Below are 57,348 nucleotides of genomic sequence, written 5' to 3' on the forward strand. Positions count from 1 at the left end.
AAAACTCCTTAAGAAATTAAGGATTTTTTTTTTTGACTTTCCTGAATGTAATGAATCATCATTTACGCTCAGTTTCGGGGAGATACTCAAGCGGCCAACGAGGGCAGACTGTAAATCTGCTGTGTGAACTTCGCAGGTTCGAATCCTGCTCTCCCCACAAAAAAAGAACAGAAAGCCTGTAAATTAAAAGATTTACAGGCTTTTTTTCTTTTATAAAATAATTTAATTACACTTTTAGTTAAAACCATTATAGGTTCCAAAGCGCAAATCTCATTTTAAATAGATTATAATTTTAACGCACTGTTTTATTTTCATGTAACAAATTAAGTAAAATGATACATATACTAAATTAATTACTGATTTAAATTTAAAAACAATTAAATAATAAAACGTTAGAAAGCATGAATGTATCACAATGGCTCATCTTAATTTTAATTTTGCAAATTATCCATGGATTATCAACTTGGAAACTTTATACAAAAGCAGGCAGAAAACCATTAGAGTCATTTGTGCCATTTTACAATTTAGTAGTATTGATGAGAATCATAAAACGTCCTCGCTGGTGGGTTTTTCTTGTTTTTATTCCTATTATCAATCTCTTGATGATTCCTGTGATCTGGATAGAGATTATTAGAAGCTTTGGTAAAAACTCCACAAAAGATACTGTAATTGTTTTGCTAACATTCGGTTTCTATATTGCTTTTTTAAATTATAGCTCAAAACTTACCTATATTGAGAATAGAGATTTGCAACCTAAATCTAAAACAGAAGATACGATTGGCTCTCTCGTGTTTGCTATTATTGTCGCTACTTTAGTACATACTTATATTATTCAGCCATTTACAATTCCATCCTCTTCATTAGAAAAGACTTTGTACACAGGAGATTTTTTGTTTGTAAGCAAGATAAATTATGGGGCAAGAGTGCCAATAACTTCGGTTGCATTGCCTATGGTACATGATTCAATTCCTTTTTTAGGCTTAAAATCGTATCTGTTTAATGATGATTTTACAAAAAAGGAAACATCATTATTAAATAAATTTCAATTACCCTATTTCCGACTTCCAGCAATAGAAAAAATTAAACGCAATGAAATTGTTGTTTTTAATCAGCCAGCAGACACTTTACGAAATATGGATGATTTCAATCCGGATCGAAATTATTACAAACCTATTGATAAAAAAACAAACTTAGTTAAGAGATGTGTTGGAATAGCTGGAGACTCTCTAGAAATTCGCGATGGAAATATTTACATTAATGGTAAAATATCGGTACTGCCAAAAAGTGCAAAAGCTCAATACAACTTTCTGATTGACACTAAAGGGCAGGCTATAAGTCAGTATGAGCTTAAGTCTTATGGGGCAAGAGAAGGTTTGAGATACGATAATGGTTATTTTGCATTAACCAATACAGGAGAATATTTTTTGACATTAACAGATGAGGAGGCCAAATTATTAGCCAGCAATCCTGTTGTAAAAAGCGTTAAAAAACAACTGACACCAAAAGGCGAAGATGGAAATGTATTTCCCCACATTGCATCTTTAGGCTGGAATATGGATAACTTTGGACCTATCTACATTCCTAAAAAGGGGGCAACCATTAAACTAGATCTGAAATCCCTTCCTTTTTATAAACGAATCATCGAAGAATACGAGCATAATAATTTGAAAATTATCGACAATAATATTCTAATTAATGGCAAAATAAGTAATACTTATACTTTTAAGCAAGATTATTATTGGATGATGGGAGACAACCGTCATAATTCGTTAGATGCAAGATTTTGGGGATATGTTCCTTTTGATCATGTAATTGGCAAGCCCGTTTTTATATGGTTGAGCTTGGAGAAGGATGGTAAAGGTATTAACAAAGTAAGGTGGAATCGAGTTTTTTCTTTTGTAAATGGCAGTGATAAACCTAAGTCTTATTTACTACATTTCTTGATATTAGTTACTATTTGTGCAGTGATAAACAAAATTGTAAAAAACAGAAAAAAAGCATAGGCCTTCAAAAGCTAAAGATATTCTTCAGGTCTTAAAAAAAAATAAGCATAAAACAAGCTGTATAAACCAGTCATTACTACACTCCTTAACTTTTTAGGGAGTGTAGTTTATACTTCCATACCAAATTTCTTTGTCTCTTATTTTGGAAAAAAGATTCTGCTCCTTTAAACTATGTTCTGTTTTCTAAAAAAAAACATTACGTATTAAAACTTCATTTTGCCAGAACTGTCGCAACACCACTTTCCAGCCACAAAAACTTATCCTTTACCTTAGACTTTTCAATTTCGTTTTTTAATGATTTTGCAGATTGTTTAAAGTGCCACCAACCTTCATAATGTATTGGAATTACGACGTTAGGTTTTAAAAGTTGAGTTGTTGCAATTGCTTCTGTGCCATTCATTGTCACTCGTAAATTTCTTTTTAAATATGGAAATGCACCAGCTCCTAAATGCAAAATGGCTATATCTACTTTTTTCTTTTGCTCCAGTTCGTGTAATCCTTCAAAAAGCACAGTATCTCCTGAGATATATAAACAGCCGTTTTGTTGGCCTTCCCATTCTAAAGTAAAACCAATAACCTTACCCATAACTCTGTTTAATCTTTTAATATTAGTATGCTGAGCCGGTATTGCTGTAATTTTTAGATTTTTTACTTTTTCAGTTTCAACATTATATTCCTGCCAGTTGTCAAGTCCTATTGTATTGGTGTTTTTTAAACGTTTTACAGCGTCTTTTGTAGAGAGAACAGTTGGAACTGTTTGAATAAAAATACGCCCCTTTTTATCTAAATTATCGCTATGATGATCATGGCTTAATAAAACTAAATCTATTTTTCCAATTTCTTCAACGGATAGAGAAGGACTGCAATACTTTTTTGAAAATGCCATGGGACTGCTGACATATTGAGGAAAAAATCCGTCTTTTTTGTCTAAAGTAGGATCTGTCAAAATTTTAAATCCATTTATGTTTATCAACACGCAAGCGGTGTCGATATGTGTAATTGTAACTTTCATTTGTACTTGATTTTAAATTGTTAAAATGTTCATACAAATCTGAGTTTAATAAATGGTCTTCAAATTGACTTTGGTCAAGAAATGCGTTTTCTTATTCGGCTTAAGGTTTCTGGTACGACTCCAATATAAGAAGCAAGATATTTTAGCGGAATCTGCTGAATGTATTTGGGCTGTTCAAACAATAACCTTTCATATCTTTCTTGCGGCGTTTTGGTCAGGAGATCCAATTCTCTTTTTACTTTTTTATCCAAAAGATATTCTGTTGCGATTCGGCCAAGTTTTTTAGCAGTTTCGCATTTTTGATAAAGGCGCTGTAAATTTTCGTATGATATAGAGTATAATTGGCAATCTGTTAACGCCTGGATATACACATTGGTTGCCGTTCTGTTGTAGAAAGAATCGTATGCACAATAAAAGGAATTTTTGAAAGCAAAATCAAAAGTAATTTCTTTATCGTTTGCAACAACATAATATCTGACAACTCCTGTATCTATAAAAGACAAATAATTTTCTGATTGCCCCTGAACAAGAATCAGCTCATTTGCTGAGAATTGTCTTGTTTTTATACAGCTTAAAAATTCAGCTAAAGTATGTTCTGGAAAGCCTAGTTTTTCAAAATATCCTATTAATGATGTCATTTCAAATGATTCAGTATTTATTTTAGGCTAATATACAATCATTCTAACAATTGAAAAATACTGAACTAGCTGCAGAATTGTTGCAAATATTTAGAAAAAGTTCTAAATTACATTCAATCCAATAAAATCAAAATAAGAGATGCAACATCAAAAAGACTGGTCAATAGACGAAATACAAAATATTTGGCAATTGGTTTCAAAACTTCATGACGGACAAAAATATGGTGGGAGTGATGAAGGCGAAAGAGTAGAATACATCAATCATATCGGGAGTGTCGTTTTTGAAGTTTTAAACGCCGTGCGATTAACAGAAAATATGAATGCTGATTTGGCAGTAAAATGCGCTATGCTTCATGATACTATTGAAGATACAGCATTTACTTATGAAAAAGTTATCGATTTGTTTGGGCCTCAAGTTGCATCTGGAGTTTTGGCGTTAACGAAAAATGAAGAAATTGAGGATTCATTTGAAAAAATGCGCGATAGTTTAAACAGAATTAAAAAACAGCCAATAGAAGTCTGGGCTGTGAAAATGGCCGACAGAATATGCAATTTATACGAACCTCCATATTATTGGAACGACGAGAAAAAGTTAAAATATATCGAAGAAGCCGAAATTATACATAATGAACTTAAAGATGGAAATGTCTATTTAGCAGAAAGGTTAAAGAATAAAATTCGAGAATATAATCGTTTTCTTAGTACTGCTAACCAATTGTAATTACCAAATTCCTTAAGAAATTGAGGAGTTTGGTAATTACTATAACGCTTTTGCGTCGTAATTATATGCAAACGATTTAAGCATTAAAAAAAAACTTATTTTAATGTTTTAAAGTCTTCTAAAGACAAAAGGACATTCAAGCCAACACTATTTTTGCATCGTAAAAATTAAAAGTTTGATGCTATGATTGATTTGAATATTCCTGACTCCTTACTAATAAAGAAATATCAAGAAGGCAATGAAGAGGCTCTCTCTACATTAATCAAAAGACATGAGTCCAGAATATATAGTTTTATATACTCAAAGGTTAAAGATAAAGATATCTCTAATGATATTTTTCAAGACACTTTTATTAAAATAATTAAAACTTTTAAAGGTAACTCATATAAAGAAGAAGAAAAATTTCTTTCTTGGGTATTAAGGATATCTCACAATTTGGTCATAGATCATTTTCGAAAAGTTAATCGCATGCCAATGCAAAGGGAAACTGAAGATTTTTCTATTTTTTCTATTATGCAGAGTGATTCTCAGAATATTGAAGATCAGACAATCACAAGTCAAATTCAAACTGATATCAAGAAGCTTATAGAAGAGCTCGCCGATGATCAAAAAGAAATAGTGATAATGAGAATTTATCAGAACATGAGTTTTAAGGAAATATCTGAAGAGAAAGAAATTAGCATAAACACAGCATTAGGAAGAATGCGTTATGCTATGAATAATTTGAGGAAAATAATAGAAAAAAATAAAATGATTTTAGATTATTAATTTTCTTTCGTCAATCTATCCAGTTCTTTCAACAACGTTGGCATTCTAAATTCGCCATGCATGCTTTCTACTTTTCTGAAAGCTTCATCCAAATCGATTCCGATAGAAGTAATATACAGCGGTTTCTTGCTGTCGCCTCTAAAAAGTGCTTTTTTGTTCTTTTCTATAGAGGCAAAATTTGTTTTGGCAACACCAATAATCGGGATTTTTTTATTCAGCTTTTCATACAGATAACCTCCCAAACCATATTTCTGTTCGTCATTTAAATATACAAAGCCATCAACAATTATTGCTTTAACCTTAGACAAATCAACTTGATTTAATAAGCTCAAAATGCATGGTAATTCTCTTTTGTAAAACTCTCCAGGAATATATTCTGCTACATTGTCTATTATTTCAGAATAAATTTTAAAGTTTTTATCTTCATTCCATTCTGTAATTTCTAGACAGATTGTTTTTGCTTTTTGGTCAAAGTAATAAGTATCAAAAGCTAAGATCATATGTTATTTTCTAAAGTGTAAATAAGAGTTTAAAATTAGAAAAATCATTTAGAAACATCTCTTTATTGGAGATAATTAGTTTAAAAGTTTTCTTTAGCTCCAATTCGCCATCAATCAAAAATCCCAAAACTTTACAATTCAAGTTTTTGAAAAACTCATAAATAAATGTAGTTTAGCTAAAACTTTAAAAAAAAAATCCCTTCTCAATTACATTTGAATATGAAATGGATCACTAGAGAAAGACCCAAAATAGATCGAATCGCCTGTCCGTGGCTGATTCGAAAGTTTGTTGATCCTGAATCTGAATTTATTTATGCCCCTTTTGATAATGTTATAGCAAAAGCAAAAGAACTTGATGCTATTCCGTTTGATGTTCCAAATGTTGAATTTACGCACTATAATGAAGAATGCACTTTTGATTATATCGTAAAGAAATATGATATAAAAGATCCAGCGGTTAAAATTATTGCCGGAATTGTACGCGGAGCAGATACCGACCGACATGAAATTGCAAAAGAATCAGCTGGGCTTTGGGCTATTTCTGCTGGACTAGCTTATAATATTACCGATGATTATGAATTGTTAGAAAAAGGAATGCTTCTATATGACGCCTTATACAGCTGGGCTACGCACTTATATCAGCAAAATCATCTGCAAAATAGTCCGTTTGAGAAACTGCTTCATGAAGTCTATAACAAATTTCTAAAAGACAAAAAAGCATCAGGAAAAACACCTTCATGGGTAAAAGATTTAAAAAACTTAATTCAAGATCAGGTTGATGCTCAGTTTGCTTTTGATTTAAAGAAAATTTCGAGCGAATTAGATTTAAATCCGTCCTATTTATCCCGAGAATTTTCTAAGCATTTTGAAGATTTAAATTTTGGCGAATATGTTAGAAAACTTCGTATTGAAAAAGCAATCAATCTTATCGAAAATTCCACTCATAATTTAACTGAAATAGCTTATATGACTGGCTTTTCAGACCAAAGCCATTTTACCAGAATTTTTAAGCTCCATACAGGTAAAAATCCTTCTGCTTATAGGAAAAAGTCAAAAAAGTAAACCAGATACAAAAGGTAAATTGGGTTCTATTTTTTGACTGCAGATGCTTCTAGCTTTGTTTATATAACCAAAAATTTTAAACAATGTCTTTCAAGCACACTTTCTTTATTGCTTTATTATCTACAGGTTTTACGGCTTTCTCACAAACTACCTACCCAAAAATAACGGGATATTTTGGCATTATGCATCCCATTGTTACCATAAATGAAGACGAAACTACTGTAAATTTTAGAGATTATTACGCTGTTGGTTTCCCTACAGGCATTAATATCTGGAAAAATGAAAAAATTGGATTTTCTTTTGAAATGGTTCCAAACATAAAAGATGATCAGGGGACAAGTAAAGTGACCAATCTACTTTTTCATCCAGGAGTTTTGGTCGCTTTAGGAAAAGGGTACACATTTGCTGGAAGAGCTGCTTTTGAAACTAGCGGACGATATGGATTTACTCCCGTTTTTAATAAAACGATTATAAAGAATAGCAGTTGCAGTTATTATGTTGCTGTGCCTTTACCTGTTCGTTTTGGTAATGATCATCCAGCTAGTTTTACGATTGGTTTTCAATTTGGAATTGCTTTTTAATTATTTTTAAACCGAAAACTTTCTATAAATTTACTTGATTATCATTAACTTAGTATTAATCAATTAAAACTAAAGTTTATGAAAACTAAAATGATATGGGCCAACTTGGTTTCAAGCGATATACCTAAAACAATTCAATTTTACACTGCTCTTGGTTTTAAACAAAACGGACAAGAAACAAAGGAGCTGGTAAGTTTCATTTTTGGAGAGAATGATTTTGTGATTAATTTTTTTGCGCCAAAAAGATTGGAAGATGCTATAAGAGGAAAACTGTCCAATACGGCTATAGATAACGAAATTGTGTTTTCTTTGTCTGCGAGTAGTGTAGAGGAGGTTGATCTTTGGTACAATAAAATAAAAGAAATCAACGGAACTATTTTCTCTGAACCTGAGAATTTTGAAATTGGTTATACCTTTGGTTTTTCAGATCCAGACGGTCATAAATTCAATTTTTTATATTGGCCGGGAATGTGATTAATTCCGTTGATTAAAATCAGCTACTAATTTTTTATTTGCATGTATTATTTTCTGAGGATTAATCATGTTCGGACTAAATATCAAATCATAGTTTTTGTCCTTTGGCTTAAATTGATTCACGCCATAAGCCACACTATTTGCAGGTATGCTTTTGGTTATTATAGCTCCCGCGCCAATAACCGAATTTTCGCCAATAACTATTGGACCTAAAATTTTGGCGCCATCAGCAATAATGACATTTTTAGCAATGATAGGGTTTCCAACGTTTTCCCATTCGTCATTAACTTTATTGTATTTCAAATTAGCTCCAATTGATACGTTTTGAAAAATAACCACATTCGCACAGATTTTAGATGCTACAATGGTGCATCCGCGTGCATGATGCGCAAACAAAACAGATTTATCCATTTCTGCACAGTTTATTTCGCAACAATATAATTTCTCTAATAAATTGCTGGCAATAAATTTTAAAAACTTATTTTCTGAGTGACAATTGATTTTAACTAGTGTATTAAACATATTGTTTTTAAACGTTTAGCAATAACTCATAATTCATAACTTAAAACTCAATTTAAGGTTCCCAAAGTTCAATTTTATTGCCTTCAGTATCCATAATATGTACAAACTTGCCATATTCGTAGGTTTCGATATCATCAAGAACTGTAACTCCGTTTGCTTTTAGTTTTTCTACAAGACCCTCAATATTCTGAACACGATAGTTTACCATAAATTCTTTTTTAGACGGAGAAAAATATTCGTCTCCTTTTTTGAAGGGACACCATTGCGTAGATTCTATCTCTTCAGGTTTTTCTAGATTTCTAGACTCAAAACTTGCAGAACCCCATTCATTGATTTCTAGCCCTAAATTTTTAGCATACCATTCTTTGGTTTCTTTCGGATTATCCATAAAAAAGAAAATACCGCCAAGTCCAGTCACTTTTGGTGTTGTATCGTTTGAATTGTTTTCCATAGGTTAGTTTTTAAGGTTATTTTCGAGAATCTAAGATATTAAATATTGCTTGTATTTTTATTCTATTTGCTTTTGAATTACATTTACATAAACGTATTTCAATCTAAATTAAAGCAAAATGAAAACGGAAAGAATCTACAAAATACTATTTTCTAGCGTATATCCTTTATACATTCAAAAAGTGGAAAAAAAGGGAAGAACAAAAGAAGAATTAGATGTTGTAATCAAATGGCTTACAGGATATAGTGATGATCAAATTAAAGAACAAATTGAAAAGAAAGTAGATTTTCAAACATTCTTTGCTGAAGCTCCAGAACTCAATCCGAATGCTTCTAAAATTACGGGAGTAATCTGCGGCTATCGTGTAGAAGAGATTGAAGATCCTTTAGTTCAAAAAATGCGATATCTAGACAAATTAATTGATGAAATCGCCAAAGGAAGAAAAATGGAAAAGATTTTAAGAGAATAAAAAAGCTGATTAAAATATAACTATAAAAAAAATATTCCGTAGGAATATCTCATCGGTAGAAAAAGAAAATTACGTCTATATTGTGTCCTGTAGGGACACCTGATTTTAATAAAATAAAATTTCAAAAAAATCAAACGTTCCTACGGAACGTAAACTTTTCTAATTCAATCTAGTTCTACCAATGAGACATTCCTACGGAATGAATTCTTTTAAACTCTCAGCAAACCGCGAAAGCCTCTCGCAGCATAATAAGATTCTGCGCCATTATGGTAAACAAAAACCGTATTATATCTAAAATCTGAGAAAATTGCACCGCCTAATTTTCTTATTTCTGGCGGAGTCAAAATCCAGCTTGAAGTTTTGGCATCAAACTTTCCTAATTTTTGCAGTTCTTTATATTGCGCTTCGTTTAAGATTTCAATTCCCATTTCTTCTGCCATATTTATAGCACTGTCCGCAGGTTTATGTTCTTTTCTTTTTTCTAGCGCTTCATGATCGTAACAAACGCTTCTGCGCCCTTTCGGACTTTCAGCAGAACAATCTACAAAAAGATATTCGTCAGTTTTTGAATCGTATCCAATTACATCTGGTTCGCCTTCAGTTCTCTCCATTTCGTCAAGAGACCAAAGTTTTGATGGATTAGCTTTCAGTTTGGCTTCAATTTTTGCCCAATCTAATTTTTCATGTCGCGTTTTATTCTTTTCAAAACGTTTTTCGAGTATGCTTAATAATTCTTCTTGCTCGTTTATGGTAAGTTGCTTTTTCATCTTTTTACGTTTTTAATTAGAACTACATCTTCTAGTTTCAGGTCTGAAATACCAAGAAACTACAATTAAAACAATCAATAATGTTGGTCCAAAAAGCGCTGATGCTTCATCTTTAATAGCTAAATGGGAAACCACAGCTCCAGACATAGCAAAAAAGAAACCTGCATAAGCCCATTCTTTCAGTAAACCAAATTTTGGAATTAAAATTGCAATTACTCCTAAAAGTTTCCAAACACCTAAAAGCGTTAAAAAATAAAGCGGATAGCCTAACTTCTGTATCATTTCTGCTTCTTCTTTTACAGGTATCAGTTGTACAATTCCAGTTGCTGTCATTCCCAAAGCCAACCATAAAGTGGCAATCCAGTAGATAATTTTATTTCTTTTGCTCATGATTTTTATTTTAGTTTAGTTACAATTTCTTCCAATCGGTTATGTGCCATATTTAACCCTTGTGCGAATGGCAGTTTTAACTGTGTCATTCTATGCTCAATAGATTTATAAATGATCTGCATGGTCAATTTGCTAGTGTCATCTGTTAGTTTTTCAAACTGCAAAAATTCTAATTGAGGCGCAAAATTGACGTTATCCATTTCAAAAGTGCGCACTATTTTTTCATTCGGAACAAAATCATGAAAAACACCGTTTGCTTTAAAAACTACATTTCCATTAGGATCGCTAGTTTCATACTCCCATCCACCATATTTTTTGCTTTCCAGCTTCAATACTTTTGTACCCATCCATTGTGCCACGATTTCAGATTCGGTGTGAGCTTTAAATAATAATTCAACTGGCAGATCAAATTCTCTCGTAATCACAAGATCTAGTCTGTCATCTTCGGCATGAATTTTTGTTTTCTTTTCCATGGTTTATTTTTTATAGTTTTTCATAATTGATTCTAACTTATTAAAACGATCGTCCCACATTTTTCTAAATGGCTCGATGAACTTGTCAATTTCTTTCATTTTTTCTGGGTTTAAATGATAATAAATTTCTCTTCCGTTTTGAATTTGGTGTAATAGTTCACATTCGTTCAAAATCTGAATATGTTTTGAAATAGTCTGTCTTGACGAATTAAAATTCTCGGCAATTGCCCCAGGCGTCATAGCCTGAATAGCAACTAAACTTAAAATAGCTCTTCGAGTAGGATCGGCTATTGCTTGAAAAACATCTCTTCTAATTTCCATTGTGCAGTTATTTGACTGCAAATATAATGAAGTCATTTGACTGCACAATATTTTTTTTGATTTTTTTTCAAAAATAAAACCTTCAAACTTTTCAATTTGAAGGTTTTATAGTGTTTGATTAATCTAGAAAAGATATTCTTAATCAAGTCCAGCGAACTGAAAAGGCTTTGTTTCCTTGAAATTAATCAAAGATTCACCAGAATAATTCTCATTATTTGCTAAACTCAATTTTTTGATTTTTCCTTTTTCGCTAAAATCAATTTTACTGAATTCAACCCAAATCACATTCGGATTCAAAACATTATCAAAATAATAAACTAGATTTTTTTGATCGGCAACTGTTCTCCAACGGGTAGAGGAGATGTTAGGTTCAGTTTCTGATGAAATTCCTAGCGGAACAGAACAATTTCTAATTACACCAAAAACACTAGATAAAGCTGTCCTGATATTATCTGTCTTCGGAATTGCATCAATATAATAAGAAGCTCTTACAAAACGATCTGCGGCACGATTCGTCCCCGGAAGCATAATAGTACCCGGAATACCTTTCCAATACGCATTAATGGCTAATTGCTGGTCAAAAATAGGTGAATTGGTCATGGCGACATACTTTCTATCATGATGAATGACCAATTTTCCGTTTATATATTCGAAAATTGCGTTATCGCCACTTGAGTCAGAAATAGATAAATGCACCGTCGCGAAAATATTCGTTCCCGGAATATGTGAAGAAGTAATGACAAATTCGTTTTTTTCTAATGCAGAAACGGTTTCTGCAACGGTCGAAAAATTATCCAAAACATACTGAAGCCATAAAGAAACTGCTAAACCTTTTACTTTCCCATTTTTTTCAAATGCAGGATATTGTGATTCTACAAGCCATAAAAGGTTGCCTACAAGGCCTTTTTCGTTCATACCATCAGAAGAAGCAATGTCCCAAGAACTCGTAATAACGCTTCCATATTTTGATTTCCATTTTATTGAACTTGTACCAACTTCTCCAGATCGTTCAATTCCACGAGGAAAAATCCATAAATTGGCAGGAATCTCTCCGCGCCAATCCATCGAACGGGCAGTAATAATTGTTCCGTTTAGACCTTCATAAACGACTCTTGTACAAGGTAAAACAGTTTCGGTTATCAATAATGTAAAAGCAAGAAGAGCGGGAAAAATTCTGTTTTTTGGTTTCATAAAATTTTAGATTTTAATTAAACGTGCAACTTGAATTTATCAGTTTTTACTGCAATTTAAGGAATTTTTATTTTAATTATTTGAAAATGAAATTAATGCTAAAAGAAAAGCGCCAAGATAATTCTCAGCGCTAATGGTTTTTATTTTAAAGCAAAATACTTTTTTCAATATCGATTTGCTCCAAAAATGATTGATCGTGCGAAATCACAATTAAAGTTCCCTGATATTCATTGATTGCAGTGGTTAATATTTCAATATTTTGAATATCCAAATTATTGGTTGGCTCATCCAGAATGATAATTTCAGGAGATTCGTTGCTAATGGTTAGACAGCAAAGCATCAAGCGCATTCTTTCGCCTCCGCTTAATGCATTGCAAGGTTTGTCCCAATCATTTCTAGAAAACAAAAAGCGATTCAATCTCATCTTTATTTCGTGCTCTTCTAAACCGCAATCATTAAAAGTCTGAGCTTGTTCGTAAATTTTAAGATTCTGATTCAATAATGAATAATCCTGATCGATATAAATTGCTTTTTTTGCCAATGAAGTGGTTTGTCCTTGCGTTGGAATCAATTCTCCAAGAATAATTCTGATTAAAGTTGTTTTTCCAGATCCGTTTAGTCCTTTTATGGCAAGACGTTCTCCAGAAAGAATTTCAAAATTGAGATTTTCATTCCAAAGAATTTTATCTTCATAAGCATAATTAATATCTGAAGCTTTAAAAAGTGTTTTTCCTTTGAGAAAAGAAGTAGTATCAAACCCGAATTTCATTTGATCTATTGCAGGAAGTGATGAACGCAACTGTCTCAAATCCTCTGAAATTCCGCTGATTTTTTCGGCATGAACGTCTTTGAGTTTAGAACTGCTGTTTTCCGCTTTATTTCGAAGCGTATTCATCATAATTCTAGCAACACCCGATTTTTCCTGTTTCTTTTTTCCTCTAGAATCCAGTTTGTTTTGGCGTTCAGCACTTTCTCTTTCTTTTTCTTTGGCTTTTTTCAATGCCTTTTCTTTGCTCTGAACATCTTGTTCTAAAGCATTGTTTTCTATTTTCTTTTGTTCACTATAAAAATCATAATTACCACCATAGACCGAAATTTCATTTTTTGTCATTTCTAAAGTCTTATTCAAAAGATTAAGCAATGTTCTGTCGTGACTAACCACTAAAAGTGTACTAGAAGTAGATTTTATAAAATCATACAATAACGTTCTGCCCGCAAAATCTAAATGGTTACTTGGTTCGTCCAATAAAACTAAATCGGGTTCATGAATCATAATTCCGGCCAAAAAAACTTTTGTTTTCTGTCCTCCGCTTAAAGTTTCCATTTTTTGGTTCAGATCCAAATCATGGAGTTGCCAATACGATAGAGCTTCATTACAGCGTTCCTCAATTGTCCAGTCGTCATTTAGAAGCTGAAGATTTTCTTCGGTCACAACACCTTCAAGTATTTCTTTAAGTGAAGTTATTTTTTCCTTTATTTTTAAAGCTTCAGCAATTGTAAAACCATTAAACTGACCGAATAATTGCGTCACAAAATAAGGTTTTGACTTTTGAATTATTTGTCCCGAAAATGGGTGTAATTCACCTGAGATAATTTTTAATAATGTAGATTTTCCAACGCCATTATTTCCGACCAAAGCGGTTTTATCGTGATGATTTAGAGTAAAACTAATGTTTTGAAACAGCATGTCTTTATTCTCATGCTGATATGAGATATTTTGAAGAATAAGCATAATTCCTTTCTTTTATAGATAAATATTCTAGCAGCCACAATAGAGTAGTTGCTTACTTAATTTTCCTGAAAGAAATTATTTTTCACATACGTAATACTTATTTTAAGAGGAGCAAAGATATTTATTTTAGTTCTAAAAATCAAAAAACCATTCTTAACGATGGAAAAGAATGGTTTTTTAGCATTGAATTACGTTGTAATTCTATATTTAAATTTTACTAAATGTCAGTTTGGCTTCTTTAGTATCCAGAATTAATTGATCTTCTGTTATTGTGCTCACACATTCATAAGGTGTACCAACTTCATCTTTTATAACAAGTTTTTTGCCTTTTTGTGTTAACGCGTAAGTTCCGTCGGTAATTTCACGAAGCAAGTATCCAGTAACATGGCCATCTTCTGTAAAAGTAAGCATCCCGTTGGCTAAAATCGCATTTTTTGTAGAATCAGAAACAGCTTCTTTGGGTTCTACTGCAGTAACTTTCCATGAATTCACAAGCTTGTCTCTTTTAAGATGGCATGAAACTATTACGACAGCAATTGCAATTACGAGGGTAAATAATTTAGAGTTTTTCATGATTTTGTGATTAAAAGTTAAACAGGAAAAAGTTACAAAAAAAAATGACATTAAAATATTCGCACTCAAATATTTATAAAGATTTTTTTTACTTATTAAATTAAACTGCTTTTAATACAAAAAGCCCCTATTTACGAGACTTTAGCTGATAACCAAATATTTAGAAATTAACTCTTCAAATAGTCAAAATTGGTTAAACAGTCTTTTTGAGGCACATTAATTAAGGGTTAAAGCTCCTAAAATTTCTTCATACATAAACGGTCCGCCAGGATAAGTTGCTGTATAATCTAAGTTCATCCATACTTGACCACGCTCATCTATGTGATAGTGCAATTTTTTTCCGTAGCTTTCCTTTACAAAAAGCACGTTTTTAATTAAATAATTGACTTTTTCCAAATCAATCATAGAACCAATTAAGATTTCAGGATAGATATGCCCTTTGGTGTGAATTAGTCTAGGTGTGCCGCCAATAGAACGTACAGCGGCAGCCATTAAAATAGAATGATCATCGCAATCGCCAGAGAAATATTCTAAAGATTCGCTGGCGGTTGCAATATAATCACCGTCTTTCGGATCGTTTACATAATTCCATCTGCCGTTTATTTCTTTAAAAACAGCAAAACACTGAATTATAGTTCGATAATCTGAATACCCTCTAATGCCTTTAAAATGCTTTGAAGTTGCCATAATAGCAAAATTTCGCACTTTCGGATTCTGGTATTCTATAGCATTGAGAATCTTTGTTTTATTTGGAAACGGAAGTAGTTTTGCCACAATAATATCCTGCGGATATGGATTATCAGACATGGTATAAATCATAGAATTATAATCTTCTGAGATTTCGTTAAAACCATAATTTCCGATCACAGATCCATAGAATAGAATCAATAAATAAACTGCAACGCACAGGATAATAATTGTTCTCAGATACATCAGAAGAAAAAATACAGCTGCAAAAACAAAAATAAAGATGAATATACGATCTAGATTGAATGCCCATTCTAGATCGATCAAATTTTGATGCAGTATGATGAAAATCGGAATCGTAATCAAAAGACTTAAAATCGAAATAATAATCCTGTCCCACGGTGATTTCACCTGTAGTTTGGATTTTAATTGCGGTAAGTCAATTTTAGGGAATTTCATCATACGAATCAAAAAGCAGTATTTACAATGCTTTTACTGTTTCTACAAAAATACTTTTTTTATCAATAATTCCCAGATCAAATAATTGATTTTGAATTTTATTAAAAGATTTTTCTGTCAAATTTTTCTGTGACCACTGAGTCAATTTTAGCCATTCTTTAATATCTTCTGCTTTTTGATTAAATAGCTTAGATAATTTCTTGTCTATTTCTGGAATCTCTTTAAAATCAACAGTTGTCTTGTTGATTATTTTAAGAATCGTTTCTACTGTTTTAGGATTCTTTTTCAAGAATTCATCTCGTCCTACAATAATAAATGAAGGCCAAGGAGTAGGGCAGTCGTCAATGCGTCTAAAAATGCCTTTATCTACAAGCGGTTTGGTCATAAAACGTTCCCACATAAAATAATCAGCTTTTTTATTGGTCAAAGCATCTACAGCGCCATCAATTGTATTCACAATCTCAAATTCAAGATCATCCATTTCCCAGCCTTGCTCATTTGCATTTACATAAGCCATTAATTGTGATCCTGAACCGATTCTCGAAATTGCTGCTTTTTTGTTTTTAAGGTCTTTTAGTGATTTAAAATCAGATTTTGCATCAACGTGAATTCCCCAAATTAAAGGAGATTGCACATAAACCTGAACTATCTTGCTCGGATTACCAGCTGCAATATCTTTAAGAATTCCTTCGGTTAGAATAACAGCCAAATCTGTTTCTCCGTCACGAAGCATTTGACACATCTTCCCGGTTCCTTCGGGAACATTTGTCCATTTTAAGTCGATGTTCTCTTCTTCAAATTCGCCGTTTTCAATGCATAGATGCCACGGCAAATTGAAGTGTTCCGGAACACCCGCAATTTTGACAGTTTTCATTTATTTTAAGTTTAAGTTAAGTTGCTTGGTATGCGTATGCGTAATTGTATTGTTAAGTTTGGTTAGTTATATCTGTTAATCAAAATTATTTTAACACATAGAAATATAGCTTTTTTAAAATTAAAAAAAAGACGTTTCACTAATTTCAGTAAACATAGCTATGAGTTAAAGCTTGCTTTTTCTAAAATCTTAAACAGATTCAATAAAAACCTATGTTTCTATGTGTTTAAATTAAATTTTAGCATTAGTTTTTTAATAAATCTGCCCTATGTTTTTCTGAAAGACAAGGCTCAGCAAATTCTATAATTTCTTTAGATTCATATTCATTGAGAAGACTTCTTACTAACGAATAATCTATATCTTTAGCTATTTCTGCTGCAAAAAAAGTTTCGTTCAATCCTTCAGACAGGCAATTAAGCGCTTTTAATTTTTCTCTGATGATTTCCTTGTCAAATCCTTTTTCTAGAACAGCCACCTGAATAATCGAATTTCCAGAATTTTGAATCGTTTTTCTATGCATAAAACGTTCTTCTGTTTCGTCATATTCGGCATAAAAAATGTCATCTGTAGCAATCAAAGGACCAAAAAATGGAATATTATCCAGTTTGAAAAGCCCTTTTTCCAGATCAATAATTTCTGCCCACATAGTTTCTGACACAACTTCGTCTAGATAATCACTATAGTATTTAAATAATATTTTCTTATGAGTTTCCTGTTCCATTATTCAATTTCGCTAATTACAGCTTTTAAGGGAGATATTACGATTCTATAACCATCTGGATCCTGAATCATTTTTCCGTTTTCATTCCAAAAAGGATTCAGCGATGGTATAACTGTAATATTGTGCTGCGTTAATTTATGTACTAATTTATCGTAATCCACAATAGTTTTTGGGTATAAGACCATAACATCGTCTTCATCAAAAGTATGTTTTGCCACAACTTGGGATTGAGTAAACTCAAAATGCCACTCTAAACCAGGTTTTCCGATAAAAACACCATCATAATTGTTATGATGTTCAAATCCGCCCAATCGTTCAAATCCGAGCACATCAACATAAAAATTTTCAATTCTTTCTAAATCATTCGTATGTCTGGCTACTCTCAAAAACATAATTTATGCTCTTATTTGATTAATATGATGTTCTAAATGTTCAACATAATCGGTCATTAAAAACCTTAAATCAATTACAGATTCGTCGGCCAAAATGATTTTATAATCTAAAGCTTTTTCATCAACAGACTTCATCAATCTCACCATCTGCTTGTTTATTGAATACCACAACTGAGTAAGCTCCTGAATATCTATTTTCTGATATTGATTTAAATTTACTAAATCTGTTTGGTTATAAGGTCTATGGTGATATGGCTTTTCTGCATAATTAATCTCAGTAAAACGTACTAGATTGTGAATTGCAGAATCTACCAAGTGCCCTAAAATCTCTTTTTTAGACCATTTACCAGGATTTTTAACTTCTAAAACTTCGTTCTGTATTGTTGGAATGTAATTTACATTTTCATCCAATAACTTTTCAAATTTAAGAATAGCGTTTTGCATAAATAATCAGATTAATTGCCTGCTAATTTATTCAACGTATAAGCAATCAGTTCGTCAACAGATTTGTACGGATCTGCACTGAAAGTTCCAGAAGCACGGTTAGCAATAATAGCGTTCAGCGATAAAGCATTATGGCCTAAAAGAGCTGAAAGTCCGTAAATTGCCGCAGTTTCCATTTCTAAATTAGTGATTTTAGTTTCGTTAAAACTAAAATTATCCATTTTATTGTTTAATTCTTCGTCTTGAATATTTAGACGCAAAACTCTTCCCTGCGGTCCGTAAAATCCTCCAGCAGTTGCTGTAATCCCTTTAAAAATTCGGTCTGATTCAATTAATTTTTCTAGTTTTTCTGAACACTGCGTAACATAAGGTTTTCCTTTTTTAGGATCCCAATTGGTATGTTTTACAAATGCATCCTCAATTTCTGTAATCGAAACATTGTCGATCAAGTAGGAGCGAAGCATATTGTCTAATCCTAAACCAAACTTAGACATTACAAAACTATCAACTGGAATATCTTCCTGCAATGAACCCGAAGTTCCAATTCTGATAATATTCAAAGAAGTTAATTTCTCTTTTGGCTGACGTGTTCTAAGATCGATATTTACTAAAGCATCTAATTCGTTTAGTACAATATCAATATTATCAGGGCCAATTCCTGTAGAAACTACCGAAATTCTTTTACCTTTATAAATACCGGTTTGGGTTTTAAACTCTCTCTTTTGAGCAGAATGTTCGATTGAGTCGAAAAACTGAGTGATTTTTTCTACTCTGTTTTGGTCACCAACAAAGATAATGTCGTGTGCTATATGTTCAGGACGAAGGTTTAAATGGTAAACGCTTCCGTCAGGATTTAATATTAATTCTGAAGATTGTATCATTTCTGTTTAAGTTGCTAAGTTTCTAAGGTGTTAAGATTTGAGTTTTTTTGTTTCAAGTTTCAAGTTTCAAGTTTCACGTTATATGCAGAACTTGAAACTTTAAACATGAAACTTTTAAACAAATTAATTATCCACCTACACGTTTGGTTTTGAATCCTTTTTCTTTTAGGATTGCCATTATTTTATCTCGGTAATCGCCTTGAATTATAATCGAATCGTCTTTAAAAGTTCCGCCAACACTTAATTTGGTTTTGATTTCTTTGGCTAAGATTTTAAAATCTTCATCAGAACCTTCGTAACCTTCAATAATAGTGGTTGGTTTTCCTTTTCTTTTTTCAAATTTGCAAATCATAGGTTCCTTCTGAACATAAAGAACGTGTTCTTGTTCTTCAACTTGTTCAGGCTCATTTGATTCAACATGATCTGGAAACAGATTCTTTAATTGGTCTTTTAAGTCCATATTTTTCTTATTCTAAAAATAAATTTTCAAGCATAAAGATATCTAAAAATTAAATTCCAAACCCCAAGAAAAACTTGGAATTTGGAATTTTTATATCTAGAAAATATTTAAGTTTATTTTTTGATTAAACCTAATTCTACTAAACGTTCATACAAGAACTCTCCAGCTGTAATATCTTCGTATTTCTTTGGATTTTCTTCATCAATACAATTTTCAAGACAATCCAAACGCATATCGCTTACTGGGTGCATGAAAAACGGAATTGAATAGCGTGAAGTTCCCCACAACTCTCTTGGCGGATTTACCACTTGGTGAATTGTAGATTTCAATTTATTGTTGGTATGTCTAGACAACATATCACCAACATTGATTACCAATTCGTCATCTTCTGCAATGGCATCAATCCAGTCGCCATTATGATTTTGAACTTGCAATCCTCTTCCTTGAGCTCCCATCAACAATGTGATCAAGTTGATATCACCATGAGCCGCTGCACGAATTGCATTTTCTGGCTCTGAAGTAATAGGAGGGTAGTGGATAGGTCTTAAAATTGAGTTTCCTTCTTTTGCATAGTTATCAAAATAAAACTCATCTAGACCTAAATGTAAAGCCAAAGCTCTTAATACATAAACACCTGTTTTCTCCAATTTTTGGTATGCATCTTTACCAACCACATTAAAACGTGGTAATTCAGTAACTTCCACATTGTCTGGGTATTCAGAAGCCCATCTTGAAGCTGCGTCTACGTATTGGCCAAAATGCCAAAATTCTTTTAAATCTCCTTCTTTGCGTCCTTTAGCATGTTCTTTTCCAAAAGAAACATAACCTCTTTGTCCGCCGATTCCAGGAATTTCATATTTATGCTTAGTTTCTATTGGCAAGGCGAAAAAGTTTCTAATTTCACCATAAAGTTCGTCTACCAACTGATCATCAAGAAAATGACCTTTTAAGGCTACGAAGCCAATGTTTTCAAATGCACTGCCGATTTCATTTACAAATTTTTGTTTACGTTTCGGGTCGTCCGAAAGGAAATCACGTAAGTCTACACTAGGAATGTTTTGCATACTTTACATTTTTTATTTTAAAGAAGAAAGGTGTCATAAGTACCTTTCGCTAACAAAGGTAGATAATATTTTAGAAAATAATCTTAAGCTCAGGCATTAAAAGCAAATTTCTGATTAAAATTTTATTTAGTATTCTAATAAAACAGCAGCAATTTGTTATATTTGAAACACTAAAAAACAAAAAAATACATGATCTTTTACCGCCAAAACCTGACTGACGCGCAATTATTAGATTTATACAAAAAAATACTAAAACCACGATTGATCGAAGAAAAGATGCTTATCTTGATTCGACAAGGAAAAGTCTCCAAATGGTTCTCTGGAATAGGACAAGAAGCCATAGCTGTTGGTGTAACCGCTGTTTTAGACCAATCTGAATATGTGCTTCCAATGCATCGAAACCTTGGTGTATTTACGACTAGAGAAATTCCGTTACATCGTTTGTTTTCGCAATGGCAGGGAAAAGCAAATGGTTTTACAAAAGGCCGCGATAGAAGTTTTCACTTTGGAACTCAAGAATATAATATCATTGGAATGATTTCGCATTTGGGGCCGCAGTTAGGAATTGCTGACGGAATCGCCCTTGCGAATAAACTTCAAGACAATAAAAAAATTACCGCTGTTTTTACTGGTGAAGGCGCTACAAGTGAAGGCGATTTTCACGAAGCTCTAAATATTGCAGCTGTTTGGAAACTGCCTGTAATGTTTATTATAGAAAATAATGGTTACGGACTTTCTACACCAACCAATGAGCAATATGCCTGTGAAAATCTTGCAGACAAAGGAATTGGTTACGGAATTGAGAGCTGGATTATTGACGGAAATAATATTGTAGAAATTTATAATAAACTGTCTCAGCTAAAGAAAGAAATGCAGGAAGATCCACGTCCTATTTTATTGGAGTTTAAAACTTTTAGAATGCGTGGGCATGAAGAGGCAAGTGGCACAAAATATGTTCCGCAAGAATTAATGGATCAATGGGAACTTAGAGATCCCGTTACGAATTATAGAAAATATTTAACTGAAAACGGAATTCTAACCGCTGAATTAGATGAACAATTTCATACCGAAATTAAACACGAAATAGATGAAAACTGGGCAATAGCCAATGCCGAACCAGAAATAAAACCAACTTATAGCGGAGAATTAAATGATGTTTACAAAGAATATCAATATGAGGAATATAGCCATAATTCAGATTCAGAGAATATTCGTTTTATAGATGCTATTCGAAATAGTCTGGAACAATCTATGTGGCGCCATAAAAATCTTGTAATCATGGGACAGGATATCGCCGAATACGGTGGTGCTTTTAAAATTACAGAAAGTTTTGTTGATGCTTTTGGAAAAGACAGAATACGCAATACGCCAATCTGCGAAAGCGCTGTAATTTCGACAGGAATGGGACTTTCTATTAATGGGTATAAAGCAATTGTAGAAATGCAATTCGCTGATTTTGTTTCGTCTGGATTTAATCCGATTGTGAATCTTTTGGCTAAATCTCATTATCGCTGGGGCGAAAAAGCCGATATTGTCGTTCGTATGCCTTGCGGCGGAGGAACTCAGGCTGGGCCATTTCACTCTCAGACCAATGAAGCTTGGTTTACTAAAACTCCAGGTTTAAAAGTAGTTTATCCAGCATTTCCGTATGATGCAAAAGGACTTTTGAATACTGCAATTAACGACCCAAATCCTGTTTTATTCTTCGAACATAAATTATTATATCGCAGTATTTATCAAGATGTTCCAAAAGACTATTATACTATTCCTTTAGGTAAAGCGGCTTTGGTAAAAGAAGGAAAATCGGTAACGATTATTGCTTTTGGAGCTACTGTTCATTGGGCTTTAGACACTTTAGCGCAACATCCAGAAATTAATGCTGATTTGATTGATTTAAGAACTTTACAGCCTCTTGATACAGAAACGATTTTTGCTTCGGTTAAAAAAACTGGAAAAGCTATAATCTACCAAGAAGACACCCTATTTGGCGGAATTGCAAGTGATATTTCGGCTTTAATTATGGAAAATTGCTTCGAATATCTAGATGCTCCTGTAAAACGTGTAGCGAGTTTAGATTCGCCAATTCCGTTTACAAAAGCGCTTGAAGATCAGTTTTTACCAAAAAACAGATTTGAGCAAGCTTTGAAAGAGTTACTAGAATATTAAAAATATAAACACATAGAAACATAGCTTCTTGGAATCTATAAAAGGCGTTTCACTTGTTTAAATACACATAGCTATGTGTGAGAAACTAGTTTCTTTTATTTACCTTTTTAAGAAGCGATAAACTATGTTTCTATGTGTTCAAAAATTTTAGATTACCACAACTAAACGCTTTCCGTCAGGAACTTCTGCATTCCACATTTTTTCTATATCGGATAGATTTACTGTTTCAATATTTACTTTTAGTATATTTTTTGAAGCTAAAAGAAACATTTCAGGCAGTATTTCAGAAAATAATAAGATCAGTTTTTACCAAAGAATAGATTCGAGCAAGCTTTGAAAGAGTTACTAGAATATTAAAAATATAAACACATAGAAACATAGCTTCTTGGAATCTATAAAAGGCGTTTCACTTGTTTAAATACACATAGCTATGTGTGAGAAACTAGTTTCTTTTATTTACCTTTTTAAGAAGCGATAAACTATGTTTCTATGTGTTCAAAAATTTTAGATTACCACAACTAAACGCTTTCCGTCAGGAACTTCCGCATTCCACATTTTTTCTATATCGGATAGATTTACTGTTTCAATATTTACTTTTAGTATATTTTTTGAAGCCAAAAGAAACATTTCGGGCAGAATTACAGAAAATAATAATTTGACTTCTTCTTTTGTCCAGCTTCCTAATCCTGAACCCGATAATTGAAGATCTACACTTCGTAAAATCTGAGCTGATAATTGAATGGTATCTCCAGACATAGAACCTACAGAAACATATCGAGTTTTATGCGTAAAGTCTCCATTTCCTTTTAAAACTGAAAAGATAAGTTCTGCCGAATGTCCCCACAAGTAATCAATTACAATATCAATTGGAGTATTTTTATGGATTTCTCTTAGTTGGGAAACAAAAGATTCATCATCTTGTTTTAGAGAAACAATTTCATCGGCACCTAATTCTAAAAGGCTTTCTAGCGCTTTTTCGTTTCTTCCTGTAACAATTATTTTCTCTGCTCCATAATGTTTTGCAATTTGAACGGCCATTTGTCCCGTAAAACCAGTTGCACCATTTATTAAAACTGTTTCTCCCGGTTTTATTCCCGCTCTAAAACGAAGAGCCATTGCCGAACCTGCAACTGCATTTGGCATCGCTGCGGCTGTTGCATCTTCGATTCCGTCTGGCAATACAACCATTCTGTTTTCCTCTACTAAAGCCTTCTCGGCAATCGTTCCAGAAATTCCGCGGACGTAAACTCTTGTTCCATTTTCTAAAACTCCAATTCCGTCGCTTCCTACAATAAATCCGTTTTGATTTTCTTTTTCTGAAGAATAATGATCTCCGCTTGCAATTCCTTTATCCAAATTCGTAATAGCTACTGCTTTTACCGAAACCAAAATTTCGTTTTCATTGGATGCAATTGGCTCTTCAAATTCTGCATATTTTGGAGATTCTCCTTTTTTATAAACTACTGCTGCTTTCATAATTATTAAATTTTATGAAGCAAAATTAGACAGCCGTTTATGGGCAGACGATAACATTTGTTATCAAATTTTTCTTTAAATCATATAAGTTATATAAGTCAATTTAAGTTTGACTAAAAAGTCAATTATTCTTTACTTAATAGTTTACTTTTTAGTCTGCTTAGATGCACAGTTGTTATTCCTAAATAAGAAGCGATATAATGTTGCGGAACACGCAATATGATTTGAGGCCTTTCTTTAATTAAATTAGAATAACGCTCTACAGGGGAATCTTTTATAAACGAAACGAAATATTTCATATAATCAAAAGTACGCTCAAAAAGCTTATTAATGAGACTATCTCTCAATTCAGGGATCTCTTTGATTTCTTCTAGAATTTTATCCAGATCATTTTTATGAATCCACCACAAAACTGAAGGCTCAATCGTTTCAATATTGGTCGGACTCGGAAGTTTCTTCATGAAACTTTCGATAGAAGCAACGCTCTCATTTTCAAAAAAGAATTGCGTAGTGAGATCTTTTCCGTTATTGTTAAACCAAACCCGAATACAGCCTTTTTCTATGATATAAAGTTTTTTTGAAACTTCACCTTCTTCTAAAAGGGTTGTTTTAGCAGGAACTTCAATTCGGTTAAAATAACTGATATATTCCCTCCATTTTTCGTCGGTTAAAGGAAATTTATTTCGGAATTGGTTGAACATTGATTTATTCTAAAATTTTAAATTGTTTTAATCAGAACTATATCCTGCTTCTGTTGCTAAAATATGAAAGAGTACTAGATTTAAAAATTCTAGGTTTTCATCATTTATACTTAAAAATATCTTTGGATTTGAAACCCAACTTTTCTGTTTTAATTGAGAAATTCTAGTTTCTTTAAAATAGTAGGAAAAATTCCCATCTATAGCGATAAAATAATCTTGTTTTGTATACAATCTTTTGTCAGTATCAAAAACTATTCTCGTGTCTGTTATTTCTACTATTTCCTCCTTAACCAATTCATTTTGAAATAAAATCTTATAAGAAGATTTTATTAGAGTCATTTTATATTTCACCTCTAAAAGCAAAATATCATCATGATTGTAAATTTCTGTAACCCTATTTGTCCAGTTGGATTTTACCTTAGAATAAAATAACAATTCATTATTTTTATAAACGTATAAACTTCGTTTTTTATCTTGAAGAATTTCTATTTCCATTAAAATCACTTAGAATCCGATTCCACCTCAAACAACTGCACCTGATTTTTCAATCGGTCAATCAACAAATTCATCATACGTTTATTCAAATCAGAAGAATTCTTAATATAGGTATTGTATTCGTCAACTGTAAAAAGCGCCATTACAATTCCTTTTAATGAATTTCTGAATTTAATGTCTTTTTGAATGGAATTTTCGATGGTCTGAAGTTTCTTTTCAACCGAATAAGAATAAAAATCAGGTTTATTTTTGTTTACGTAATTAATAAAAACGGCAATGAACAAGTCGTTTTGCAATTTTAAAATAGGCCTGATGGTCTGGTTTTGAAAGATCTCATCTGCTGAAGATTGAGCACTTACGGTTCCTAAAGTTTCGCCTCTGAATTCTTTTAAAAAGGTGTCTCTATCTTCCATGGTATTTGTTTTAAGTTTTTCTTAAAGTTAAAGAAATAATCCCACAGTAAAAACCTATTTTTGTTTTTCTAAAAATAAATTATGCGATTATTTCTGTTTTTATGCTTATTACTAGCTTCTTGCAATTCTAAAGAAGATAAAGAAAAATACAATCGTCAATTATATCGTGCTGTAAATAATAAAGATACGGCAGTTCTTGATATTCATATAAATGACAAACGTTTTTATGGACGTTATGAAATCAATCATTACGGAACTGGAAAAGATTCTGGGGATGTTAGAGGTGATTTAAGAGGCGATACACTGAGAGGCGATTATCATTATATTTCTTTCGGCGGAGCTTGGAAAAGAGTTCCTTTAGCGCTTTTAAAGAAAGACGACAAACTTTATTTAGGAAAAGGAGTAATTGGAACTTATTTTAATCTTCCTTGCTACGTTCCAGAAGTTCCAATTGAATATCAAAATCCTGAGTTTCTTTTTGAGAAAATAGAGAAGGAGTGAGGGTTTGTTTCAAGTTTCAAGTTTCAAGTTTCAAGTTTCAAGTTGAATGGCTTGTGTGTTTTACCGCAATCCCGATAGCTATCGGGAGCAAGTTTTTTTGATATACTAAACCTATAAAAACGCAAAGTTCGCAAAGCTTTATGTAAAAACTTTGCGAACCTTGCGTAAATCTTAGCGTACTTTGCGGTTAAATATGCACACGCTATATCAACTTGAAACCTGAAACTTGAAACAAAACCTAACTTAACGTAGAAGGCAATTCAAAAATTTCAAGATCAAAATATCTTACAGATGCCATTACGTGGTCAAAAATATCGGCCATGATATATTCGTAATTGGCCCAACGTTTATCGCTAGAAAAAACATAAATTTCCAACGGAACTCCGTGTGCGGTTGATTGCAGCTGTCGGCACATGATATGCATATTTTTATTCAATCCCGGATGGTCATGTAAATATTGCATAATGTATTTTCTAAACAATCCTAAATTGGTCATATTTCGGCCATTTAGCGAAAGCGTTTTATCAATTCCTCTAAGATCATTGTATCGATCAATTTCCGCTTGACGACTGTCTATATAAGAAGTAATCAATTGAACTTTTCGCAATTGATGCAAATCTTCATCCTTTAAAAAACGAATTGTACTGCTCTTTATTAAAACATGTCTTTTGATGCGTCTTCCATCAGATTTTTGCATTCCGCGCCAGTTCTGAAACGAATCTGAACTTAAAGCGTACGTTGGAATTGTAGTAATGGTGTTGTCAAAATTTCGAACTTTTACCGTTGTCAAATTGATTTCGATAACATCTCCATCTGCTCCAAATTTGTCCATTGTAATCCAGTCGCCAATACGAACCATATCGTTTATCGCCACCTGAACACTCGAAACAAATCCAAGGATTGTGTCTCTGAAAATTAAGATGATAATTGCCGAAAGTGTTCCAAGAATGGTTAAAAGTTCGCCTTTTTTTATTCCGAATAAAGTCGAAATAATCATGGCGACTCCAAAAATCCAAAGCACAATCATAATAACCTGAACAAAACTATCAATTGGTTTGTCGCTATATTCTGGTTTTTGTTTTAAATAATCGCGTAACGAATTAAAAACAGTTCGAACAATCCATAATCCAAGCAATACAATATAGATACCTACAATTTTTCCGAAAATCGATTCCCAATATTCGTATTTGTCTAGAATAACGGGAACCGCTTTATAAATAAAGAAAAACGGAATTAAATAAGCGGTATATCTTGTTGTTTTGTTCTGGATTAGATAATCGTCAAACTTTGTTTTGGTGCGCTGTGCAAAAACAGCAGTTAAAGTGACCAAAAGAAATTTGGCTGCGTAATAAATCACGTAAGCCAGTGCTATTAAAATAGCAATATTAAAGATCAGGCTGGTATAAGACGCTACATTGCGACTCATTCCCCATTCTCTAAAAATAGGATATAAAAAGTTAAATATTTTCTCCAAAAACTTATGCATTTGCTTTAGTTTCTAAATATTTTTTCTCGATGTAAAAAGTTCCAAACGGAATAAGAGAAGCAACTAGAATGATTGCAAAAGTTTTTAAATCCCAATTCATTGATTTTTTCAATAAAAAGGCTAAAAGAATGTATCCGATAAATAAAACACCGTGTGTCATTCCTAACGGACGTAATAATGTATGGTAAAGTTCAGGATTTGTATTTTGAACGATGAACATATTAGCAAATAACACTAAATAAGAGATTCCCTCTAAAATGGCAGTAACTTTGAAAATCTTGAGCATGTATATATTTTTTAAGTTTTATGCCAGCAAAATTAAGGATTCTGGATTGATTTTAGGATTTAAAAATTCAAAATTAACAAGGCTTAGATAGGCTGAAAATTGGGATTTGGAATTTAAAATTTTGAAAATTATCTTTACTCTATGAGTAAAAGAGATTTAAAAAAATATTTAGGCGAATTAACAAAAGAGCAATTAGAGGAACAATTGGTAGAATTGTACGAGAAATTTGCTCCTGTAAAAGTATATTATGACTTTGTTTTTAACCCAAAAGAAGATAAATTGATTCAGGAGGCCAAGGTCAAAATCTCTCACGAATATTTCCCAATTAAAAAACCGGGAGCAAAATGGCGTCCGAAAGCCAAAATGAGAAGATCGGTTGCTCAAAAATTGATTAAACATTTTATGATGTTAGGCGTAGATTCCTATATTGTAGCCGATATTATGCTTTACAATATCGAAATAGCGCAAAAGTTTTCTTCGCAAAATTTAATCAAGCAGGAATTGTTTTACAAAAGCTTCTTGAATTCTTTTGAGCAAGCGGTAAATTATATTGTTTCAAACGGAATTTTTAATGATTTTAAATTGCGAATTAACGCGATTCAGAACGAAACATCGGAGCAAAAATGGAGAAATAAGTACAATTTTGAGGCAATTTTGGAGAAAATCGACTACTAAAACCCTTTCTCATAAAAAATCTTTATTCAAAAAAAACATTTATTTTAAGTTAAAAGAAGATGAATAACTGTTTTTTCGATGTATTTTTGCAAAAATCCAAAAATAAACAATGTCTCAAACTTTAGAAATACAAAGAGAAGATAAAAAAGAACTGTATGCATACCAAAAAGGCGATATTGACGCTATTTTTGACCGTTTAGATAATGCTCCTCCGAAACACCACTTACTGTATCAGCTTCCAACTGGAGGAGGAAAAACAGTAATATTTTCTGAAATCGTACGCCGCTATTTGTCTCATAATGATAAAAAAGTGGTTGTTTTAACGCACCGTATTGAACTTTGTAAACAAACTTCAAAAATGTTAACAGGTTTTGGCGTTACAAACAAAATAATCAATAGTAAAGTAAAAGAATTGCCAGACCAGAATGATTTTTCATGTTTCGTTGCAATGGTTGAAACTTTAAAAAACCGTATTAATGATGAAAAACTTCATCTGGACAATATTGGTTTGGTTATTATTGATGAGGCACACTACAACTCATTTAGAAAATTATTAAACTCATTCAAAAATGCTTTTATCCTTGGAGTAACAGCAACACCTTTGAGTTCAAATATAAAATTACCAATGCACCAAAGCTACCACGAACTTATTGTGGGTGATACAATTGGTTCATTAATCGAAAAAGGTTTCTTAGCAAAAGCAACAACTTATAGCTACGATGTTGGTTTGACTTCGTTAAAAGTGGGTATCAATGGAGATTATACTGTTAAATCTTCAGACGATTTATATACGAATACTTTGATGCAGGAAAAACTGCTTCATGCGTATACAGAACGTTCTTTAGGAAAGAAAACTTTGATTTTCAATAACGGTATTCATACTTCATTATATGTATATGAAACGTTTAGAGAAGCAGGTTACGATATTCGCCACTTAGACAACACCAGTAGTTCTGAAGAGCGTAAAGACATTTTGCAATGGTTTAAGAAGACTCCGGATGCCATTTTGACTTCGGTCGGAATTTTAACAACTGGTTTTGACGAGCCAACTGTAGAAACGATTATCTTAAACAGAGCAACAAAATCGTTGACTTTATATTTCCAAATGATTGGTCGTGGTTCTCGTAAATTGCCTGGAAAAGATGAATTTACAGTTATCGATTTAGGTAACAATGCTGCTCGTTTTGGTTTATGGAGTGATCCTGTAAACTGGCAGCATATTTTTAAATCGCCAGAGTTTTACTTAGAAAACTTGCGTGATGACCACGAAATCGAGATGTTCTTTAAATACAGCATGCCGCCAGAATTGCGAGCAAAATTCAGTAAAACGGCCGATGTTAGTTTTGATGTTGATGAAGAACATAAATTAATCATCAAACAAAATCTTCGCTCTAAAGTTGTTTTAGATAAATCTCTAGATCAGCATGCAGGAATGTGTGTAGATAATACAGAAACGCTTCAGGAGGCAAAAATGTTGGCTAAAGAATTAGAAGATGATATCGAAGATCGTATCAAACGTTATTCTAAATGTTTGAGCCAATGCAGTAAAAACTATCGCGAATGGCTGGTTGACGATTACAAACAAAGATTAACTTTATTAATTGGTAAAAAATATCGTGAGAAAATCATGAACGAACCGGATTGATAATTTAAAGTTTTATTTGTTTCAGGTTTCATGTTTCAAGTTGTTGGAATCTAAAACAGTAACATAATTTATAAAAGGAGAAATAGCATTTCATAGTAAATGTAATTTCTCCTTTCAACTTATTAAGTTTTTTGGTGTAACTTGAAACCTGAAACTTAACCCGAGGCAGAATGCCGAACGGGCGAAGCAAACAAAATTAAAGAATATGTCTAAACCATTCTCAACATTAGGAATTTCAGCTCCAATTTTAAAAGCTTTAAGCGAATTAAACATTGTTGAACCAACAGAAATTCAGCAAAAAACAATTCCGTTATTTTTGAGCGAAACCCATGATATTGTTGGTTTAGCCAAAACAGGAACTGGAAAAACAGCCGCTTTTGGATTGCCTTTATTACAATTGGTAAATGCAGAATCGACAACCGTTCAAGCTGTAATTTTGGTTCCAACGAGAGAATTAGGGCAACAGATTTTTAGAAACTTAGAAAGTTTTTCAAAATATATTCCGAGTATCTCAATTGCGTCAGTTTGTGGAGGAACTCCAATAAAACCTCAAATCGAAAGATTAAAAGAAGGTGCCCAGATTGTAGTAGCAACTCCTGGACGTTTAATCGATTTGATTCAGCGAAAAGCAATTGACATCAAGAAAGCTGAATATTTAGTTTTAGATGAAGCTGACGAAATGGTAGCTATTCTTAAAGAAAGTTTAGACGAAATTGTTGCTGAACTACCTAAAAAGCATCGCACGTTATTGTTCTCAGCAACACTTCCAGGAACAATTAAACAATTGATTCAGAATTATTTGAATAAAAATGTAGTTCAGATAAGCGCTAGCATGGAAACTGTTGGTAATGAAGGAATTGATCACGAATACATCGTAGTTGATCCAATTGAAAAACTGGAAGTTTTAATGCATTTCTTAAATTCTAGAGACGGCGAAAGAGGTATTATTTTCTGTAAAACCAAAGCTGCTGTAAATAAATTAGCCAAAAATCTGGCAATTAACAAATTCTCATCGGGAGCGCTTCACGGAAGTTTGACACAAGGTATTCGTGACCGAATTATGGAGCAGTTTCGTGAAGGTCATATTAATATCTTGGTTGCAACCGATTTGGCAGCGAGAGGAATTGATGTAAAAGAAATCTCGTATGTCATTAATTATCATTTGCCTGACACTTACGAAAATTACGTTCATAGAAGCGGAAGAACGGCAAGGGCAGGAGCAAAAGGGCTTTCATTAACTGTTTTACAGCAGGAAGAAGTTTTTGAAATTGCTGATTTTGAAAGAGAATTAGGAATTAAGTTCTCTGAATTTAAAAAGCCTTCAGCAGCAAGTGTAGAAGAAAATAATATGCTTTTGTGGGCCAGACAAATCTTCAAAACAAAACCAAATCACGAACTTTCTGCAGATTTAAAAACGAAAGTAAAAACAGTTTTTCACCATTTAACGAAAGACGAACTAATCGAGAAATTAATGGCAAGTTATGTCTTACAGAACAAAATCGATATAGTTGAAAAAACAGTTAAAAAATTCAAAAAGTAATAAATATGACAATTGTCATTGTCTATTAAAGTTGTATATTTATAAGGAATTATTTTATAATCCTACTTAATTACAACATATATGAAAATAGTCATTATTGGAGGTGGGTTTGCAGGAATTAATCTTGCAAAAGAACTTGTAAATCAGCCTCAAATACAAGTAACACTTGTCGACAAGAATAATTATAACTTTTTTCCACCACTTATATATCAGGTTGCAACAGCATTTTTAGAGCCTTCGAGCATTAGTTATCCCTTTAGAAAATTTTTTGCCGGCAAAAAGAATCTTAGTTTCCGTTTAGGCGAATTATTATCTGTTTCTCCAGCAGAAAAGAAAATTACTTTAAGCAATGGAGAGTTAGAATACGATTACCTTGTTTTTGCCACTGGTGCAGAAACAAGTTATTTTGGCATGGAAAACGTGATGAAAAACGCCATTCCGATGAAAACCTTAAATGATGCCATCGTAATGCGTAACACATTGCTTAAAAATCTTGAAAAAGCTGCTATTTGCAAAGATATTCGCAAACGTCGTAAATTATTAACGATTGTTGTCGCTGGAGGTGGACCAACTGGAGTTGAAGTTTCGGGAATGTTTGCCGAAATGAGGAAAAATATTTTATTAAAAGAATATCCAGAATTGGAAACATCTGCGAGTAATGTTTACTTAGTCGATGGAGGAGATGCTCTATTGGCACCAATGAGCAAAGAATCGCAAAAAGATACTCTCGAAGCGCTTACAAAACTTGGTGTTGTTGTAAAACTGCATACTCGTGTTGTTGATTATGTCGATGATACAGTACATTTTGAAAACGGAGAAACTATCAAAACCAAAAACTTAATTTGGGCTGCAGGAGTTTCTGCCAAGATTTTCGAAGGAATGCCAAAGGAAAGTTATGGACGTGGCCGTAGAATGGCAACCGATGAATTCAACAAAGTAAATGGTGTAGACCATATTTTTGCCATTGGTGATACCGCAATTGCTGCAGGCGATAAAAATTTCCCAGACGGACACCCGCAAGTGGCGCAAGTAGCTATTCAGCAAGGTTTAAATCTGGCTAAGAATTTTAAAGCCATGGTTGCCAATAAACCTCTTAACCCTTTTGCTTACAAAGATAAAGGATCAATGGCAATTATCGGAAAAGCAAAAGCTGTTGTAGATTTGCCAAGTCCAAAATGGCATTTTAAAGGTTTCTTTGCTTGGATCATCTGGCTGTTTATCCACCTGATCTCTTTGATCACATACAGAAACAGATTAAATACTTTCTGGAACTGGATGGTAGCATATTTCGCAAAAGATCAATCGCTTAGAATGATTATTCGTCCAGATAAAAAGACACAGAATTAAAATTATAGAAATTCCAATATTGAAATTCCAAATTCCAAAGCTGGAAAGCTTTAAATATTAAAAAAGGCAAAAAACACTTGTTTTTTGCCTTTTTTATTTTTCAACAAATTGGAATTTGGAATTTTAAAAATTTGAAAATTAACCATTTATTCCGCTGTAGTTGGGTCGATTATCCCTGTGACCTGATTTACTGAGTTGGCAGGAAAACCTCCTAATTTAGCATGTTCATAAACCATTTCTTCATTTGGTGCTATATAAATACAATACAATTTATCGTTTGTAATATAGCTGTTTACCCATTGAATTTGAGTTCCTAGTTGATTAAGTACACCGCAGGAAGCCTGTGAAATACTTTTTAATTGATCAGATGTAAGTTTACCAGCATTTGGGATTTCTCTTTCAATAACATATTTAGGCATAATCTTTAAAAATTTATTCCTACTCATGTGGCTTTTCGGTTTCGCCCCGTTTTTAAAATGGTTTCTGGATTCCATTCCATTTTATGCCCTATAAAATTACAGAAATAAAACCGCAAAATCAATTATTACGTTTTGATTTTTAATTACTTACAATCTATATCAATGAACAGAAGCAATGCTATCATCTGTAGATAATTCTACTTTTTGTTTGATAAAACGTTTTCCGATATTTAAAATTATAAATGCTGTAATAGTTGTAATCGTCATAATAACTACCATTGGAATCACAGAATTTTTTACAAAAACACCAACCGCAAACGAAGCCAAAGCCCCAATTCCAAGCTGAATTGCCCCCATTAATGCCGAAGCGCTTCCGGTATTTTTAGCAAAAGGAGCGAGCGTTAATCCAGCAGTATTTGGATTAGAAATTCCTAAGCAAGCCAAAAACAAGAATAGCATTCCGATAGTTTGATACAATCCCAAAAGATCATTTAAAGCCAAAATCAAGAATATAATACTGATTATAGATTGAGAAATCAAAGCTCCAAAAATCATCTGTTCGCTCGAAAATCTCTTCAACAGCATAGAATTCAACTGGCTGGATCCAATAAAACTAACTGACATAAGGGCAAAAATCCATCCGTAAGTTTTAGCATCAACCTTATAAATATCCATAAAAACCAGAGGAGAAGCTGCTACATAAGAAAATAATCCTGAAAAAGCGACAGCGCCTGTAAACGCATACGTGTAAAACTGAGGCTCTTTTAAAACTAAAAGAAAATTAGATAAAATCGGTTTTGGTTTCAACGAAATAGAAGTGTCTGGTTTATATGTGTTTGGAAGTCCAAATTGTGAAGCTGCCAAGATTACGATTCCCATACACATTAGTATAAAAAAGACAGCGTGCCAGCCTAAATCTTCGGTAACATAACCGCCAATAGTAGGTGCCAGCATTGGAGAAAGTCCAACAACGAGCATTAAAAGTGAAAATACTTTTGGAATATCTTTTACAGGAAATAAATCACGAACCATTGCCACAGAAGCTACAGTTGCGGCACAGCTTCCGATAGCCTGAACAAAACGAAGCATTATAAAAGAATCAATATCAGCAACATAAATACAACCTAAAGAAGCGAGAATATAGATCAAAAGCCCAATAAATAAAGGTTCTTTACGTCCGAAACGGTCTAATAAAGGTCCATAAAGCAATTGTCCGGCAGAAATTCCGATAAAATAACTGGATAAACTCATAGAAACTTTCGCTACAGAAGTATTTAGATCCTTTGCAATTCCCGAGAAACCAGGCAAATACATATCGATTGAAAAAGGACCAAGAGCAGTTAAAGAACCTAATATAAGAATTAGCTGAATATATTTTTTTGTTGTCATTATCTTAAAAAATGGCTTATAATTTTTTGCAAAGGTAAAGATTTCATACCTTGTAGTATAACTTGAGAAAGTTTATAACAATAAATTAAAGTAATTGCCAACATTATTTAGTGTTACTATTTATTAATCTTTAAATTAAGAAAGTATGAAAAAGTATCTTTTTTTATTAGCCATTTTATGCACATCAATTTCATTTGCTCAAACTATTACATCCAAACAAGAAGAAGCCAGTGTTGAGCAATATGAGCTCTTGAAAAAAGTAAACCAGTATTATCCAGACATTACATTGAGCAAATCGGTTACCAATTTTTACGCTGATGGAAAAATTATTGATTCACAGCAAGATTTTGATTTAAGAGGCACAAAATTTTCAAGTTACAAATTAGGCATCGAGCCAGGCAACAAGAAAGTGAAATTTGATTATACATCTAATGAAGCTGGTCATGTATATGGTGACGTTACCATTTTTAACGGGAATGCTTTACGAACTACGTTTAACGAAAAAAACAATCAAATTGATGTATCATTAAATGGAAAATCGGTTTATTTAAAAAAATTATAGATTTTGAAGAGTTTAGAAAAAGCATCGCAAATTTGTGATGCTTTTTTGATTTATATTTGGTTCAGATTTTAATAATACAAACTACAATGAAAAAATTTCTTTTCCTGGCATTTTTAATTTCCATGCAAGCATTCTCACAGCAAAACAAATTCTCAGGAACTTGGGGAAGCCAAAAATGCAAAGACTGTAAGAAAGAATATATTTTTACAATTACGATAGCTCAGTCAAATTATAAGATTTTTGGAACCGCAGAAGTTACAAGCGAACACAAAGATTTAAACTCAGGAATATTGGAAGTTACCGGACATGTGTATCCGCATGGCGATAAAGCACAAATAAAACTAAAAGATAAAAATGGAATTACAGCCAGCGCAGTTTTATTTGTAAAAGATGATGTAATTCAGTTTACAAAAAATGGCGGAGGCGATGTTGTACCAAAAGAGATGATTTTGAATAAATTATATGAATAAATTACATTTTTTTTATATTTTTGATAAAATAAATGTAATAAAAAAACTTCATATATGTTACAAGAAATTATCGCATACAGAAAAGTTGCTACTCAACTAGACGAATTAATAGACAAATCTCCTTATAAAAAAAAATATATAATTGAGCAATTAGGTTTGTCAAGTCCTACGTATTACAGAAAACTTCAGTCACAAACGTTTACAATTAGCGAAATGCTTGCGATAGCAAAAATTCTTGATCCTGTAGAATATAATAAATGGGAATTATTGGAAGAAATTGAACAGGCCAGAGTAGAAATTAAAAACGGGAAAACCATCCCACATACCGAAATGGTTAAAAGGATTAAAGCGAAAAAGAAAGATCTCTAGAATAAATCTTTAATCATTTTTTGTCTGTTATCGTGAAAAAGTAAAAGATATATTTTATTGTTTATAACAGTATAAAATAAGGTTATTTGCTTTACAACTAAAATAGTTCTAAAATTAAAATCACTATTATAGTGACCTAAAAAGGGATTTTTTGATATATGGTGAATTGTTCATCAAATTTTTCAGCAACTAACATAGACCAGTTTTCAACTAAATATTCATAGTTTTTAGTATAAGTTTTTTCAGCTTTTTCCGTCCAAATTACTTCCATAAAACTTTTTTAATGTAAATATAAATCAATTCTAAAAATTGTAGGTTTTTATTTATGTATTTTAGAAATATTATTTTAGATCAAATTGAAAAAAGAACTTAGTTTCGAATAAATGGCAATCTAAATTTAACCAATCATTTTTTTATTCATTTTATATTTCTTTAGGAGGTATGCTTATAATAAATTGCAATGAGAGAAATAAACAACAAATATGAAAGAGAATTTAAACGGTTTGATTTTGGAGAGCCTTATGCTCATGCGTCATTATACTAATTTGACTTATAATTTATATTATGTAAAATAGAATATTTTAAAAACTGCCCTATAAATACGCTGTACAACTTTCAGTTTAAAATGTTTTCATTTAGCGGAAATTTATCATCCTTTTTTCGACAGGTAATATTCTGCTTGAGAGTTTTACTTTTTTTCTAAAACTGAAATCTCTGAGAATGCGTTATATGATTTTATTTTCTAAAAATTCTCGAATATTGAAAATTTGATACGCCGCATTATACAGTTTGTTATTCTAAGTTTAATCGCCTATAAATGCACTGTATGGTTTTTGTTTTTAAAAATTGTCAAATATTGAAAATTTAGACTGTTACATCTATACAGTTTGTTTTTCAATATTTGAGAATTTTTCTTAAATTCAAATAGCCATAAATCGGCTGATTATTTGTTTAAAAATTTCTTAAATATCATAAAACTATCAGCCTTCCTTTACATAGTCTTATTTTATATGAATAAAATAGCTTATATTTAAAATTGGAAATAGTGAAAATTTCAAAACATAAAAACTTTTTTAAGTCTTATAGCCATTATCTTTTAACATTTCTTTAAAATAATTAGTTTCTGCTAAAGAACCTTTCATTGTAAGACTTTATTTTACTATTTTTACATTCGATACTTTAAAAATAAATTATCACATATATGAATACAGTTGCTGAGCATATTGCAGATTTTTTAAAAGAATACAAACCATTTGATAATTTAACCTTTAAGGAATTATCAGATATTGCCACGAATATTCGTGTCATCAATTTAGAAAAGCATGCGGTATTATTTCAAAATAACGATCCGCTTCATGAAAGTTTTTATGTCGTAGCTTCTGGTGTCATTAATCTTACGACTATTGCAGACGCTGAAGAAACCATCATTAATAAATGTCATGAAGGAGATATCTTTGGTTTACGTCCGTTTTTTGCAAAGAATAACTACATGATGACGGCTAAAGCACGTGAAGAAAGTATTATTTATGCTATTCCTATCGCTGTTTTCAGACCTTTTGTTGCTAATAATTCTGATGTTTTAAACTTTCTATTGGAGAGTTTTGCTGTAAATTCACGTCATACAAAAGACAGCGTGAGCTCTAATGGCAAGCTAGTTTCTGACAGTGACTACATTGATCAGCAGACAGAAATGCAATATATTCAGTCACTTAATTATAATAATTCGCCTCTAACTACTCAGGCTAACTCTATAATTAAAGATGTTGCAATTTTAATGACAGATTCTATGGTAGATAATATCATAATCTGCGGCGATAAAAATCATCCAATTGGTATTGTTACCAATGCCGATTTATCGTCAAAAATTGCGACAGGACGTTACCCTATTACTGAAACCATAGACAAAATTATGTCTTCTCCAGTTGTTACAGTTTTAGAAAACGTGTCTTTGGCAGAAGCACAATTACTAATGCTCAAACATAATGTAACTCACCTATGCGTTACAAAAGATGGCACTAGCAAATCTGTTGTAAAAGGAATTATTTCTGAACACGATCTTATTGTTGCTCAAGCTAGTAACCCTGGCGTATTAATTAAAGAGATTAAGCGTTCGCAGCTTCCAAAAGATTTAAAACAAATACGCGATCGTTTATCTGATTTGATTCAGAATTCGATTCAAAAAAATATTCCGATCTCGCATGTCAGCAATATTGCAAGTGAGATTAATCTGGCAATTATAAAAAGAGCAGTAGAACTAGCAATTTTAGATTTAGGCTCCCCTCCTGCACGTTTTGCTTGGTTAAGCATTGGAAGTCAAGGGCGTAAGGAGCAATTATTACTTACAGATCAGGATAGTATTTTAATTTTTGAAGATGTTACTCCTGAAAAATACAGAGAAGTAAAAGATTATTTCTTAAGATTGGCAAAACGCGCTACTTCTATATTAGAGAAAGTCGGCTATGATTATTGTCCAAACGGGCACATGGCCAGCAATATGCTTTGGTGTAAATCACTGAGCGACTGGACAAAACAATACAATAGCTGGATGAATACTCCAGGTGAAAATAGTAATGATTTGAGCAGTATTTTCTTTGATTATGAAATTGTTTTTGGAGAACCAAAAATTGAAGAAGCTATAGAAAGCGTGATTTTCAAAAATGCTGTTAACAATACTTTATTCTTCGACTTTTTAGGAAATGATGCTTTAAAAAGAAATTCTCCTTTAAGCTTCTTCAAGAAATTTATAACTGAAGAAGACGGTCCAAATAAAGAAAAATTCGATATCAAAACTAGAGCTTTAATGCCTTTGATTGACGGAGCACGTTTATTAATACTAAATGCCAACATAAAAGGAATTCAAAATACATATCTTAGATTCAAACAATTAGCCATTACAGATTCTAAAAATGCCGAAATTTATTTAAGCTGTGCAGAAGCTTTCCTGACACTTTCTAAATTTAGAACTGTTGAAGGATTAAAAAATGACGACTCTGGCCAATATATTAATTTAAGAGAAATGTCAAAATCTGACAAAGAGAAATTAAAAAATGCATTGTCCCCAATGAAAGACCTGGAGGAACTGATTAAGAGTAAATTTCAATTGACACAATTCTCATAAAATATGCTAGACTGGCTGAAAAATATCAATAAAGACTATCCAGATTTTTGGAAAGACTATTTAACTAAATTCGAAACTAAACCTAACAAGTTTGTTGTTTTATCAACTGAAACTTCTGGCTTAAATCCGGATAAGGATGTTGTATTATCACTTGGAGCCTTTTCAGTTATAGATGATAGCATTGTTATTAAAGAAAATTTCGAAACAGTTTTACTGCAGTACAAGTATCTTCAAGACAACGGACTTTCGAACGAATTCATCATTGAAAGCAAAATGATGAAAATGCCTGAACCTGATGCGCTTGAGGCTTTTGTGAATTTTATTGGAAATTCCATTTTGGTTGGGCATCATATCAACTTTGATATTGAAATGCTAAACGCAGCTCTAGAGCGCCTAAATTGCGGAAGACTAAAAAACGAAGCTCTAGATGTTGATGTAATGTACAGAAAATTGACTGATATAAATGACAAACAATTTTCTCTTGATGATTTATGCGGAATTTATAAAATTCCAAAAAGTGATCGCAATTCTTCTTCTGAAGATGCCTATAGAATTGGACTCCTTTTCTTGAAATTAAAATCTCGATTGGGAATTAAATAAATTAAAAAAATAATTAATTTTTAAAATACCAAATTCCAATAAATATCATATAAAAAAATGCCTTTTAATAATTTAAGAGGCATTTTTTATTAATAGAAGCTTTTAACAGAAAATTATAAGCTCATTCATTTTTCAAATTAAGTAAATCAGTAATTTTATGATAGAAATATTTATAAAGTTTGAACTATGAAAAATTTATTACTTATACTGCTATTACTATTTTCAGGATCAACAGTTTTCGCACAAGATCAAGATCCCTCTTCTAAACGCATTCTAGGAAATTGGTATTCAAATGCAAACCGAAATACAAAATGGAGTTTTACTCAAGATGGAAAAGTATATAATTACAACAACAATCAAATGAAAGTGATGTATAAATATACGATCTCACACAGTTGCCAAAACTTTTCAGATGATACTACTGAATTTATGACCTTTAGAGATAAGGACGGGAATGAGTTTTGTTTTAGAATAAATGGAATTAATGAAAATAAAAATGGAATCCTGTCACTTACAAACTTAAGCAATATGGAGCAACTTACATTTATAAACGATGCAAGTTTAAAGAAAACACAACAGCAATAATTGCGATAAAAAAAGCCTCTTATTTTAAGAGGCTTTTTTGTGTTTTATTTCAATTAAGAAATTCTATCCTTAATAATTTCGTCTACAATTTCTGGATTTAATAATGTTGAAGTATCACCAAAATTAGAATTATCTCCTTCTGCTATTTTACGTAAAATTCTACGCATAATTTTTCCAGAACGAGTTTTTGGCAAACCAGAAACGAATTGAATTTTATCCAATTTTGCAATTGGTCCGATGTGATCAGAAATATACTGATTAATCTCTTTGCTCAAATTCGTTCTATCTCTAACTTCTCCAGTTTCTTTCAGAATTACATAACCATATAAAGCGTTTCCTTTAATATCATGTGGGAATCCAACAATAGCAGATTCTGCTACAGCTGGGTGCTCGTTGATTGCATCTTCAATTGGTGCTGTTCCTAAATTATGACCTGAAACAATTACAACGTCATCTACTCTACCTGTAATTCTGTAGTAACCTACTTCATCTCTTAAAGCACCGTCTCCTGTAAAATATTTTCCTGGGAAAGCAGAAAAATAAGTGTCTTTATAGCGCTGGTGGTCTCCCCAGATAGTTCTAGCAATTCCAGGCCAAGGAAATTTGATACATAAACTACCAACTACTTGGTTTCCTTCAATTTCATTACGTTTTTCATCCATCAGAACTGGCTGAATTCCAGGCAATGGCAACGTCGCATAGGTTGGTTTTGTTGGAGTTACAAAAGCAATTGGCGAAATCATGATTCCTCCAGTTTCTGTCTGCCACCAAGTATCTACAACAGGACATCTCTTATCTCCTACGTGGTCATTAAACCAGTGCCAAGCTTCTTCGTTGATTGGTTCTCCAACAGATCCAATAACTTTCAGTGATTTAAGAGGATATTTTTGAATATAATCTAAACTTTCTTTAGCTAACGAACGGATTGCTGTTGGTGCAGTATAGAATTGTGTAATTTTATGTTTTTCGATAATATCCCAAAAACGGCTAAAATCTGGATAAGAAGGAACTCCTTCAAAAATTACAGTTGTAGCACCATTCAATAATGGTCCGTATAATATATAAGAGTGACCTGTGATCCATCCGATGTCTGCCGTGCACCAGAAAATATCATTGTCTTCATAATTGAAAACATTTTTAAAAGTATACGCAGTATAAACCATGTAACCAGCAGTAGTATGAACCATTCCTTTTGGTTTTCCTGTTGATCCTGAAGTATATAAAATAAACAAAGGATCTTCGGCATCCATAATTTCAGCAACGCTATTGTCTAGAGCTCCGTCTAATAATGGCTGTAACCAAATATCACGTCCATCTTTCATCTTAACATTAGTATTTGTTCTTTTTGCAACCAATACTTTTGCTACAGAAGGGCAAGTTTCTAGAGCTTCGTCTACAATTCCTTTAAGATCAATTGTTTTGTTTCCTCTATAACCTCCGTCTGATGTAATTACCATTTTACACTCGCAATCGTTGATTCTTGCGGAAACTGCAGAGGCAGAAAATCCAGCAAAAATAACGGAGTGAATGGCTCCAATTCTAGCACAAGCTAAAACAGAAACAGCCAATTCTGGAATCATTGGCAAGTAAATGCAAACTCTGTCTCCTTTGCGAACACCTTGCTCACGAAGAACGTTTGCCATTTTTGAAACTCTCTCGTATAATTCATTATACGATATATGTAAAGCTTCTTCAGAAGGATCATTCGGTTCAAAAATAATAGCCGTCTTCTCTCCTCTTTTGCTTAAATGTCTATCAATACAGTTTTTGGTAATGTTAACCTTAGCATCTGTAAACCATTTTACTTCCGCTTCAGCCATATTAAAATCAACAACTTTTTCCCATTGCTGGTACCATGTAAAATTCTCCTCAGCTATTTTTCCCCAAAATTTTCTTGGCTCTCTTATTGACTTATTGTAATGTTTAAAGTATTGTTCTAAATTTTCAATTTTGTAATAGCTCATCGTTTGTTGAATTTTTTTATAAATGTATTAAATCTGAACGTATCCGTGAAATAATTTAATTCATAAATTTTATTAAAAAGAAACATTTATTTAATAAAATATGATAATTATCTGAAATTATTTTAAAACTTTATTTTCTATTATTACTTAAGGGCAAAAAAGGCATAATAAATAGATATTATGCCTTTTTTAATTTAACAAATTTCAATAACAATTAATTTTGTAACCGCACTGCGTGACTTTTTTCTATTTTGAAAATAGAAGCATCTTTATTAATTAAAACAGAAATTTCAACAAGTATATTTTTTTCAAAATATACCCCATTTTAGGGATCCGCTTCACTTAACTTACTCACTCTCTGAAGTTAAGTGAATGCAATATGCATCTATATCTTTTTTCTTAATAAGTGCTTACTAATTCAAAATATTACAAATCATTGATACAGTGCAAATTCCGCAGAAAGAAATCTGTTCTGCGGAAGTTCCCAAATTTTATTATCCAATTTTTTTCATTGCTGTCATAGACTCTCTCAACCAAGCTCCTACTTCTTCGATAGGATGTTGACGAATTTCTCTGTTTACAGCGATAAGTACTGCATTATCTACTCCGTTTGAAGTTGAAAATGGTTTTCCAATAATATTAGTTTCTACTTTTTTCATGAATTCAGTCAATAATGGCTTACAAGCATGATCAAATAAGTAACATCCGTATTCTGCAGTATCAGAGATTACACGGTTCATTTCGAATAATTTCTTTCTTGCGATTGTATTTGCGATTAAAGGCAATTCGTGTAATGACTCATAGTAAGCAGATTCTTCGATGATTCCAGCTTCAGTCATAGTTTCGAAAGCTAACTCAACACCAGCTTTTACCATTGCAATCATTAATACTCCATTGTCAAAATATTCTTGCTCTGAGATTGGAGCTTCTTGTGGAGCTGTTTTTTCGAAGTTAGTTTCTCCTGTTGCAGCTCTCCATTTCAATAAGTTAACATCATCATTAGCCCAGTCGATCATCATAGTTCTAGAGAATTCTCCAGAAATGATATCGTCTTGGTGTTTCTGGAATAATGGACGCATGATATCTTTCAATTCTTCAGCTAATTCGTAAGCCTCAATTTTTGAAGGATTATTTAAACGATCCATCATATTTGTAATACCACCGTGTTTCAAAGCCTCAGTGATAGTTTCCCATCCGTATTGGATTAATTTTGAAGCGTATGCAGCATCGATTCCTTTTTCTACCATTTTGTCGAAACATAAAATAGATCCTGTTTGCAATAAACCACAAAGAATAGTTTGCTCACCCATTAAATCTGATTTTACTTCAGCTACAAAAGATGATCTTAGAACTCCTGCTCTATGTCCTCCAGTTGCTACAGCGTAAGCTTTTGCCTGATCTAAACCAAATCCGTTTGGATCGTTTTCTGGGTGAACTGCAATAAGAGTTGGAACTCCAAATCCTCTTTTATACTCTTCACGTACCTCAGAACCTGGACATTTAGGAGCACACATCACAACAGTGATGTCTTTACGAATCTGCATTCCTTCTTCTACGATGTTGAATCCGTGAGAGTAAGACAAAGTAGATCCCTGTTTCATTAATGGCATAATAGCAGTTACCACAGCAGTGTGTTGTTTGTCTGGTGTAAGGTTACAAACTAAATCTGCAGTTGGAATCAATTCTTCGTAAGTTCCTACTTTGAAACCATTTTCAGTTGCATTTTTATAAGAAGCTCTTTTTTCTGCAATTGCATCTGCACGCAATGCATAAGAAATGTCTAAACCAGAATCTCTCATGTTTAAACCTTGATTCAAACCTTGTGCTCCACAACCCACAATTACAACTTTTTTTCCAGCCAATGCTGCAATTCCGTCTGCAAATTCTGATTGCTCCATAAATTCGCAAACTCCTAATTGTTCTAATTGTAATCTAAGTGGTAATGTATTGAAATAATTTGCCATTTTTGTTTTAATATTTAATGAAATGAAATTTAATATTGATTATATATAACTAAGATTTTATTATTTAAAGGATTCTAATAATGTAGAAATCTCCATTTTTTGTTTAGAAACTGATATTCTTCCCGAACGTACAAACTGCATAATTCCATATGGTTTGAACTTTTCGTATAATTCTTCAATTTCAGAACGTCTTCCTGATTTTGAAATCACAAAGAAATCACGAGAAACTGTCACAATTGTTGACTGGCTTTCTTTGATGATATTCTGAATTTGTTTCTCGTCAAACAACAAACTTGAAGCAATTTTGAACAAAGCATTTTCTAAGAAAATCGTTTCTTCATCTGTATGATAAAATGCTTTTATTACTTCAATTTGTTTTTCAATTTGGCCTACAATATTCTGAACCCATTTTTCTGTCGTATTTACTACGATGATAAATCTCGAAACATTCTCTATTTCTGATTCTGAAACATTTAGACTTAATATATTAATGTGACGCTTTAAGAATATTCCAGATATTCTATTTAACAATCCTACATTATTTTCTGAGTATACCGATATGGTAAATGTTTTATCTTCCATGTTGTTTTTTAGTTTTATTTGTTTCAGGTTTCAAGTTTCAAGTTCTGATGAGAACATGGAACATGAAACTTGAAACCTGAAACTTTTTCCTTAACTTAATCTAATTTCTGATACACAAGCTCCTGTTGGAATCATTGGAAAAACGTTGTTTTCTTTTTCGACTACAACTTCTAAGAAATATGAATCTTTTGAAGCCAGCATCTCAGCGACCGCTGCGTCTAAATCTTCGCGTTGTGTAACTTTTTTAGATTTGATATGGTATCCTTCAGCAATGGCAATGAAATTTGGATTAATCATTTTTGTTGAAGCATATCTGTTATCAAAGAATAATTCTTGCCATTGGCGAACCATTCCTAAGAATTCGTTGTTTAAAACCACAATTTTAACTGGAACTTCTGTTTGGAAAATAGTTCCAAGTTCCTGAATTGTCATTTGGAAGCCTCCATCACCAATAATCGCTACTACTTCACGTTCTGGTTTTCCCATTTTTGCTCCAATTGCAGCAGGCAATGCGAATCCCATAGTTCCTAAACCTCCCGAAGTAATATTACTTTTTGTCGAATTGAATTTAGCATAACGGCAAGCAAACATTTGGTGCTGACCAACATCTGAAACAATAATTGCGTCTCCTTTTGAGTGTTTGTTTATCATTTCGATAGTTTCTCCCATCGAAATTCCTTTACCATTTGTTGGATTTAATTCTTCTTTTATTACTGAATCAAATTCAACTTTGCTTAATTCTTTGAATTCATTATGCCAAGCATCATGAGATTTTGCATCTAATAATGGTAGTAAAGCAGCTAAAGATTCTTTTACATCTCCTAAAACAGCAATTTCTGTTTTCACGTTTTTATCAACCTCTGCAGGATCAATTTCGAAGTGAACTACTTTTGCCTGTTTAGCATAAGTGCTTAATTTTCCTGTAACACGGTCGTCAAAACGCATTCCGAAAGCAATTAAAACATCACATTCGTTTGTTAGTAAATTTGGCGCATAATTTCCGTGCATTCCAAGCATACCAACATTCAAAGGATGGTCTGTCGGCAATGCTGATAAACCTAAAATTGTCCATGCTGCTGGAATTCCAGATTTTTCAACAACTGCTTTAAACTCAGCTTCTGCCTGACCCAAAATAACTCCTTGTCCAAAAACAATAAACGGTTTTTTTGCACTATTGATTAAAGCTGCGGCCTCGGCAACTTTGTCTAAGTTTAATTTTGGAACTGGAACATAACTTCTGATGCCTGTACATTTTTCATAACTAAAATCTAACTCATCAAACTGAGCGTTTTTAGTAATATCAACCAATACAGGCCCTGGACGTCCAGAACGAGCAATGTAGAATGCTTTTGCAATAATTTCAGGAATTTGAGAAGCTTCAGTTACCTGAAAATTCCATTTTGTTACCGGAGTTGAAATTCCGATAATATCTGTTTCCTGAAATGCATCAGATCCTAATAAGTGTCTTCCAACTTGACCTGTAATACAAACCAATGGAGTTGAATCAATTTGAGCATCTGCAATACCAGTTACTAAGTTTGTAGCTCCTGGACCAGAAGTAGCAATTGCTACCCCAACTTTTCCTGTAGCTCTTGCATAACCTTGAGCTGCATGCGTTGCACCTTGTTCGTGACGTACTAGAACGTGGTGTAACTGATCTTGAAATTTATATAATTCGTCGTAAACTGGCATTATAGCTCCACCTGGGTAACCATAAATTAAATCTACTCCTTCTGCTAATAAACATCTTATAACGGCTTCTGCCCCTGATATTTTCATAGTATATTTTTTTTATCAATTTCAATGCTACTGAAATTGATTTTTGATTTTTTTATAATTAATTATCGGTAACACATCCTGTTGATGCACTAGAAACCGACTTAGCGTATTTAAGTAAAACCCCTCTGTCAACTTTTAAAGCTGGCTTAACCCAAGCTGCTTTTCTTGCTGCAAATTCTTCGTCAGATATCTTCAGGTCGATTGTATTTTTCACAGCGTCGATGGCAATTAAATCTCCATCTTTTACTAGTGCAATACCACCACCGTCATATGCTTCTGGTGTAACGTGACCTACCACGAAACCGTGCGAACCGCCCGAGAATCTACCGTCTGTGATTAGTGCACAACTGCTTCCTAATCCAGCTCCAATAATCGCAGATGTAGGCTTCAGCATTTCAGGCATTCCCGGACCACCTTTTGGTCCACAACCTCTGATGACGACTACATTACCTGGTTTAATTTTTCCGGCTTGAAGACCTGGAATTACTTCAAATTCACCTTCAAATACAACAGCTGGTCCTTCGAAATATTCTCCTTCTTTTCCGCTGATTTTTGCTACAGCACCTTCAGAAGCAAGATTTCCATATAAAACTTGGATATTTCCTGTTGGTTTTAATGCTTTTTGAATTTCATGAATTACTTCTTGTCCGTCTTGTAAATCTGGAGTTGAAGCTAAGTTTTCTGCAACTGTTTTTCCAGTTACAGTTAAACAGTCTCCGTGAATAAGTCCTACTTTCAACAAGTATTTCATAACTGCTGGAATACCTCCCACTTCGTGAATGTCTTCCATCATATATTTACCGCTTGGCTTCATGTCTGCCAATACCGGTGTTCTATCGTTAATAGCTTGGAAATCATCTAAAGTAATTGTGATTCCAACTGAGTGAGCCATTGCAATTAAGTGCATAACAGCATTTGTAGAACCTCCTAAAACAGCTACAATTGTAATAGCATTTTCGAAAGCCTTACGAGTCATAATGTCTCTTGGCTTGATATCTTTTTCTAATAATATTTTGATTGCTTTTCCAGCTTCAAGACATTCATCTCTTTTTTCCTGACTTAAAGCAGGGTTTGAAGAACTATAAGGCAAGCTCATTCCTAATGCTTCAATTGCAGAAGACATTGTATTTGCAGTATACATACCACCGCAAGCACCAGCTCCAGGACATGCATTTTGAATAACACCTTTAAAATCTTCTGGAGTGATTTCGCCTTTTACTTTTTTACCTAAAGCTTCAAAAGCAGAAACAATATTTAAAGATTCTCCTTTCCATTTTCCAGAGTGAATAGAACCACCATAAATCATCATTGATGGACGGTTTAATCTTCCCATTGCAATTAATGCTCCAGGCATATTTTTATCGCAACCAGGAATTGCGATAATACTATCATACCATTGCGCTCCGGCAACAGTTTCGATAGAATCTGCAATTACATCACGAGAAACTAGTGAGTAACGCATACCTTCAGTTCCGTTAGAAATACCGTCACTGACACCAATGGTATTAAAAATAAGTCCGACAAGATCTGCATCCCAAACACCTTTTTTAACATCTTTTGCTAAATCGTTCAAGTGCATGTTACAAGTGTTACCATCGTAACCCATGCTCACAATACCAACCTGTGCTTTCTTTAAATCTTCTTCAGTTAAACCAATTCCGTACAACATAGCTTGTGCCGCAGGCTGTGTTTGATCTTGTGTGATGGTCTTGCTGTACTTATTTAATTCCATTATTAATTTTATTAATTTTATTAATTTTTGTTCAAAAAAAAACCTTCCAGTATTTGGAAGGTTTGTAATATAGTCTTTCAATTATATTTATAACATTCCCGATGCAGATGTGTGAATCACATTGACAACAACGACAGAAGTAATAATAATTGAGATTTGCATCATTTCTTTTTTAGTGTCACAAAAGTAACTAAACTTCTGCAAGTAAAAAAATAAAATCTCAACATTTACAATACTTCTTGTGATTATCTTCACATTTTAACAAAAAATATTAAACAATTGTAGATTGTCCAATACTTACATTATCATTATTAAAATACAGCAAATCGTCTTTGCTGAAAATAAAATTAGAAACGAACTCTCCTACTTCGTTTGTTCCGAATTTTGAATCTGGTTTCAAATCAACTGTAACTACTTTGTATTCAATTGCTTTTTCTACCGCTTTATAGATTACATGAGCTTCTTTAGTTAATCCAAAATGCTCTAATAAAAGCGCAGCTGCTAAAATCGAAGCAATCGGATTGGCAATGTTTTTTCCTTTTGCCTGTGGATATGATCCGTGAATTGGCTCAAACAAAGCGTTTTTCTTTCCTAAAGACACCGATGGCAATAAACCAATAGATCCTGTAATCACACTAGCTTCGTCAGATAAAATATCTCCAAACAAGTTCTCAGTTAAAATCACATCAAACTGCTTTGGATTTAAGATTAACTGCATTGCTGCGTTATCCACAAATAAGAAATCAAGCTTAACATCTGGATAATTTTCGCTCACTTTCTGAACTACTTTTCTCCACAATCTTGAAGTCTCCAAAACATTTGCTTTGTCTACCATCGTTAGCTTTTTACGTCGTTTTTGTGCCGATTGAAAAGCTAAATGTGCAATTCTGGTAATTTCTTCTTCTGAATATTCACATAAATCTGAAGCATGTGTTCCTTCTTCATTGAGTGTTTTCGTTCCAAAATAAGCTCCACCAGTTAATTCTCTAAAAATGGTAAAATCAGCTCCTTCAATAATTTCCCTTTTTAAAGGAGAAGATTCTATTAAGGCTTTATAAGGTTTTATAGGACGAATATTAGCAAACAAGCCTAATTCTTTTCGCAGTTTCAACAATCCTTGTTCCGGACGAACCTTTGCATTTGGGTTATTATCGTATTTAGGATCTCCAATCGCACCAAGCAAAACTGCATCTGTATTTAAGCACAGATTCAGAGTTTGTTCCGGCAACGGATTTCCTGTTTTATCGATAGCAACCGCTCCCATCAGCGCTTCTTCAAAAACAAATTCATGATTATACACTTCGCCAATGGCGTACAAAGCTTTCTTAGCTTGTAAAATTACTTCAGGTCCAATTCCATCTCCTGGTAAAACTGCAATTTTTAAATTCATAATCTCTCGCTATTTATGTCTTTAAATCCTTATTGTTCCTAGTTTATTTTTAAATATTAACTTCTATTTTAGAAGCTTCTATAATTTGGTGGATATCTGCGTCTACAACTTCTTTTTTAATATCAGCGAATTTCAAGAATTCGATGTAAACGATATCCAACTGTACTTTTGTTAATTCGTAACCTACTTTTTTAGCACGGTAAGCCAAAGCAGCTCTTCCGCTTCTTGCTGTCAAAATGATTGAAGATTCATTTACTCCAACATCTAGCGGATCCATGATCTCATAAGTAGCTCTGTTTTTGATTACACCATCTTGGTGAATTCCAGAACTGTGTGCAAAAGCATTTGCTCCTACGATTGCTTTATTTGGTTGCACAATCATACCCATACTTTCAGAAACTAAACGGCTCATTTCGTTTAATTCTCTTGTATTGATGTTTGTATCTAAATTTAAATAAGGGTGTTGTTTGAAAATCATTACCACTTCTTCAAGTGCTGTGTTCCCGGCTCTTTCACCAATACCATTAATAGTACATTCAATTTGTCTTGCTCCATTTATAGCTCCTGCGATTGAGTTTGCAGTTGCCATTCCTAAATCATTATGACAGTGACATGAAAGGATTACGTTTTCGATTCCTTTTACGTTTTCTTTTAAGTATTTAATTTTTGCTCCGTATTCTTCTGGAAGACAATATCCAGTAGTATCAGGAATGTTTAATACTGTAGCTCCAGATTTGATAACTTCTTCACAAACTTTTGCAAGGAAAGCATTGTCTGTTCTACCAGCATCTTCAGCGTAGAATTCAACATCTTCTACATAAGATTTAGCATGTGATACAGCAAATTTTGCTCTTGCAATAATATCTTCAGGCGTAGTTTGTAATTTGTGGAGTATATGAGATTCCGAAGTTCCGATTCCAGTATGGATTCTAGGTTTCTTAGCATGCTTTAAAGCAGCTGCTGCAACATCAATGTCGTTTTTTACGGCTCTTGTTAGTCCGCAGACGGTTGCATTTTCTACAATTTTACAAATCTCAGAGACCGATAAAAAATCGCCTGGACTTGACACAGGAAAGCCTGCTTCGATAATGTCAACTCCCATTTTGTCTAGTCGTTCTGCGATAACTAATTTTTGCTTAGTATCTAACTTACATCCTGGAACTTGTTCACCATCTCGCAAAGTGGTGTCAAAAATTTGAACTTTCTCTCTATTCATATTCATTAATTTAATGTAATTTCACATCTTGATAACAAATATATATTGTACTATTACAGTACGAAATTCATTTTAATGAAATTATACTGTTTATAAAACGATTTATACTTCATTAACTTACTTATAATCAATAAGTTATATTATTATTTTTTACAATGGCTAACCATCAAAAAGATTTCTTATTTGTTCTAATCAAATCACTTTCAAAATCAGAAAAAAGGCAGTTTAAAATTTTTGCAAGCCGATTAGAGACGAGTTCAAACACAAAATTTATCGAATTATTCAATATTTTAGATAAATCTGAAGTTTACGATGAAAAACTCATTCTGAAAAGTGGTGTTATCCAAAAAGTACAGTTATCTAACTTAAAATCATACTTATACAAACAGATCTTAGTAAGTATAAGACTAAATATTCCTAGCCAGAACATTCGTTATCAGCTTCGCGAGCAAATGGATTTTGCTGTTATTCTTTATAATAAAGGATTATATAAGCAGAGTTTAAAAATATTAGACAAAACAAAACAGCAGGCTCTTGAGAATGATGAAAAATATATGGCGTATGAAATTGTAGAATTTGAAAAATTAATCGAATCACAATATATTACACGAAGTATTCAAGGCCGCGCTGACGAATTGGTTATTCAAGCGAAAGAATTAAATTACAGAAATACAATTTCAAGCAAATTGTCCAACCTATCGCTTCAGCTATACGGAATCATGCTAAAAACAGGTTACGTAAAAAATGATGAAGAATACAGATATATTGATGATTACTTCAATAAGCATATTTCTAAACTTGATGAGAGCAAGTTTGGTTTCCGCGAAAAATACTGGTTTTACAATGCTAATCTTTGGCGAAGTTTTCTAGTACAAGATTTCTTGGCGAGCTACAAATTTGCCTATAAATGGGTGCAGCTTTTTTATGATAATCCAAATATGATCTATCTGAATCCTGTATTTTTCTTAAAAGGAAATCATTATTTCTTAGAATCGCTTTATATGCTAAAATATACATCGAATTTCAAGAAATATTTAAATCTTCTGGAAGAAACCATTACAGATCCTAAATTTCCGGCAAATGATAATATTGCATCTTTGTCATTTCTTTACGTTTATAACAATAAGTTAAATCTTCATATTTTAGAAGGTACTTTTGCAGAAAGCGAATATCTGATTCCTGAAATTCTAGAAAAACTGAAACTTCACAGCGAACATTTAGATGAACACCACGAAATGTTGTTCTTTTATAAGTTTGCTTCTATTTATTTCGGAAACGAAAAATATAATGAGTGCATAAATTATTTAGATAAAATCATAAATAATAAAAACTTGACGATGCGCGAGGACTTAATGTGTTTTGCAAGATTATTGTCGCTTATTGCACATTATGAGCTTGGGAAAGATTATTATCTAGAAAATCATTTAAAAAGCACGTATAAGTTCTTATTGAAGATGAACGACTTGCACGAAGTTCAAAAAGAAATCATCAAGTTTTTAAGAAATTTAAATAACTTCTACCCTGCTGATATTAAAAAGGAATTCAAGAAAATGCACACTCGTTTTGTAGAACTCGAAAAGAACACTTACGAAAAAAGAGCTTTCTTATACTTAGATATTATTTCGTGGCTTGAAAGCAAAATTGAAAACAGAAAAATTGCTGATATTATTAAGGAGAAAGCGAAATTGAATAATCGTTAGATTTAAATTCCAATTTTTAAAATTCCAAATTCCAATAAAAAAAGCGCCAAAAGACTTATTGTTTTTTAGCGCTTTTTTTGTCATCCTGAGGAACGAAGGATCGCACTCGTAAATCAACAAAGATTAGAAAATTACTATTCGATAGCATCTAGTGCGATCCTTCGTTACTCAGGATGACAAACTTTACACAAACAACAAACCCGACAGATTTTTAAAACTTGTCGGGTTTAGTATTTATAAATTCCTATTTTGGAATTTGGAATTTTTATATTGGAATTTCTTAACCTTTATTCTACAATATTAGATGTTGTTACATAGAAATCTTTATCTACTTCAAGTTTTCTGTCTTCATTGTCTGTTTTCACAGATTGCCATTCTGTTGTTGGTTTTAGCCAAGTTTCAACACCGTTTAATTTTACTCTTACTGGCATATCAAATTTAGAAACACAGTTTGTCCAATGGTATCCGAAAGTTCCATTTTTAAATATGTATTCAAAAACCGGAATTTGAGTTGTAGTTAAATATTGTGCAAAAACTCTGTTGAAATTAATTCCAGACTGCTCGTTAATATAATCTTGAATCTGTTTTCCTGTAACTGTCTGATGATAAAAAGTTTTATTCATACCTCTTAAAATCGATTTCCATTTAGCATCATCGTTGATTACCTGACGAATCATATGAAGCATTGAAGCTCCTTTTGGATACATATCACCAGAACCTTCATTGTTTACATCATAATGCCCAATAATCGGAATATCGTTTTGAATATTTTTTCTACATCCAATTACGTATTCTGCACCAGCATCTTTTCCGTAATAATACTCCACAAAAAGACTTTCAGAATAATTGGTAAAACTCTCGTGAACCCACATATCAGCAATATCTTTGTAGGTAATATTATTAGCATACCATTCGTGACCAGATTCATGAATGATGATAAAGTCAAACTTTAATCCCCAGCCTGTACCGCTTAAATCGCGTCCTAAATATCCATTTTTGTATTGATTTCCGTATGTTACAGAACTTTGGTGCTCCATTCCTAAATACGGAACTTCAACCAGTTTATAACTGTCTTCGTAAAACGGATAAGGTCCGAACCAGTTCTCAAAAGCTTTCAACATTCTCGGAGCATCTTTAAACTGCTCTTTTGCCAAAGCTAGATTATCTTTTAACACATAATAATTACAGTCTAAATTTCCTTTTTCGCCTTTAAATACTTCTGAGAAATTTACATAATCACCAATATTGATATTTACACCGTAGTTGTTGATCGGGTTTGAAACATACCAGTTGAAAGTTTTAGTTCCGTCTTTTTCTTTTTTAATGCTTTTTAATCTTCCGTTAGAAACCTCTGTTAAATCCCCAGGAACATTCACGCTGATTAACATGTTTTCTGCTTCATCATACATATGATCTTTACACGGCCACCAAACACTCGCGCCTAAACCTTGACAAGATGTAGCAATAAAATCTTTTCCGTTTTTATCTTTTTTCCAAGAAAAACCACCGTCCCATGGTGCTCTAACAGCTTCTTTAGGTTTTCCGTTAAATGAAATTTTAATCTCTTTTGTATCTCCAACTTTTTGTTTTTCATTTAAAGTAATAAAAAACGCATTTCCGTCTCTTTCAAATTTTAATTCTTTTCCATTCTGCGTTACCTTAGTAATGTTCATTGGTTGCTGCAAATCGATCTGCATACGGTTGTTTTCTGTCAAAACAGTATAACGAACTGTATTAAAACCTGAGATTGATTTTTCTTTCGGATTTACTTTTACATCAAGGTGATAATATTTTAAATCCCACCAAGCTCTTTCCTTTGTAATGCTTCCGCGTAAAGTATCCTGATGTGTAAAAACGGTTTCTGACTTACTTAAAAGTCCCTGAGCATTGGCAGTAAAACCAACCAAAAAGGCGAAAACTACGCCACCAAAGTATTTTTTCATTATTTTAGAATTTGAAATAATTAGGTAATTAAACCAGCTTAATCTTCAACAAATGTAAACATTCGAATCAAGTTTTTTAAAAAATTATGATCTCGATGCAAATAAACAATATTCAGATTCATTATTCTTCTCTATTTTAGTACTTTCAAAAATTTAGATTTCATAATATGAGATTAACTACATTTATTTTCTATTTAATTATAATCTTTTCGAAAGCTGCCAATGCACAAACCATACCTGTTCATAAAACAAATAAGCAAATAATAATTGACGGAAACTTATCTGATTGGAACGAACCATTTCTAGGTCCTTTTGTAATTCATAATTCTGGAGAAAAAGCATTGCAAAACACTTTTGTTTCACTTTCGTGGAATGATGAAAACTTATTCTTAGCCTATAAATGCAATGATTCTCAAATTATTGGAACATCACAAAAAAGAGACTCTCAGATATATAATACCGATGATTTGGTTGAAGTTTTTCTCAATCCAGATGGAGACAGCCAGAATTATATTGAAATTGGAGTAAATGCATTTTCTACAAACTACGATTTACTTTTAAAATGTATTTCACCAGAATGTGGCGGATGGAACACGTCAATGGGCTTTGACATTAAAGGCTTAGAAGCTGTGAGTAAAATAACTCCTGATGGATATATTGTAGAGATTAAAATTCCGTTTTCTAGTCTTGAGAAAATTGTAAATGGAGGTTTTCAAAGGCCTAAAATTGGAACAAAATGGAGAGGAAATGCTTTTAGAATTGATTACGGTAACAAAACTGAATATCTTGCTTTACAACCTTATAAGAGTTTGAAATTTGGATTTCATCAACCACAGGAATTTGCAGTTTTTGAATTTATGGAGTGAGTTTAGTTTGTTTCAAGTTTCAGGTTATCCCATGGAACTTGAAACTTGAAACTTGAAACCTGAAACAAAATATTTTTATTTCTGGCGTCCTTTTAAAACTTCCACAACATCATTCAATTGATATCCTTTTGCTTGAAGCAGAATTAAATAATGAAAAAGTAAATCAGCGCTTTCGCTAAGAAATAAATCATCGTTATTATCTTTTGCTTCAATTACTACTTCTACCGCTTCTTCTCCTACTTTTTGCGCAATTTTATTGATTCCTTTTTCGAATAAAGAAGCCACATAACTTTTCTCAGAATCAGCATTTTCTCTTCTAGTTTTAATCGTGTTTTCTAATTGTGAAATAAAACCATAGTTAGCAGAATTTGGCTCTTGCCAACAAGTATCAGCTCCTGTGTGACAAGTTGGCCCGACTGGTTTTGCTTGAATTAAAAGCGTATCGCCATCGCAGTCGTTTTTAATGCTTACTAGATTTAAAAAATTACCACTCTCCTCGCCTTTTGTCCAAAGTCTTTGTTTTGAACGGCTAAAGAAAGTTACTTTCTGCGTTTCTATTGTTTTCTGAAGCGATTCTTCATTCATATAACCCAGCATCAAAACATTTTTTGTTTCTGAATCCTGAATGATCGCTGGAATTAATCCGTGTGCGCTTTTGATATCGATGTCCATGTCTATTTTAGATTTTACATTTCAGATTTTAGATTCTAAAAACTGAAAATTTATTTTTTTTGATTTTTTGATATTGCTATTGATTGGAATTTGGCGCTTCAAGAATTGGAATTTTACAACCTTACTTCTATATTGTTATTTCTTAATTCTTGTTTCAAAGCTTTGATTTCAATTTCCTTAAAATGGAAAACACTTGCCGCTAAAGCCGCATCGGCTTTTCCTTTTTGAAATGAATCAACAAAGTGCTGTATGTTTCCTGCACCTCCAGAAGCGATGATCGGAATATTTACTAATTCTGAAAGTTTAGCCAAAGCTTCATTTGCGAAACCATTTTTAGTTCCATCATTATCCATTGAAGTGAAAAGAATTTCTCCTGCACCACGTTCTGCCACTTCAACAGCCCAATCAAACAGATTCAATTCAGTTGGAACTTTTCCTCCAACTAAATGCACAATCCATTGTCCGTCAATTTGTTTTGCATCAATTGCAACTACAACACATTGACTTCCAAATTTCTGAGCTAAATCGTTTATCAATTGCGGATTTTTTACTGCCGATGAATTTATTGAAACTTTATCAGCTCCATTATTCAGTAGAATATTAACATCTTCAACAGATGAAATTCCACCACCAACTGTAAACGGAATATTAATTTTTTCTGCAACGC

Annotated in this window: 61 protein-coding genes and 1 tRNA gene (1 of these 62 only partly in view); 22 read left to right on the forward strand and 40 right to left on the reverse strand. The window is 32.6% G+C overall.

The window, feature by feature from the left end:
* Positions 1-76 precede the first annotated feature (76 nt).
* Positions 77-157 (forward strand) — tRNA-Tyr (locus tag DM397_RS13250).
* A 244-nt stretch (positions 158-401) separates the two neighbouring features.
* Positions 402-2,003: a signal peptidase I gene (gene lepB, locus DM397_RS13255; RefSeq protein WP_111377999.1), complete on the forward strand. Its 1,602-nt coding sequence runs from the start codon at positions 402-404 to the stop codon at positions 2,001-2,003.
* Between the two features lie 211 nt (positions 2,004-2,214).
* On the opposite strand, the gene DM397_RS13260 is transcribed toward lepB, so the two are convergent.
* Both DM397_RS13260 and DM397_RS13265 read right to left on the reverse strand, forming a co-directional pair.
* Positions 2,215-3,015, reverse strand: coding sequence for an MBL fold metallo-hydrolase (locus DM397_RS13260; RefSeq protein WP_111378000.1), 801 nt, complete (start codon positions 3,013-3,015; stop codon positions 2,215-2,217).
* Positions 3,016-3,089: 74 nt separating this feature from the next.
* Positions 3,090-3,653, reverse strand: a complete 564-nt coding sequence (locus DM397_RS13265; protein ID WP_111378001.1) for a Crp/Fnr family transcriptional regulator — start codon at positions 3,651-3,653, stop codon at positions 3,090-3,092.
* Positions 3,654-3,792: 139 nt separating this feature from the next.
* On the opposite strand from DM397_RS13265, the gene DM397_RS13270 reads away from it, so the two are divergent.
* Both DM397_RS13270 and DM397_RS13275 read left to right on the forward strand, forming a co-directional pair.
* Entirely contained in the window at positions 3,793-4,374 is a 582-nt protein-coding gene (locus DM397_RS13270; RefSeq protein WP_111378002.1) for an HD domain-containing protein, read from the forward strand.
* A 183-nt stretch (positions 4,375-4,557) separates the two neighbouring features.
* On the forward strand, positions 4,558-5,142 hold the full coding sequence (locus DM397_RS13275) for an RNA polymerase sigma factor (protein ID WP_111378003.1): 585 nt from the start codon (positions 4,558-4,560) through the stop codon (positions 5,140-5,142).
* On the opposite strand, the gene DM397_RS13280 is transcribed toward DM397_RS13275, so the two are convergent.
* The gene (locus tag DM397_RS13280; RefSeq protein WP_111378004.1) at positions 5,139-5,642 is read right to left on the reverse strand and encodes an endonuclease V; all 504 of its coding nucleotides are present in this window, start codon (positions 5,640-5,642) and stop codon (positions 5,139-5,141) included. The genes DM397_RS13275 and DM397_RS13280 overlap by 4 nt on opposite strands.
* Positions 5,643-5,861: 219 nt before the next feature.
* Here DM397_RS13280 and DM397_RS13285 point away from each other — a divergent pair, with 219 nt between their 5' ends.
* The 3 genes from DM397_RS13285 to DM397_RS13295 all read left to right on the forward strand — a co-directional run bounded on the left by DM397_RS13285 (position 5,862) and on the right by DM397_RS13295 (position 7,759).
* The gene (locus DM397_RS13285) at positions 5,862-6,704 is read left to right on the forward strand and encodes a chromate resistance protein ChrB domain-containing protein (protein WP_111378005.1); all 843 of its coding nucleotides are present in this window, start codon (positions 5,862-5,864) and stop codon (positions 6,702-6,704) included.
* 83 nt (positions 6,705-6,787) lie between these two features.
* Complete coding sequence (locus tag DM397_RS13290; RefSeq protein ID WP_111378006.1) at positions 6,788-7,285, forward strand: hypothetical protein; 498 nt, start codon at positions 6,788-6,790, stop codon at positions 7,283-7,285.
* A 78-nt stretch (positions 7,286-7,363) separates the two neighbouring features.
* Positions 7,364-7,759, forward strand: a complete 396-nt coding sequence (locus tag DM397_RS13295; RefSeq protein WP_111378007.1) for a VOC family protein — start codon at positions 7,364-7,366, stop codon at positions 7,757-7,759.
* Here DM397_RS13295 and DM397_RS13300 read toward each other — a convergent pair whose 3' ends face one another.
* Both DM397_RS13300 and DM397_RS13305 read right to left on the reverse strand, forming a co-directional pair.
* Entirely contained in the window at positions 7,760-8,281 is a 522-nt protein-coding gene (locus tag DM397_RS13300) for a serine O-acetyltransferase (RefSeq protein WP_111378008.1), read from the reverse strand. It abuts the gene before it with no gap.
* A gap of 52 nt (positions 8,282-8,333) precedes the next feature.
* On the reverse strand, positions 8,334-8,732 hold the full coding sequence (locus DM397_RS13305; protein WP_111378009.1) for a VOC family protein: 399 nt from the start codon (positions 8,730-8,732) through the stop codon (positions 8,334-8,336).
* 118 nt (positions 8,733-8,850) lie between these two features.
* Here DM397_RS13305 and DM397_RS13310 point away from each other — a divergent pair, with 118 nt between their 5' ends.
* Positions 8,851-9,201: a DUF2200 domain-containing protein gene (locus tag DM397_RS13310; RefSeq protein ID WP_111378010.1), complete on the forward strand. Its 351-nt coding sequence runs from the start codon at positions 8,851-8,853 to the stop codon at positions 9,199-9,201.
* 209 nt (positions 9,202-9,410) lie between these two features.
* Here the strand turns inward: DM397_RS13310 and DM397_RS13315 are convergent, their stop codons facing one another.
* From DM397_RS13315 to DM397_RS13385, 15 genes are all read right to left on the reverse strand, one after another.
* A complete protein-coding gene (locus DM397_RS13315) occupies positions 9,411-9,968 on the reverse strand; it encodes a DUF4256 domain-containing protein (RefSeq protein WP_111378011.1) in 558 nt (185 codons plus the stop codon).
* 12 nt (positions 9,969-9,980) lie between these two features.
* The gene (locus DM397_RS13320) at positions 9,981-10,358 is read right to left on the reverse strand and encodes a DoxX family protein (RefSeq protein ID WP_111378012.1); all 378 of its coding nucleotides are present in this window, start codon (positions 10,356-10,358) and stop codon (positions 9,981-9,983) included.
* A 5-nt stretch (positions 10,359-10,363) separates the two neighbouring features.
* A complete protein-coding gene (locus tag DM397_RS13325) occupies positions 10,364-10,831 on the reverse strand; it encodes an SRPBCC domain-containing protein (RefSeq protein ID WP_111378013.1) in 468 nt (155 codons plus the stop codon).
* Between the two features lie 3 nt (positions 10,832-10,834).
* The gene (locus DM397_RS13330) at positions 10,835-11,152 is read right to left on the reverse strand and encodes an ArsR/SmtB family transcription factor (RefSeq protein ID WP_111378014.1); all 318 of its coding nucleotides are present in this window, start codon (positions 11,150-11,152) and stop codon (positions 10,835-10,837) included.
* 138 nt (positions 11,153-11,290) lie between these two features.
* Positions 11,291-12,343 carry a linear amide C-N hydrolase gene (locus DM397_RS13335; protein WP_111378015.1) on the reverse strand — a complete coding sequence of 351 codons (1,053 nt, stop codon included), beginning with the start codon at positions 12,341-12,343 and terminating at the stop codon, positions 11,291-11,293.
* Positions 12,344-12,488: 145 nt separating this feature from the next.
* Positions 12,489-14,075 carry a ribosomal protection-like ABC-F family protein gene (gene abc-f / locus DM397_RS13340; RefSeq protein WP_111378016.1) on the reverse strand — a complete coding sequence of 529 codons (1,587 nt, stop codon included), beginning with the start codon at positions 14,073-14,075 and terminating at the stop codon, positions 12,489-12,491.
* Positions 14,076-14,282: 207 nt separating this feature from the next.
* Complete coding sequence (locus tag DM397_RS13345) at positions 14,283-14,648, reverse strand: hypothetical protein (RefSeq protein ID WP_239457852.1); 366 nt, start codon at positions 14,646-14,648, stop codon at positions 14,283-14,285.
* A gap of 216 nt (positions 14,649-14,864) precedes the next feature.
* Positions 14,865-15,797 (reverse strand): transglutaminase, encoded by a 933-nt coding sequence (locus tag DM397_RS13350; RefSeq protein WP_111378018.1) that lies wholly within the window; start codon positions 15,795-15,797, stop codon positions 14,865-14,867.
* A 19-nt stretch (positions 15,798-15,816) separates the two neighbouring features.
* Positions 15,817-16,668 (reverse strand): substrate-binding domain-containing protein, encoded by an 852-nt coding sequence (locus DM397_RS13355; RefSeq protein WP_111378019.1) that lies wholly within the window; start codon positions 16,666-16,668, stop codon positions 15,817-15,819.
* Between the two features lie 244 nt (positions 16,669-16,912).
* Positions 16,913-17,389: a DUF4265 domain-containing protein gene (locus DM397_RS13360; RefSeq protein ID WP_111369106.1), complete on the reverse strand. Its 477-nt coding sequence runs from the start codon at positions 17,387-17,389 to the stop codon at positions 16,913-16,915.
* A complete protein-coding gene (locus DM397_RS13365) occupies positions 17,389-17,781 on the reverse strand; it encodes a VOC family protein (RefSeq protein WP_111378020.1) in 393 nt (130 codons plus the stop codon). The genes DM397_RS13360 and DM397_RS13365 overlap by 1 nt, the downstream gene beginning before the upstream one ends.
* 3 nt (positions 17,782-17,784) lie before the next feature.
* Complete coding sequence (locus DM397_RS13370; RefSeq protein ID WP_111378021.1) at positions 17,785-18,225, reverse strand: DinB family protein; 441 nt, start codon at positions 18,223-18,225, stop codon at positions 17,785-17,787.
* An 11-nt stretch (positions 18,226-18,236) separates the two neighbouring features.
* On the reverse strand, positions 18,237-19,106 hold the full coding sequence (locus tag DM397_RS13375; protein WP_111378022.1) for a nucleoside phosphorylase: 870 nt from the start codon (positions 19,104-19,106) through the stop codon (positions 18,237-18,239).
* A gap of 127 nt (positions 19,107-19,233) precedes the next feature.
* Positions 19,234-19,566: a translation initiation factor gene (locus DM397_RS13380; RefSeq protein WP_008464140.1), complete on the reverse strand. Its 333-nt coding sequence runs from the start codon at positions 19,564-19,566 to the stop codon at positions 19,234-19,236.
* A 113-nt stretch (positions 19,567-19,679) separates the two neighbouring features.
* Positions 19,680-20,630, reverse strand: coding sequence for an isopenicillin N synthase family dioxygenase (locus tag DM397_RS13385; RefSeq protein WP_111378023.1), 951 nt, complete (start codon positions 20,628-20,630; stop codon positions 19,680-19,682).
* Positions 20,631-20,819: 189 nt separating this feature from the next.
* On the opposite strand from DM397_RS13385, the gene DM397_RS13390 reads away from it, so the two are divergent.
* Positions 20,820-22,796, forward strand: coding sequence for an alpha-ketoacid dehydrogenase subunit alpha/beta (locus tag DM397_RS13390; protein WP_111378024.1), 1,977 nt, complete (start codon positions 20,820-20,822; stop codon positions 22,794-22,796).
* Between the two features lie 147 nt (positions 22,797-22,943).
* On the opposite strand, the gene DM397_RS24110 is transcribed toward DM397_RS13390, so the two are convergent.
* From DM397_RS24110 to DM397_RS13415, 5 genes are all read right to left on the reverse strand, one after another.
* The gene (locus tag DM397_RS24110; protein ID WP_260677856.1) at positions 22,944-23,066 is read right to left on the reverse strand and encodes a hypothetical protein; all 123 of its coding nucleotides are present in this window, start codon (positions 23,064-23,066) and stop codon (positions 22,944-22,946) included.
* Positions 23,067-23,300: 234 nt separating this feature from the next.
* A complete protein-coding gene (locus DM397_RS13400) occupies positions 23,301-24,272 on the reverse strand; it encodes a quinone oxidoreductase family protein (protein WP_111378025.1) in 972 nt (323 codons plus the stop codon).
* Between the two features lie 125 nt (positions 24,273-24,397).
* Positions 24,398-24,973, reverse strand: a complete 576-nt coding sequence (locus DM397_RS13405) for a Crp/Fnr family transcriptional regulator (protein ID WP_111378026.1) — start codon at positions 24,971-24,973, stop codon at positions 24,398-24,400.
* A gap of 27 nt (positions 24,974-25,000) precedes the next feature.
* The gene (locus tag DM397_RS13410) at positions 25,001-25,468 is read right to left on the reverse strand and encodes a hypothetical protein (RefSeq protein WP_111378027.1); all 468 of its coding nucleotides are present in this window, start codon (positions 25,466-25,468) and stop codon (positions 25,001-25,003) included.
* A gap of 5 nt (positions 25,469-25,473) precedes the next feature.
* Positions 25,474-25,881 carry a hypothetical protein gene (locus tag DM397_RS13415; RefSeq protein WP_008464130.1) on the reverse strand — a complete coding sequence of 136 codons (408 nt, stop codon included), beginning with the start codon at positions 25,879-25,881 and terminating at the stop codon, positions 25,474-25,476.
* A gap of 81 nt (positions 25,882-25,962) precedes the next feature.
* Here DM397_RS13415 and DM397_RS13420 point away from each other — a divergent pair, with 81 nt between their 5' ends.
* A complete protein-coding gene (locus DM397_RS13420; RefSeq protein ID WP_111378028.1) occupies positions 25,963-26,382 on the forward strand; it encodes a hypothetical protein in 420 nt (139 codons plus the stop codon).
* A 238-nt stretch (positions 26,383-26,620) separates the two neighbouring features.
* On the opposite strand, the gene DM397_RS13425 is transcribed toward DM397_RS13420, so the two are convergent.
* Positions 26,621-27,868 (reverse strand): mechanosensitive ion channel family protein, encoded by a 1,248-nt coding sequence (locus tag DM397_RS13425; RefSeq protein ID WP_111378029.1) that lies wholly within the window; start codon positions 27,866-27,868, stop codon positions 26,621-26,623.
* Positions 27,861-28,154: a DUF3817 domain-containing protein gene (locus tag DM397_RS13430; RefSeq protein WP_111378030.1), complete on the reverse strand. Its 294-nt coding sequence runs from the start codon at positions 28,152-28,154 to the stop codon at positions 27,861-27,863. The genes DM397_RS13425 and DM397_RS13430 overlap by 8 nt, the downstream gene beginning before the upstream one ends.
* A 141-nt stretch (positions 28,155-28,295) precedes the next feature.
* On the opposite strand from DM397_RS13430, the gene DM397_RS13435 reads away from it, so the two are divergent.
* From DM397_RS13435 to DM397_RS13450, 4 genes are all read left to right on the forward strand, one after another.
* Entirely contained in the window at positions 28,296-28,829 is a 534-nt protein-coding gene (locus DM397_RS13435) for a DUF6155 family protein (protein WP_111378031.1), read from the forward strand.
* Positions 28,830-28,938: 109 nt separating this feature from the next.
* Positions 28,939-30,474: a DEAD/DEAH box helicase gene (locus tag DM397_RS13440; RefSeq protein WP_111378032.1), complete on the forward strand. Its 1,536-nt coding sequence runs from the start codon at positions 28,939-28,941 to the stop codon at positions 30,472-30,474.
* Between the two features lie 205 nt (positions 30,475-30,679).
* The gene (locus tag DM397_RS13445) at positions 30,680-32,014 is read left to right on the forward strand and encodes a DEAD/DEAH box helicase (protein WP_111378033.1); all 1,335 of its coding nucleotides are present in this window, start codon (positions 30,680-30,682) and stop codon (positions 32,012-32,014) included.
* 81 nt (positions 32,015-32,095) lie between these two features.
* Positions 32,096-33,361 carry an NAD(P)/FAD-dependent oxidoreductase gene (locus tag DM397_RS13450; protein WP_111378034.1) on the forward strand — a complete coding sequence of 422 codons (1,266 nt, stop codon included), beginning with the start codon at positions 32,096-32,098 and terminating at the stop codon, positions 33,359-33,361.
* A 146-nt stretch (positions 33,362-33,507) separates the two neighbouring features.
* Here DM397_RS13450 and DM397_RS13455 read toward each other — a convergent pair whose 3' ends face one another.
* Both DM397_RS13455 and DM397_RS13460 read right to left on the reverse strand, forming a co-directional pair.
* On the reverse strand, positions 33,508-33,807 hold the full coding sequence (locus tag DM397_RS13455) for a DUF4242 domain-containing protein (protein WP_238989964.1): 300 nt from the start codon (positions 33,805-33,807) through the stop codon (positions 33,508-33,510).
* Between the two features lie 132 nt (positions 33,808-33,939).
* Positions 33,940-35,169, reverse strand: coding sequence for a multidrug effflux MFS transporter (locus DM397_RS13460; RefSeq protein ID WP_111378035.1), 1,230 nt, complete (start codon positions 35,167-35,169; stop codon positions 33,940-33,942).
* Positions 35,170-35,314: 145 nt separating this feature from the next.
* Here DM397_RS13460 and DM397_RS13465 point away from each other — a divergent pair, with 145 nt between their 5' ends.
* From DM397_RS13465 to DM397_RS13475, 3 genes are all read left to right on the forward strand, one after another.
* On the forward strand, positions 35,315-35,731 hold the full coding sequence (locus tag DM397_RS13465; protein WP_111378036.1) for a hypothetical protein: 417 nt from the start codon (positions 35,315-35,317) through the stop codon (positions 35,729-35,731).
* A gap of 86 nt (positions 35,732-35,817) precedes the next feature.
* On the forward strand, positions 35,818-36,201 hold the full coding sequence (locus tag DM397_RS13470) for a hypothetical protein (RefSeq protein ID WP_111378037.1): 384 nt from the start codon (positions 35,818-35,820) through the stop codon (positions 36,199-36,201).
* A 54-nt stretch (positions 36,202-36,255) separates the two neighbouring features.
* Positions 36,256-36,570: a hypothetical protein gene (locus DM397_RS13475; protein WP_111378038.1), complete on the forward strand. Its 315-nt coding sequence runs from the start codon at positions 36,256-36,258 to the stop codon at positions 36,568-36,570.
* Positions 36,571-36,706: 136 nt separating this feature from the next.
* On the opposite strand, the gene DM397_RS23810 is transcribed toward DM397_RS13475, so the two are convergent.
* On the reverse strand, positions 36,707-36,841 hold the full coding sequence (locus tag DM397_RS23810; RefSeq protein WP_142479067.1) for a type II toxin-antitoxin system RelE/ParE family toxin: 135 nt from the start codon (positions 36,839-36,841) through the stop codon (positions 36,707-36,709).
* Positions 36,842-37,771: 930 nt separating this feature from the next.
* Between DM397_RS23810 and DM397_RS13480 the strand changes: the two genes are divergently transcribed.
* The 3 genes from DM397_RS13480 to DM397_RS13490 all read left to right on the forward strand — a co-directional run bounded on the left by DM397_RS13480 (position 37,772) and on the right by DM397_RS13490 (position 40,873).
* Entirely contained in the window at positions 37,772-39,688 is a 1,917-nt protein-coding gene (locus DM397_RS13480; protein WP_111378039.1) for a DUF294 nucleotidyltransferase-like domain-containing protein, read from the forward strand.
* A 3-nt stretch (positions 39,689-39,691) separates the two neighbouring features.
* Entirely contained in the window at positions 39,692-40,288 is a 597-nt protein-coding gene (locus DM397_RS13485; RefSeq protein ID WP_111378040.1) for a 3'-5' exonuclease, read from the forward strand.
* A gap of 186 nt (positions 40,289-40,474) precedes the next feature.
* Entirely contained in the window at positions 40,475-40,873 is a 399-nt protein-coding gene (locus DM397_RS13490; RefSeq protein WP_111378041.1) for a hypothetical protein, read from the forward strand.
* 53 nt (positions 40,874-40,926) lie between these two features.
* On the opposite strand, the gene acs is transcribed toward DM397_RS13490, so the two are convergent.
* From acs to DM397_RS13525, 7 genes are all read right to left on the reverse strand, one after another.
* Positions 40,927-42,837, reverse strand: a complete 1,911-nt coding sequence (acs, locus tag DM397_RS13495; RefSeq protein ID WP_111378042.1) for an acetate--CoA ligase — start codon at positions 42,835-42,837, stop codon at positions 40,927-40,929.
* Positions 42,838-43,331: 494 nt separating this feature from the next.
* The gene (ilvC, locus tag DM397_RS13500; protein WP_111378043.1) at positions 43,332-44,801 is read right to left on the reverse strand and encodes a ketol-acid reductoisomerase; all 1,470 of its coding nucleotides are present in this window, start codon (positions 44,799-44,801) and stop codon (positions 43,332-43,334) included.
* Positions 44,802-44,861: 60 nt separating this feature from the next.
* Positions 44,862-45,383 carry an acetolactate synthase small subunit gene (ilvN, locus tag DM397_RS13505; protein WP_041516160.1) on the reverse strand — a complete coding sequence of 174 codons (522 nt, stop codon included), beginning with the start codon at positions 45,381-45,383 and terminating at the stop codon, positions 44,862-44,864.
* Positions 45,384-45,473: 90 nt separating this feature from the next.
* Positions 45,474-47,162, reverse strand: coding sequence for a biosynthetic-type acetolactate synthase large subunit (ilvB, locus tag DM397_RS13510; protein WP_111378044.1), 1,689 nt, complete (start codon positions 47,160-47,162; stop codon positions 45,474-45,476).
* Positions 47,163-47,220: 58 nt separating this feature from the next.
* Positions 47,221-48,894 carry a dihydroxy-acid dehydratase gene (ilvD, locus tag DM397_RS13515; protein WP_111378208.1) on the reverse strand — a complete coding sequence of 558 codons (1,674 nt, stop codon included), beginning with the start codon at positions 48,892-48,894 and terminating at the stop codon, positions 47,221-47,223.
* 271 nt (positions 48,895-49,165) lie between these two features.
* Entirely contained in the window at positions 49,166-50,284 is a 1,119-nt protein-coding gene (gene leuB, locus DM397_RS13520; protein WP_111378045.1) for a 3-isopropylmalate dehydrogenase, read from the reverse strand.
* A gap of 49 nt (positions 50,285-50,333) precedes the next feature.
* Positions 50,334-51,500, reverse strand: coding sequence for a 2-isopropylmalate synthase (locus tag DM397_RS13525; RefSeq protein WP_111378209.1), 1,167 nt, complete (start codon positions 51,498-51,500; stop codon positions 50,334-50,336).
* A 155-nt stretch (positions 51,501-51,655) separates the two neighbouring features.
* Here DM397_RS13525 and DM397_RS13530 point away from each other — a divergent pair, with 155 nt between their 5' ends.
* Positions 51,656-53,200: a hypothetical protein gene (locus DM397_RS13530; protein WP_111378046.1), complete on the forward strand. Its 1,545-nt coding sequence runs from the start codon at positions 51,656-51,658 to the stop codon at positions 53,198-53,200.
* 287 nt (positions 53,201-53,487) lie between these two features.
* On the opposite strand, the gene DM397_RS13535 is transcribed toward DM397_RS13530, so the two are convergent.
* A complete protein-coding gene (locus DM397_RS13535; RefSeq protein ID WP_111378047.1) occupies positions 53,488-55,143 on the reverse strand; it encodes a M1 family metallopeptidase in 1,656 nt (551 codons plus the stop codon).
* Between the two features lie 167 nt (positions 55,144-55,310).
* On the opposite strand from DM397_RS13535, the gene DM397_RS13540 reads away from it, so the two are divergent.
* Positions 55,311-56,009 carry a carbohydrate-binding family 9-like protein gene (locus tag DM397_RS13540; protein ID WP_111378048.1) on the forward strand — a complete coding sequence of 233 codons (699 nt, stop codon included), beginning with the start codon at positions 55,311-55,313 and terminating at the stop codon, positions 56,007-56,009.
* 75 nt (positions 56,010-56,084) lie between these two features.
* On the opposite strand, the gene hisIE is transcribed toward DM397_RS13540, so the two are convergent.
* Both hisIE and hisF read right to left on the reverse strand, forming a co-directional pair.
* Positions 56,085-56,681 (reverse strand): bifunctional phosphoribosyl-AMP cyclohydrolase/phosphoribosyl-ATP diphosphatase HisIE, encoded by a 597-nt coding sequence (gene hisIE / locus DM397_RS13545; protein ID WP_111378049.1) that lies wholly within the window; start codon positions 56,679-56,681, stop codon positions 56,085-56,087.
* Positions 56,682-56,794: 113 nt separating this feature from the next.
* Positions 56,795-57,348: the 3' portion of an imidazole glycerol phosphate synthase subunit HisF gene (gene hisF, locus DM397_RS13550; RefSeq protein WP_111378050.1), read on the reverse strand. 202 nt of this gene lie beyond the right edge of the window; the window shows 554 of its 756 coding nt (coding positions 203-756); the start codon falls outside the window, past its right edge; the stop codon is at positions 56,795-56,797.

The organism is Flavobacterium nitrogenifigens, assembly GCF_003254565.1.
GTDB classification, from domain to species: domain Bacteria; phylum Bacteroidota; class Bacteroidia; order Flavobacteriales; family Flavobacteriaceae; genus Flavobacterium; species Flavobacterium nitrogenifigens.

Excerpts from the sequence above, each read along its gene's own strand:
- DM397_RS13470 (WP_111378037.1), top strand. The coding sequence starts at position 35,818 with ATGAAAAAATTTCTTTTCCTGGCATTTTTAATTTCCATGCAAGCATTC.
- DM397_RS13405 (WP_111378026.1), bottom strand. The coding sequence starts at position 24,973 with ATGTTCAACCAATTCCGAAATAAATTTCCTTTAACCGACGAAAAATGG.
- DM397_RS13325 (WP_111378013.1), bottom strand. The coding sequence starts at position 10,831 with ATGGAAAAGAAAACAAAAATTCATGCCGAAGATGACAGACTAGATCTT.
- DM397_RS13360 (WP_111369106.1), bottom strand. The coding sequence starts at position 17,389 with ATGGAACAGGAAACTCATAAGAAAATATTATTTAAATACTATAGTGAT.
- DM397_RS13335 (WP_111378015.1), bottom strand. The coding sequence starts at position 12,343 with ATGAAACCAAAAAACAGAATTTTTCCCGCTCTTCTTGCTTTTACATTA.
- DM397_RS13290 (WP_111378006.1), top strand. The coding sequence starts at position 6,788 with ATGTCTTTCAAGCACACTTTCTTTATTGCTTTATTATCTACAGGTTTT.
- DM397_RS13390 (WP_111378024.1), top strand. The coding sequence starts at position 20,820 with ATGATCTTTTACCGCCAAAACCTGACTGACGCGCAATTATTAGATTTA.
- DM397_RS13265 (WP_111378001.1), bottom strand. The coding sequence starts at position 3,653 with ATGACATCATTAATAGGATATTTTGAAAAACTAGGCTTTCCAGAACAT.
- DM397_RS13525 (WP_111378209.1), bottom strand. The coding sequence starts at position 51,500 with ATGAATAGAGAGAAAGTTCAAATTTTTGACACCACTTTGCGAGATGGT.
- DM397_RS13260 (WP_111378000.1), bottom strand. The coding sequence starts at position 3,015 with ATGAAAGTTACAATTACACATATCGACACCGCTTGCGTGTTGATAAAC.
- DM397_RS13475 (WP_111378038.1), top strand. The coding sequence starts at position 36,256 with ATGTTACAAGAAATTATCGCATACAGAAAAGTTGCTACTCAACTAGAC.
- DM397_RS23810 (WP_142479067.1), bottom strand. The coding sequence starts at position 36,841 with ATGGAAGTAATTTGGACGGAAAAAGCTGAAAAAACTTATACTAAAAAC.
- DM397_RS13465 (WP_111378036.1), top strand. The coding sequence starts at position 35,315 with ATGAAAAAGTATCTTTTTTTATTAGCCATTTTATGCACATCAATTTCA.
- DM397_RS13300 (WP_111378008.1), bottom strand. The coding sequence starts at position 8,281 with ATGTTTAATACACTAGTTAAAATCAATTGTCACTCAGAAAATAAGTTT.
- ilvN (WP_041516160.1), bottom strand. The coding sequence starts at position 45,383 with ATGGAAGATAAAACATTTACCATATCGGTATACTCAGAAAATAATGTA.
- DM397_RS13295 (WP_111378007.1), top strand. The coding sequence starts at position 7,364 with ATGAAAACTAAAATGATATGGGCCAACTTGGTTTCAAGCGATATACCT.
- DM397_RS13410 (WP_111378027.1), bottom strand. The coding sequence starts at position 25,468 with ATGGAAATAGAAATTCTTCAAGATAAAAAACGAAGTTTATACGTTTAT.
- DM397_RS13530 (WP_111378046.1), top strand. The coding sequence starts at position 51,656 with ATGGCTAACCATCAAAAAGATTTCTTATTTGTTCTAATCAAATCACTT.
- DM397_RS13480 (WP_111378039.1), top strand. The coding sequence starts at position 37,772 with ATGAATACAGTTGCTGAGCATATTGCAGATTTTTTAAAAGAATACAAA.
- ilvD (WP_111378208.1), bottom strand. The coding sequence starts at position 48,894 with ATGGAATTAAATAAGTACAGCAAGACCATCACACAAGATCAAACACAG.
- DM397_RS13420 (WP_111378028.1), top strand. The coding sequence starts at position 25,963 with ATGCGATTATTTCTGTTTTTATGCTTATTACTAGCTTCTTGCAATTCT.
- DM397_RS13440 (WP_111378032.1), top strand. The coding sequence starts at position 28,939 with ATGTCTCAAACTTTAGAAATACAAAGAGAAGATAAAAAAGAACTGTAT.
- DM397_RS13540 (WP_111378048.1), top strand. The coding sequence starts at position 55,311 with ATGAGATTAACTACATTTATTTTCTATTTAATTATAATCTTTTCGAAA.
- DM397_RS13430 (WP_111378030.1), bottom strand. The coding sequence starts at position 28,154 with ATGCTCAAGATTTTCAAAGTTACTGCCATTTTAGAGGGAATCTCTTAT.
- DM397_RS13270 (WP_111378002.1), top strand. The coding sequence starts at position 3,793 with ATGCAACATCAAAAAGACTGGTCAATAGACGAAATACAAAATATTTGG.
- DM397_RS13315 (WP_111378011.1), bottom strand. The coding sequence starts at position 9,968 with ATGAAAAAGCAACTTACCATAAACGAGCAAGAAGAATTATTAAGCATA.
- hisIE (WP_111378049.1), bottom strand. The coding sequence starts at position 56,681 with ATGGACATCGATATCAAAAGCGCACACGGATTAATTCCAGCGATCATT.
- DM397_RS13320 (WP_111378012.1), bottom strand. The coding sequence starts at position 10,358 with ATGAGCAAAAGAAATAAAATTATCTACTGGATTGCCACTTTATGGTTG.
- DM397_RS13385 (WP_111378023.1), bottom strand. The coding sequence starts at position 20,630 with ATGCAAAACATTCCTAGTGTAGACTTACGTGATTTCCTTTCGGACGAC.
- DM397_RS13355 (WP_111378019.1), bottom strand. The coding sequence starts at position 16,668 with ATGAAAACTGTCAAAATTGCGGGTGTTCCGGAACACTTCAATTTGCCG.
- DM397_RS13345 (WP_239457852.1), bottom strand. The coding sequence starts at position 14,648 with ATGAAAAACTCTAAATTATTTACCCTCGTAATTGCAATTGCTGTCGTA.
- DM397_RS13415 (WP_008464130.1), bottom strand. The coding sequence starts at position 25,881 with ATGGAAGATAGAGACACCTTTTTAAAAGAATTCAGAGGCGAAACTTTA.
- leuB (WP_111378045.1), bottom strand. The coding sequence starts at position 50,284 with ATGAATTTAAAAATTGCAGTTTTACCAGGAGATGGAATTGGACCTGAA.
- DM397_RS13435 (WP_111378031.1), top strand. The coding sequence starts at position 28,296 with ATGAGTAAAAGAGATTTAAAAAAATATTTAGGCGAATTAACAAAAGAG.
- lepB (WP_111377999.1), top strand. The coding sequence starts at position 402 with ATGAATGTATCACAATGGCTCATCTTAATTTTAATTTTGCAAATTATC.
- DM397_RS13285 (WP_111378005.1), top strand. The coding sequence starts at position 5,862 with ATGAAATGGATCACTAGAGAAAGACCCAAAATAGATCGAATCGCCTGT.
- DM397_RS13450 (WP_111378034.1), top strand. The coding sequence starts at position 32,096 with ATGAAAATAGTCATTATTGGAGGTGGGTTTGCAGGAATTAATCTTGCA.
- abc-f (WP_111378016.1), bottom strand. The coding sequence starts at position 14,075 with ATGCTTATTCTTCAAAATATCTCATATCAGCATGAGAATAAAGACATG.
- DM397_RS13280 (WP_111378004.1), bottom strand. The coding sequence starts at position 5,642 with ATGATCTTAGCTTTTGATACTTATTACTTTGACCAAAAAGCAAAAACA.
- DM397_RS13310 (WP_111378010.1), top strand. The coding sequence starts at position 8,851 with ATGAAAACGGAAAGAATCTACAAAATACTATTTTCTAGCGTATATCCT.
- DM397_RS13380 (WP_008464140.1), bottom strand. The coding sequence starts at position 19,566 with ATGGACTTAAAAGACCAATTAAAGAATCTGTTTCCAGATCATGTTGAA.
- DM397_RS13350 (WP_111378018.1), bottom strand. The coding sequence starts at position 15,797 with ATGATGAAATTCCCTAAAATTGACTTACCGCAATTAAAATCCAAACTA.
- DM397_RS13425 (WP_111378029.1), bottom strand. The coding sequence starts at position 27,868 with ATGCATAAGTTTTTGGAGAAAATATTTAACTTTTTATATCCTATTTTT.
- DM397_RS13400 (WP_111378025.1), bottom strand. The coding sequence starts at position 24,272 with ATGAAAGCAGCAGTAGTTTATAAAAAAGGAGAATCTCCAAAATATGCA.
- DM397_RS13460 (WP_111378035.1), bottom strand. The coding sequence starts at position 35,169 with ATGACAACAAAAAAATATATTCAGCTAATTCTTATATTAGGTTCTTTA.
- DM397_RS13485 (WP_111378040.1), top strand. The coding sequence starts at position 39,692 with ATGCTAGACTGGCTGAAAAATATCAATAAAGACTATCCAGATTTTTGG.
- ilvB (WP_111378044.1), bottom strand. The coding sequence starts at position 47,162 with ATGAAAATATCAGGGGCAGAAGCCGTTATAAGATGTTTATTAGCAGAA.
- DM397_RS13365 (WP_111378020.1), bottom strand. The coding sequence starts at position 17,781 with ATGTTTTTGAGAGTAGCCAGACATACGAATGATTTAGAAAGAATTGAA.
- DM397_RS13375 (WP_111378022.1), bottom strand. The coding sequence starts at position 19,106 with ATGATACAATCTTCAGAATTAATATTAAATCCTGACGGAAGCGTTTAC.
- DM397_RS24110 (WP_260677856.1), bottom strand. The coding sequence starts at position 23,066 with ATGTTTCTTTTAGCTTCAAAAAATATACTAAAAGTAAATATTGAAACA.
- ilvC (WP_111378043.1), bottom strand. The coding sequence starts at position 44,801 with ATGGCAAATTATTTCAATACATTACCACTTAGATTACAATTAGAACAA.
- DM397_RS13490 (WP_111378041.1), top strand. The coding sequence starts at position 40,475 with ATGAAAAATTTATTACTTATACTGCTATTACTATTTTCAGGATCAACA.
- DM397_RS13275 (WP_111378003.1), top strand. The coding sequence starts at position 4,558 with ATGATTGATTTGAATATTCCTGACTCCTTACTAATAAAGAAATATCAA.
- DM397_RS13370 (WP_111378021.1), bottom strand. The coding sequence starts at position 18,225 with ATGCAAAACGCTATTCTTAAATTTGAAAAGTTATTGGATGAAAATGTA.
- DM397_RS13445 (WP_111378033.1), top strand. The coding sequence starts at position 30,680 with ATGTCTAAACCATTCTCAACATTAGGAATTTCAGCTCCAATTTTAAAA.
- DM397_RS13535 (WP_111378047.1), bottom strand. The coding sequence starts at position 55,143 with ATGAAAAAATACTTTGGTGGCGTAGTTTTCGCCTTTTTGGTTGGTTTT.
- acs (WP_111378042.1), bottom strand. The coding sequence starts at position 42,837 with ATGAGCTATTACAAAATTGAAAATTTAGAACAATACTTTAAACATTAC.
- DM397_RS13330 (WP_111378014.1), bottom strand. The coding sequence starts at position 11,152 with ATGGAAATTAGAAGAGATGTTTTTCAAGCAATAGCCGATCCTACTCGA.
- DM397_RS13455 (WP_238989964.1), bottom strand. The coding sequence starts at position 33,807 with ATGAGTAGGAATAAATTTTTAAAGATTATGCCTAAATATGTTATTGAA.
- DM397_RS13305 (WP_111378009.1), bottom strand. The coding sequence starts at position 8,732 with ATGGAAAACAATTCAAACGATACAACACCAAAAGTGACTGGACTTGGC.